We start from the raw sequence: 52,933 nt of genomic DNA on the forward strand, positions 1-52,933 counted from the left end.
ACACCCCACCCGCGAGCGCCGCCCTGCCGGCCGGGCGGTTCGGCAGGGTCCGGGTTTTGTGGACGCTGGCGGCCATGGCGGTGGCCGCGATCGCCGCCACCGCCGTACTGCAGGGCATCTCCGCCGCCCAGGCCCGCGACGCCCGCGCCGCGCTGGAGGCCGGGCGGGCGCTGCGCCTGGAGGTGTCGGGAGCCGCGGGCGCGTTCAGCAAGGCCCTGCTCAGCTACGACTACCAGAACCTGCAGACCACCCGATCCTCCCTGGCGGCCCAGGCCACGGGCGACTTCCTGAGCACGTACGACGCGGCGTTCGGCGGCGCGATGGCGCAGGTCATCGTCAAGCTCAAGGCCACCTCGCAGGCCACGGTGCGCGAGGTCTATCTCGCCGACGTGGACGAGGCCACCGCGCACGCCATCGTGGTCGTGGATCAGCAGGTGAACACCTCGGAAGCGATCCGCTCGGTCAAGGACTCGCACCTTAAGATCTCCCTTGTGAAGGAGAAGGGCACCTGGAAGATCCACGACGTGACCGTGCTGGGCGCGTCCTCGGAGGACCAGTACACCCTTGACGGCGACGAGAAGAAGAAGGACTGACGATCGTCCCTTTGGCGATGGGCGGCCGCCCCGACGAGGTGCGGGCCCCTGACGACTGGCTGACCGACGTCGAACGCGAGCGGGCGGCGCGGTTCAGGTTCGAGGCTGACCGTGACTGCTTCGTCGCCGCGCACCTCCTCGTGCGCGTCTGCGCCGCCGCCGTGCTCGGCGTCGAGCCGCGCGAGCTGACGCTGCTGCAACACTGCCATCTGCACGGCCCCGGGCACGGCAGGCCGTCCATCGAGCAGGCTCCCGAGCTGGGGGTCAGCTTCAGTCACACGCGCGGTTACGTGTGCGCGGCCGCCGGGCCCGGCAGGGTCGGCGTGGACGCCGAGCACGTGCCGCCCGGCCCGCTCGACACGCTGCTGGCCGACCGGGTGCTCAACCGGCGCGAGCGCGCGCTCGTCGCCGGGAACGACGAGCTGATCAGGCACTGGACCCGGAAAGAGGCACTGATCAAGCGCGGTGAGCTGACCATCGACAAGCTGCGTGCCTGCGAGGACGACCTGTCGGGTCGGCACCTGCTGGAGTGGAGCGCCGGCCCGGACATCAGGGTGGCCGTCATCACCGACTCCCCCGCGAGGAGGGCGGCCATCCCCGAATAGACTCTGGGCATGTTCTACCGCAAGCCCCTTGAGGAGCGCATCGCCGACCGCATGGCGCAGCGCAGGCCGCTCGAAGAGGGCAAGACCTTCGAGCACGGGCCGGCCAAGTTCGTGTTCGTGTCGCTGATCGTCGCCGTCGTGCTGATGCACGTCGTCGGCGTCGCGATCGTCATGGCGTTCACCTGAGCGACGTCAGCGGCGGGTCGGGGTCGGGTCGAGGAAGACGTGCTCGACCCCGGGCACCTGGGCTCGCAGCCGGCGGTCCACCTCCTCGCAGGCCCGCTCCACGCCCGCCGCGCTCGACTCGTCCCTGAAGTCGATCTTCGCGGCGACCAGGATCTCCCCGGGGCCGATCAGCATCGTGAGCAGCTCGACCACGTCCTCCACCTCCGGCTGCGCCAGCAGCACGGCCCGGATGCCGGTTTCCGTCCGCTGGGTGACGGCCTGGCCGATGAGCAGCGACATGTTGGCCCGGATCAGGGTGAGCGCGACGGCCAGCAGGAGCAGGCCGATCATGACCGACGCCGCGCCGTCCCACAGCGCCGAGCCGGTGAGCTGCGAGGCGACCAGCCCGGCGGCCGCGACCAGCAGCCCGCCCAGCGCAGCCGCGTCCTCGAACAGCACGGCCTTCAACGCGGTGTCGGACGTCATGCGGGCCAGGCGGAGCATGCCGACCCGGTGCCGGGCGGCCTCGCCGCGCAACTGCGTGAGCCCCCGCGCGAACGAGACGCCCTCGAACACGAAGGAGGCCGCCAGCACGATGTACGCCGGCGTGAGGTTCGACAGGTCCTCGCCGTAACCGATCTCGTGCAGGCCGTTCGTGACGGAGAATCCGGCCCCGCCCACGAGGGTCGCGACCGCCGCCATCAGCGCCCAGACGAAACCCGCCTTGCCGTGCCCGAAGGGGTGCCGCCGGTCGGCGGGCCTGCCCGAGCGGCGTACCGCCACCACCAGCAGCAGCTCGGTCACCGTGTCGGCGGCCGAGTGCACCGCCTCCGACAGCATGGCCGCCGAGCCGCCCACCAGGCCTGCGACGAGTTTGGCCAGCGCGATGGCGAGGTTGGCGGCGGCGGCCACGAGCACCGTGCGCAGGCTCTCCCCCTTCATGAGGCACAACTTTAGGTGCGCTAGATTGGGGATCATGAGCGCGCCTCGCTGGCTTTCTCCCGCCGAACAGCGTGCCTGGCGCACGCAACTGGCGCTGCACAAGCTGCTCATGCACCGGCTCGACCGCGAACTGCAGGAGTTCTCCCTCACGGTCAACGACTACGAGATCCTGGTCAACCTCTCGGAGAGCCCCGAGCGGCGCATGCGCATGAGCGATCTGGCCGACGCCACGATCCAGTCGCGCAGCCGGCTGTCGCACCAGATCTCCCGCATGGAGGCCAAGGGCCTGGTCATGAGGGAGGACTGTCACGACGACCGGCGGGGCACGTTCGCGGTGCTGACCGACGAGGGGTGGGAGACGATCCAGCGGGTGGCGCCGTTCCACGTGGCCGGCGTGCGGGAGCACTTCGTCGACCGGCTCACCGACGACCAGCTCGAAACGATCGAGGCGGCCTACGCGCCGATCGTGGAGCAGTTGAAGAAGCTGCGCTGACACCCAACCGATATAGGCGAGGGTGCGCGGACCTCCGTACCGCTCGCTACGATCCGCTCATGCTCAGAAAGCTACTGATCGTGGCCGTGCTGGCGCTGACGGCGGCGTGCTCGTCCGGCGGTGACGCCGGCGAGTTGCCCGCGGGGCCCGAGCTGATGAAGAAGGCCGCCGAGGCCATGAAGGCCGTCAAGTCGGCCACCTTCTCGATCGCGACCGAGGGCGAGCCGAAGGTGCCGGTCAAGAAGGCCGACGGCAGGCTCACCGCCGCCGGGGACGCCGACGGCACGATCACGCTCGACGTCCTGGGCACCCTGCAGGAGGTCAGCTTCGCCCTGGTAGGGGAGACCGTGCACTTCAAGGGCCCGACCGGCGGCTTCCAGAAGATGACCCGGCAACAGCTCGCGCAGTTCTACGACCCCTCGGTGATCCTCGAGCCGACCAGGGGCATCGCCCAGTTGCTCGCCTCGGCCACGGACCCGAAGGTCGAAGGCACGGAAGACGGCGCCTACCGCGTCGCCACGACGTTCCCCGGGCAGGTCGTCGGCCAGATCGTCCCCGGCGTCACGCAGGGCGTCACCGGCAAGGTCTGGCTCGACCAGGCCTCCGCCCGGCTCACCAGGGCCAGCCTGCCGTTGCAGGGCGGCACGGTGACGGTGTCGTTCAGCGACTACGACGCACCGATCACGATCACTCCGCCTCCCGCGAAATGAGGCGCGCCCGCCGGGTCGTGCTCGGCGCGGGCGGCGCGGTGGTGCTGCTGGCCGCGCTCGACGCCTACGTCGTGGTGACGGTCCTGATCGACATCGCGGAGGACGTCGGCATCCCGCTCAACCACCTGGAGCGGGCGACTCCGATCGTGACGGGCTTCCTGCTGGGCTACGTAGCCGCGATGCCGCTGCTCGGCCAGCTCTCCGACCGTTACGGGCGGCGGCCGCTCATCCACGCGTGCCTGGCGGCGTTCGCCCTCGGCTCGGTGCTGACGGCGCTGGCGTCCGGAGAGGTCATGGTGGTGGCCGGGCGCGCGGTCCAGGGCGTGGCAGGCGGCGCGCTGCTGCCGATCACGATGGCGCTCATCGGCGACCTGTGGGACGAGCGCGAGCGGCCGGTGGCGTTGGGGGCGGTGGGGGCGGCCCAGGAGCTGGGCAGCGCGCTCGGCCCCCTGTACGGCGGGGTGCTGGCGCTGATCCCCAGCACCGTGGTGGCGGGCGTGGAGCTGGGAGGCTGGCACGCCATCTTCTGGATCAACCTGCCTCTCGCCGCCCTTGCCGCCGTCGCCGTGCACCTCACCGTCCCCGGCCGTCCCCTACGCCCGCCGCAGGCGGGATCCGCTGGTACGAGCCACGTCACCACGGGCGCGGCCGGAGCCCGGACCCTTCCCGCGCGGCGGGTGGACGTGGCCGGTGGGGGCCTGCTCGCGCTGGCGCTCGGGCTGCTGGTGGTCGGCCTGTACAACCCCGACCCCGCCAAGGCCGTGCTGCCGCCGTGGGGCCTGCCCGTGATCGCCGCCGGCGTGCTGGTGGCCGTGGTCTTCGTCTGGTGGGAGATCCGCTCCCCCGTCCGCCTGCTCGACCTGTCCGGCGCCCGCAAGGGCCCGCTGCTCGCCACCTTGGCGGTGAGTTTCCTGGCGGGGGCCGCGCTGCTCGTGACCATGGTGTTCGTGCAGTTCACCGCCCAGACGCTGCTCGGCGCCGACGCGCTGGGGGCGTCGCTGGTGCTGGCCAGGTTCCTGGCCGCGCTGACCGTGGGGGCGCTGCTCGGCGGGCTCCTGGCGCGCAGGGTGGGCGATCGGGCCGTGGCGGTGGCGGGCATGGTGCTGGCGGCGGCCGGCTACTGGCTGATGAGCCGCTGGCCGCTCGACCTGGTGAGCGCGGGCCTGCTGATGGACCTCCACCTGGTCGTCGCCGGGCTGGGCCTGGGGCTGGTGATCGCGCCGGTCTCGTCGGCGGTGCTGCGGGTGAGCCCGGCGACCGAGCACGGCGTCGCCTCGGCGGCGGTCGTGGTGGCCAGGATGATGGGCATGCTCATCGGCATCGCGGCCGTGTCGGCGTGGGGGTTCTACCGGTTCCAGTCGCTGACCGCCCACCTGGACACGCCGCTGCCGTTCGGGGTGGACGCCGCGACCTACCAGCGGCAGCTGAGCGCGTACACCGCGAAGGTGCAGGAGGCGCTGCACGTCGAATACACCGAGATGTTCCTCGTCACGGCGTTCATCTGCGTGATCGGCGCGGGTGTCGCGCTGCTCATGCCGTCCGCTGCCCGGGCCCGCTGAGGGGCCCCGGGCAGCGGTGGTGGCGGGCTACGGGGAGAGGCGGTGCAGGTCCCGGGGGAACGCTGTGGTCTGGCGGATGTTGGCGGCGCCCGTCAACCGCGCCGTCCACCGTTCCAGCCCCAGCGCGAACCCGCCGTGCGGCGGCATCCCGTGCTTGAAGGCCTGCAGATACCCCTCGTACGCCTGCGTGCCCTCGCCCCGGGCGGCCAGCGCGGCGACGTAGTCCGCGTACGCGTGCAGCCGCTGCCCGCCCGTGACCAGCTCCAGCCCACGGAACAGCAGGTCGAACCCGTTGGAGTAGCCCGGCCTCGCGGGGTCGGGATGGGTGTAGAAGGGCCGTTTGGCCATCGGGTAACCGGTGACGAAGAGGAACTCCGAGCCGTGTTCCCGCAGCGCCCACTCCGACAGCCGGCGTTCCTGCACGGGTGACAGGTCGGGCTCGTCGCACGACGTCAGCCGTTGCGCCTCGGTGAAGTGCACGGCCGGGATCTCGGCGGGCACCTCGGGCAGCGTGGCCCCGACCAGGGCGGCGGCGGAGGCGGCGCGGCGGCGTACCGACTCGGTCATGCCCGCCACCACCTCGCGCAACACCGCCATCACGTCGCGGTGGTCGCGGACGAAGCCGAGCTCGGCGTCGAGGCTGGTGTACTGGGCCAGATGGCGTGCGGTGTCGTGCGGCTCGGCGCGGAAGACCGGCCCGACCTCGTAGACCCGCTCGAGCACCCCGACCATCGCCTGCTTGTAGAACTGCGGCGACTGCGCCAGATAGGCGGGCCTGCCGAAGTAGTCGAGGCCGAAGACGTTCGCGCCGGACTCGGTGGCCGAGCCGACGATCTTCGGGGTATGGATCTCGGTGAAGCCGAGACCGTCGAGCGTCTCGCGGAACCCGGCCACCCCGGCGGCCGCGATCTCCAGCGGCGCCCTGAGCCGCGGGTGCCGCAGCGCGACGGGCGCGTGGTCGAGGATCGTCGGGAGCGTCGCGCCGGGCTCCGGGCGGAAGAGGTCGAACGGCGGCGCGGCACACGGCTCGGCCAGCACCTCAATCTCCGGCGCGACCAGTTCGTAGCCTCCGGGGGCCTGCGGGCTGGCCGTCACGGTGCCGGTGACCTGGACGACGCTCTCCTCTCCCGGCAGGTCATGCGCGGTCACGGCCTGGGCGAGGCCGGTGCGGTCCCTGACGACGAGGAAGGACACGGATTTCAGTTGCCGGCGGCGATGGACCCATCCGGCGATCGTCACTCGTTGACCGGCGTGCTCAGCGAGCTCCGCCGACATGACACGAGAGATCATCACAGCTCCTCACGAGGAAATGCATGATCCCTTGGGAGTGCGGGGGAGAAGGGAGCTCCCGGTGCCACCGCACTTTCGCCGCCCCTGATCGAGGCGGCCTCCAGGACCCGATGACGGGGGTCAGGCCGGCGGGGCATTTCCTCCCCGCACTCGGGAGTGTCTTCACCGAGGGCGCCCGGGACCGCCTTCACAGCTGCCGGCGGCTCTCTCGACCCGTGCGAAACCTCGGCTACTCGTCTCCGTCAACGTTTGCGGTCGATCATACGAGCCCGCGGAGGGGACGGCAAAACCTTTGCCGCCCCCGAGGGGTCATCGCTCCTTCTTCGAGCGCTTCTCCCGGATCTTCATCGTGACCTCGATCGGCGAACCGGCGAAGCCGAACTCCTCACGGATGCGGCGCTCGACGAACCGGCGGTAGGTGTCCTCCAGCCAGCCCGAGGTGAACAACACGAACTTGGGCGGCTCGACGGACGCCTGCGTGGCGAAAAGGATCTTGGGCTGCTTGCCGCCGCGCACCGGCGGCGGCGTCTGCTGCACCAGCTCGGTCAGGAACGCGTTGAGCCGGGCCGTCGGCACCCGCGTGGACCAGGAGTCGAGCGCCTTCTCCAGCGCCGGGACCAGCCGGTCGACGTGCCGCCCCGTCTTGGCGGAGATGTTGACGCGAAGCGCCCACGGAGTGCGTACGAGCTGGCGGTCGATCTCCTTCTCCAGGTAGTAGCGGCGGTCCTCGTCGACCAGGTCCCACTTGTTGAAGGCGACCACCATCGCCCGCCCCGACTCGATGACCAGGCCGATGATGCGCAGATCCTGCTCGGTGAGCGGCTGGCTGGCGTCGATCAGGACGATCGCCACCTCGGTGCGCTCCAGCGCCGCGCGCGTGCGCATGGCGGCGTAGAAGTCGGCGCCCTGCAGCTCGCGGTCGCGCCGCCGGATGCCGGCCGTGTCGACGAAGCGCCAGGTCCGCCCGCCGAGCTCGATCAGCTCGTCGACCGGGTCGCGGGTGGTGCCGGCCATCGGGTCGACCAGGACCCGCTCCTCCCCGGCGAGCTTGTTGAGCAGCGAGGACTTGCCGACGTTGGGCTTGCCCAGCAGCGCCACGCGGGCGGGCCCGCGCTCGGCCCCGAACGTCACCTCGGGCGTCTCCGGCAGCGCGTCGAGCACCACGTCGAGCAGGTCGCCGCTGGAGCGGCCGTGCAGGGCGGAGACGGGGTGGGGCTCGCCGAGCCCGAGCGACCACAGCGCGGCGGCCTCCAGCTCCAGCTGCTGGTTGTCGACCTTGTTGGCGGCCAGGATGACCGGCTTGCCCGACTGCCGCAGCACCGAGCCCACAGTCTCGTCGGCGTCGGTCGCGCCGACGGTGGCGTCGACCACGAACACGATCACGTCGGCCAGCTCGGCCGCGATCTGGGCCTGCTCGGCGATGCGCAGGTTCATCCCGGTCGCGTCAGGATCCCACCCTCCGGTGTCTACCACGGTGAAGCGGCGGCCGCGCCAGTTGGCTTCGTAGGTGACGCGGTCGCGGGTGACGCCCGGCACATCCTCGACGACCGCCTCGCGGCGGCCGATGATGCGGTTGACCAGCGTGGACTTGCCGACGTTCGGCCGCCCCACGATGGCGACGACCGGCAGCGGCACAGTGTCGCCGTGCTCGGTGATTTCAAGATCGTCGAGGTCGGCCTCGACCCAATCCCCCGTTGACACGATGTTTCGTCCTTAGTGAGTACCGCACCTGCTCGTCAGGTGCGCTCGCGAATGCGGTCGCCGCCGGGCCCGCTGGGGCCCGTGTGCTCGGCGACCAGTCTCAGTACCTCCGCGATGACCTCGTCGAGGCTCATCGCGGTGGTGTCGAGCTCGACGGCGCCATCCGCCATCAAGAGTGGGTCGGTCTTCCGTGTCGTGTCGAGGGTGTCACGCCTGGCCATGGCCTCCTGCTGCGCCCGGACCGTCGAGTCGCCCAGCTCCGCGCTGCGCCGCTGGGCGCGCGCCTCGGCACTGGCCGTCAGGTAGATTTTGACGTCGGCGCCGGGGCAGACGACGGTGCCGATGTCGCGGCCCTCGACCACGATGCCGCCGGAGCCGACGATCTCCCGCTGCAGCGCGACCAGGCGGGCGCGCACCTCGGGAACGGCGGCGACGGCGGAGACGGCGGAGGTGATCTCGGCCTGCCTGATCGGCCCCGCCACGTCGATGCCGTCGACGTGGATCGCCGGGCCGTCGGGATCGGTGCCGGAGACGATCAGCGGCTCGCCGCAGCGGGCCCCGATCGCGCCGGGGTCGTCAAGGTCGACGCCCTGCCGGAGCATCCACCAGGTCATCGCGCGGTACATCGCCCCGGTGTCGAGGTAACGCAGGCCCAGCGCGCGGGCCACTCCGCGCGAGACGCTCGACTTGCCCGACCCCGAAGGGCCGTCCATGGCGACGACCAGACCGGTCACGGTCTCTCCCTCTTCACGTTGTTCCACCCGACGTGAAGAGGCTACAGCCTCCGGCTCAGTCGGCGATCCAGCTTCCGGGCAAGCCGGGCGGCCCTTGGCGGGCGGGGTGGCCGGTGGCGGAGACGCGGATCCCGACGGTGCGCTCGTCGCCGACGGCCTCGACGGGGTGGAGATCGTCGCCGGTCGTCCAGCACACGGTGAACCACCTGCTCAGTGATCTCGTGTTCGTCGTCGGTCCGCCGGCCAGTCACGCCCCATGACGTGTCCATGGCCTCCGCTCCCCCAGGTCATCGGGTTCTCGCGGTGAACGTCAGGTGGGTGACGCCACTGGGCGTGGAGACCGCCTCGATGGCGTACGCCTCCTCCAGCGACTCCAGGCCGTCCCAGAGCCGCACGCCACGGCCGAGCAGGATCGGGATCTGGACGACGTGCATCAGGTCGACCAGCCCCTCGGCGAGGAAGTCGCGGATGACCGAGACGCCGCCGCCGAGGCGCACGTCCAAGCCGCCGGCCGCCTCGCGCGCCCGCTCCAGCGTCTGCGCGGGTGAGGCGTCGAGGAAGTGGAACGTGGTGCCGCCCTCCATCTCGATCGACGGCCGCGGCCGGTGGGTGAGCACGAAGACGGGCGTATGGAACGGCGGGTTGGAGCCCCACGCGCCCTTGTAGCCGGGGTCGTCCTGCCAACCGGGCGGGCCGAACTTGCCGGCGCCCATGATCTCAGCGCCGATGCCGCGACCGTGCATCGCGGCGAACGCGTGGTCGGCGCCGACGCTCCCCTCGTCGCCGCCGACCATCTCGTGCCAGTAGCGGGTGGCGAACATCCAGTCGTGCAGACGCTCACCGGCGTGACCGAACGGCGCGCCGGGAGCCTGGCCCTCGCCGGTGCCGAAGCCGTCGAGCGAGATTGTGAAGTTGTGAACGCGCAACCGTCCCATGATCGTTCCTCTGCTTCTGTGAGCCGTTCCCCGACCGGCATCGCGAACAACTGTGTCCATCAGACACTGTGTATACTAGATACGGTTTGGCGGGAATGACAAGAGGGAGGATGGCGATGGCGGCCAACGAGGATCCCAAAGCCGTGGCCGAGCTGTTGTGGGGCCTCAGGAAAGCGCCCAGCAGAGGCCCGAGGCCCGCTTTCGACGTCACCCAGATCGCCGACGCCGCCGTGAAGGTCGCCGACGCCGAAGGGCTGGAGGCGGTGTCCATGCAGCGCGTCGCCGCCGAGCTCGGCTTCACCAAGATGGCCCTTTATCGCTACGTCAACGACAAGGCCGAGCTGATCGCCGTCATGATCGAGGCCGCGGTCGGCGCGGCCCCCGATCTGAGCGGCATCGCCGGGTGGCGGGCCAAGCTGGAGGAGTACGCCCGTGAGTTGTCCGCCGCCTGGCGGCACCATCCCTGGCTGCCGTCGATCACCGCGGGCGACCGGGTGATGGGCCCGCGCGAGACCGCGTGGCCGGAGAGCGCCCTCAGTGCCCTGGCCGACACCCCCCTGACCGAGCGCGAACGCCTGGACGCGATCATGCTGGTGTCCAACCACATCCGCGCCACCCACGCGGCGGCCATCCCCGGCACCCAGACCTGGACGTCCGGTGAGGCCGCCCCGATCATGCGCGACCTTCTCCTCCTCAACGCCGACCGTTTCCCGCTGCTCGCCACCACTCATGCCACCCCTTCGGCCACAACGACCCAGGAGTTCGGGCTGCACGCCATCCTCGACGGTCTCGAACACGCCATCACGCAACGCACCCCGAAAGGGTGAGCCCGCCCTCTCGGGGTGCGGCGAGCGGCCGGGCGGAGGACCGGACCCGACGAAACCAGCGGGCGGAGCGGCAGCGGAAGCAGCGGCCCGAACCGCGACGGACCGGCCGCAGGACCAACGGCCCCAGCCGCGGCGAACCGGCCGCAGGACTAACGGCCGTGTCCCCGGTAAGTGACCTCTTGTGACAGACGGAGCACGCGTTACAGTCGTGGTGGCCAGCAAGGACCGGCTCCGGGCGCTGGCCCGGACCCTCCCCAAGCACCCGCGGCCGGTGATCCTCGTGGACAACGGCTCGACCGATGGGACGGCCGGGTTCGTACGCCGCCACTTCCCCGACGTCCTGCTGGCCGAGCCCGGCGTGAACCTGGGGGCGCCCGGCCGCAACCTGGGCGTGCGGATGGCCGGGACACCGTATGTCGCCTTCGCCGACGACGACTCCTGGTGGGCGCCCGGCGCTCTGGAGCGGGCCGCCGACGTGCTGGACGCCCATCCGCGGCTGGCCGTGCTCGGCGCTCGTGTGCTGGTGGGCCATGAGGAGCGGCTCGATCCGGTGTCTGAGCAGATGCGGCACTCGCCGCTCGGCACGGAGCCGGACCTGCCGGGGCCGAGCGTGCTGGGCTTTCTGGCGTGCGGGGCGGTGGTGCGCAGGGAAGCGTTCCTGGAGGCGGGCGGCTTCGACGACGTGATCTTCTTCTTCGGGGAGGAGGAGCGCCTGGCGGTCGACCTGGCCGCGAAGGGATGGGGGCTGGCGTACGTGGACGACGTCGTCGCCCACCACCATCCGTCGCCGGCCAATGACCCGCGTGGCAGGCAGGCGCTGGCCGCGCGGAACGCCGTACTCACCGCGGTGCTGCGCCGCCCCTGGCCGGTGGTGGCGCGGCGGGCGTTCGACGCCGTGCGCGCGGGCCCCCCGGGCTGGGAGGGGCTGCGGGCGACCGTACCTCGCCTTCCTGGGGCGCTGGCGGATCGGCGGGAGCTGCCGCCCGCCGTCGAGCGGGCACGACGGCGGCTGGAGCAGGCCGCCGGCTGAGCACGGGCGTGCGGTTACGTCCGGCGGAACGAGGGCAGCAGGCGGTCATGAGTACCGCACCTAACCCGATCGACCTGCAGAAACACCTGGGTGGCGTCGACTACCCGGCAGGCAAGGCCGATCTGATCAAGGCCGCGCGCGACCACAACGCGAGCAAGGAGATCGTCGAAGCTCTGGAGGCCATGCCCGACCGCGAGTACGACGGCCCGAACGCCGTGAGCGAAGCCGTCACGAAACGCTGAGCTGTGGGGGCGCGGCGGGCGGAGCTGGGGGCCCGCACCGCCGTGTCTCAGCGGAAACCGGCGCTCAGCGCGAACGCCCGGACAGGCACGAGCCCGCGCCTGAGCAGCCGCACGGTCGGCAGCGGGCTGCTGCTGAGCGAGCCCGCGCCCCGGACCAGAATGTCGCCGATCATTTCCTGGCCTCCTCGATTTCACCGTGAAGACGGATCGCGGAGGCTCGGATGTGACATCGGCGGCTAGGGAACCTGCCAGCCGCGTTCGCGCAGGGCGTCGGAGAGCGTGAAGACCGCGTCGGGCTCCACCGACAACTCGGCGATGCCCAGCGGCAGCCCGGGGGCGTGCTCCAGGCGCACGTCCTCGACGTTGACGCCGACCTCGTCGCAGACCTGGAACAACCGGGCCAGCTGGCCGGGACGGTCGCCGATGACGACTTGTACGACGGCGTAGGCGGAGGCCGGGCCGCCGTGCTTGCCGGGGATGCGGTCGTGTCCGACGACACCCCGCTTGAGCAACTGGGTGATCTCGCCGGTCGCGGTGCCGTCGCCCTCGGCCAGGGCTCGCAGCGCGATCGCCGCGTCGGCCAGGTCGTGTGCGACCGCCTCCAACACCTCGGCGACCGGGGAGGCGTTGCCCGACAGGATGCCGAGCCAGAGCCCCGGGTCGCTGCCCGCGATCCGGGTGACGTCGCGCACGCCCTGCCCTGCCAGGCCGAGGGCGACGTCGGTGGCGTCGGCCAGGCGTGCGGCCACGGCGGAGGCCGCGACGTGGGGGGCGTGGGAGACGACGGCGACAGCGCGGTCGTGGTCGGTGGCGCTGACCTCGACCGCGTTGGCCCCGCACAGCTCGATCAGGCGCAGCACGGCCGCCCTCGCCTCGGGGTCGGCCTCGTCCGTGGGGCACAGGGCCCACGGACGGCCGAGGAACAGGTCGTCCCTGGCCGCCCCCGGGCCGGACTTCTCGCGGCCGGCGAGCGGGTGGGAGGCGACGTAGGAGGACAGGTCGCAACCGAGCTGGGCGGCCCGGTGGATGGGCTCGGCCTTGACGCTGGCGACGTCGGTGTAGAACCTGGCCGCCCGCAGCCGCTGCAGCTCCAGCAGCTCGGTCGCCACGTGGGCGGGGGGCACGGCGATGATCGCCAGGTCGGCCTGCTCGGGAACCAGGCCCTCGGCCGGTCCCGGTTCGTCGACGGCCGCGCGAGGCCGCGCGCCCTCGGCCGGCGCGTCGGCTCCGGATGGCGTGTCGCCGGGTTGCGCGGGGTGCGGGTCGCGGGGGTGCCACTCCTCACCCGCCCCGAGCTCCCGTGCCAGCCGTACGGCTCCCTGGTCGCGGTCGGCGAGCAGCACGCGCACACCGCGCTTGCGCAGCGCCAACGCCGCGGAGGTGCCGATGAGACCGGTGCCGACGACGAGCACGGTGCGAAGTTCCATCTGGTGTCCTGATTTATCGGGCCATTGGGATAGCCAGTATCTCGTTATGTGGTGCCCTGCCGCTCACTGCGCGATGTCCTGCCGCAGCGCCACCGCGCCACGCAGGTAGACGTGCTGGATGTCGGCCCTCGGACGGTCGGTCTCCACGTGGGCCATGAGCCGCACCACGCGGGGCAGCGCACCCGGCACGGCGATCTCGGTGCAGCAGATCAGCGGCACCTCGTGAAATCCCAGCTTCCGCGCCGCGAGCGCGGGGAACTCCGCAGTCAGATCGGGCGTGGCCGTGAACAGCACGCTGATCACGTCGTCCGGGGTCAGCTCGTTACGCTCCATGATCGCGCTGACCAGCTCGGTCGTGCCTTCGATGATCGAGCCACGGTCGTCGGCGTCCACCTGGATCGCCCCACGGATCGCGCGCACCATGCGGTCAGTCCCCTTCCCTAAGCGGGAGAGCCCGTGCGAGGGTCGCACGGGCTCCTGCGTCCGGCCAGATTACAGCTTCACGGCGGCGTAGAGCTCGCCGACCTCCTTCAAGCTGAGCGCCCTCATGGTCCCGGGCTTCGTACGGCCGAGCTTGACCGGGCCGAACTCGATCCTGGCCAGGTCGATCACCCGGTGACCGGCCACCTCCAGCATGCGGCGTACGACGTGCTTGCGGCCCTCGTGCAACACGACCTCGACCAGCGCCTGCTGCCCGTGCTCCTGCACGACGGTGAAGCCGTCGGCCCTGGCGATGCCGTCCTCCAACTCGATGCCCTGCTTGAGCCTGCGGCCCAGGTCACGCGGGATCGGGCCGGGCACCTTCGCCCAGTATTTCTTCTGCACCCCATAGCTGGGATGCGTCAGCCGGTTGGCCAGCTCACCGTCGTTGGTGAGCAGCAGCAGACCCTCCGTCTCCGTGTCCAGCCTTCCCACGTGGAACAACCGCGGCGCAGGCTCCTCGACGTAGTCGGCCAGACACGGTCGGCCCTGCGGGTCGTCCATCGTGGACACGACGCCGATGGGCTTGTTGAGCGCGTAGTAGACCAGGTCGGGAGCGGTGGGGATGCGCTTGCCGTCGACGTGGATGACCTGCGTCGCGGGGTCGACCTTGGCGCCGAACCTCCGTACGATCTGGCCGTTCACCGTGACCCGGCCCTCGCCGATCATCTCCTCGCACGCCCTGCGGCTGGCGACGCCCGCCTGGGCGAGCACCTTCTGCAGCCGTACGCCGTCAGGGACCTCGGTCGTGTCGCGCTCGTCGGAGTAGCCCTCCGGGTAGAAGTCGCGGTCACGCAAGGGCTGGCGGGCCGCCTTCACCCGGTCGTGCTGGGGGCTGCCGTAGCCGCTGCCGCCACCGCGCCTGCCCCCTACGGTCGGTACGTCGTCCCGCCGGGAGGACCGGCCGGTGCGCCCGGCGTCGCGCCCGGTCCGGGCATCGCCGTCGCGCCTTCCGTAGCGGGACCTGCTGGACTCGGCGTTCCGCGGAGTGCCCTCACGACGCCCGCTCCGGTCGGCCCGGAACCCGCCACGCTCATCACGCCGCTCAGCCCCGTAACCATCCCGGCCCGACCTGCCACCCGGTTCGGACCGGAACCCGCCCCGCTCGTCACGCCGCTCGGACCCGCCGCGCTCGGAACGGTAACCGCCGCCGCGCTCGTCACGCCGCTCGAACCTGTCACCACGCGCGGAGCCGTAACCGCGCCCGGACCTGTCACCACGATCGGAACGGTAACCACCCGCGCGCTCGTCACGACGCTCCGACCGGTAACCACCCGGACGCTCATCACGACGCTCCGACCGGTAACCACCCGGACGCTCATCACGACGCTCCGACCGGTAACCACCCGGACGCTCATCACGACGCTCCGAGCGATAGCCGCCCGGACGCTCGTCACGGCGATCGGAACGGTGGCCGCCCCGGTCGCCACGAGGACGCTCGCTCCGCCCGTAACGATCATCACGGCCATCGCGCTCGCCGCGCGCGCCGGGGACGTAACGGTCATCGCGGTCGCCGCGGGAGTTGCGGTCGTCACGACCGTCACGGTTGCTGTAGGTGTGGCGGTCGCGGTCGGCTCCTCGCGGGTTACGGCCGCCGGCGTCGTCGCCGCCGGAGGGCCTGCCGTACCGGGCTCGGGTGCCGCCGCGGTCGGCGCGGAGGGCGTCACGCGACGGCCGGGAGTCGCTCCCGGAGCCTCGGCCCCGGTCACGATCGTCACGGCGGGAGTCGTCGCGCCGGAAGTCGTCACGGCGGGACCCGCCTCTGGAGTCTGTTCGGCCGGCCCCACCGCGGTAGTCGTCACGCCGGGCGTCGCCACGGGCGTCGTCGGAGCGGAAGGCGGGACGCCCGCCACGGCCGGAGCCGCCCGTGCGTCCACGACCGCGTCCATCACCGGACGGGGTACTGCGCCTGTTGATCACTTTGTTGTCTCCTCGAGGTTTTCCACGTCGTCCGGGAGGAAGGGCGCGAGCTCGGGGAGCTCGCTCAGATCCCGTAGTCCCAGACGTTCAAGGAAGTATGAACTTGTCCGGTAGAGCACCGCTTGGCTCTCCGGGTCGGTGCCGGCCTCTTCGACCAGGCCCCTGGCGACGAGTGTGCGCATGACCCCGTCGCTGTTGACGCCGCGTACGGCGGCGACGCGGGAACGGCTCACCGGTTGCCGGTAGGCCACGACCGCGAGTGTTTCGAGCGCGGCCTGGGTCAGCCGCGTCTGCTGGCCGTCGCGTACGAACCGCTCGACCAGCGGCGCGCAGTCGGCACGCGTGTAGAGACGCCAACCGCCCGCCACTTCTCTCAAGTCGAAACCCCGTCCGGCGGCGGTGTATTCCGCCGCCAGCCCACGCAGCGCCAGTGCGACCTCGTGGGTGGGCCGTTCGAGCACCTGAGCCAGCGTCACTTCGGCGACCGGCTCGTCAACGACAAGCAGGATAGCCTCAAGCGCCGCTTCGAGCCTCGGCCCCTCCCCCGGCTCAGCATCCGCCGCGCCCGCCGCGGGCTCGTCGCCACCGCCCTCGGCCTTCCCGCCGGCCTCGGGTACCGCCTGGTCAGCCGCTACGGACTGCCCGGCCGCGACCGGTCTCTCGCCCGGCGCCGGGTCCTCGCCGCGCGCCGGCTCCGGCTCGGGGTCCGCGTCCTGGGCCGGCACCACGTCCGCGGCCGCCGGCGGCTCTTCCAGGGAGGGCGGATCGTCCTGGACCGGAGCCTCCGCATCGGACCCCGGGTTGCCCTGGGATGGGGTTTCGTCGCGGGGTGCCTGGCCGTCGGGTGGGGAGGTCTCCGGCTCCGGTGCGCCCGGCTGGACGAGGGAGCCGGGGAGGGTCATCCAGGCGGGCAGCGGCGGCTCCGAGTCGGGAGACTTGCGGGGGTTGGGCAGTGGGTTGTCAGTCATGGGATGGTTTCTCCGCGGATTCTTCGTAGTCGTCCCCCACCGCGACGTCGCCGTCGTCAGCGCCCGTCCAGGTCACGTGCAGGTCGCCCAGCGGCTCGACCTGCTCGAACGTGACCGCCGACTCCCGGAACAGCTCCAGCACGGCCAGGAAGCGGGCGATGACCTCGAAGGTGCCCTCACAGTCGGCCACCAGCGCTCGGAAGGTGGCCCGCCGCATCCGCCGCAGGTGCATGACCAGGATGGCCGCCTGCTCCTTGACGCTGGCCAGCGGCTGGTAGATGTGCCCCACGCTGACCGTGGGCGGCAGCTTGGGCGTGAACGCCCTGGCGGCGATCCTGGCGAGTTGTTCGGGCCCGATGCCGAGGACGAGCTCGGGCAGCAGGTCGGCGAACTGCGGCTCCATCGGCGCCGTACGGGGAAATCGCAGCGACTCCTCGGCCATCCGCCCGGCGAAGATCTTGGCGACCTCTTTGTAGGCTTTGTACTGCAGCAGCCGCGCGAACAGCAGGTCTCTGGCCTCCAGCAGGGCCAGGTCCTCCTCGTCCTCCACCTCGCCCGAGGGCAGCAGCCTGGCCGCCTTGAGGTCGAGCAGCGTGGCCGCGACGAGCAGGAAGTGACTGGTCTGGTCGAGGTCCCACTCGGGGCCGCGGGAGCGGATGTAGGCGATGAACTCGTCGGTGACCTTGGAGAGCGAGACCTCGGTGATGTCGAGCTTGTGCTTGGCGATGAGGCCGAGAAGCAGGTCGAAGGGACCCTCGAAGACATCCAGGTGAACCTGGAACCCTTGGGGCTCGGTCTGCTCTGCGGTCACCTGGCCATTGTGGCAGGCGCCGGCCAGCGCGAGAGCACTTCGCGTGCCAGCTCACGATAGGCGTTGGCGCCGAGGGACGACGGGTCGAACGTCGTGATCGGCTCGCCGGCGACGGTCGCGTCGGGGAAGCGCACCGTGCGGTTGATGACGGTGTGGAACACCTTGTCGCCGAACGCGTCCACCACGCGGGCCAGCACCTCGCGGCCGTGCAGGGTGCGGGCGTCGTACATGGTGGCGAGCAGGCCCTCGATCTCGAGGTCCTCGTTGAGCCGCTCCTGGACCTTGGAGATGGTGTCCATCAGCAGGGCAACGCCGCGCAGCGCGAAGAACTCGCACTCCAGCGGCACCATGACGCCGTGCGCGCAGGTGAGCGCGTTGATGGTGAGCAGGCCGAGCGAGGGCTGGCAGTCGATGAGGCACACGTCGTAGTGCGGCAGCAGCGGCTTGATCACGCGGCCGAGCACCTGCTCGCGGGCGACCTCGGTGACGAGCTGGACCTCGGCGGCGGACAGGTCGATGTTGCTCGGCAGCAGGTCGAGCCCCTCGACGCCGGTCTCGAGCAGGACGTCCTCGGCGGTGACGCCGCGCTCCATCAGCAGGTTGTAGACGGTCAGGTCGAGCTGGAGCGGGTTGATGCCCAGGCCGACGGAGAGCGCGCCCTGCGGGTCGAAGTCGACGAGCAGCACCTTGAGCCCGTATTCGACGAGTGCCGCGCCCAGGTTGATGGTGGTCGTGGTCTTGCCGACCCCGCCCTTCTGGTTGACCATCGCGACCACGCGCGCCGGGCCGTGCACGTCGGGCACCACCGGCTCGGGGAACACGGGTCTGGGCCGCTGCGTGGGCCCGAGGTTGACGCCGTTGGAAGGCGCGTTGGTCTTCGTGTCGCCCCAGGGGTTGTCGGGGGTCCCCGGGGTCGAACCCTTGGTCGTCACAGTCACCAGCTCGAACCTCCCTGACGATCCCGAACCGGACCGTCCGGACGGACACTATGGCGTCACCACTTAACGCGGCAAGGCGGCACGCCGAGGGTGCCGCACACCGCAAAGACTATAGATCACTGCCGGGCCCGTGGATGCGCCGCGGCGTAGACCTCGCGGAGCTTGTCGACCGTGACCAGGGTGTAGACCTGGGTGGTCGTCACCGAGGCGTGGCCGAGCAATTCCTGGACCACCCTAACGTCCGCGCCGCCGTCCAAGAGATGAGTTGCGAAGGAATGTCGGAGAACATGGGGAGATATCTTTTTCAGCCCGGCTCGTTCGGCGGCCGCGTGGAGCACCTCCCACGCCCCCTGCCTGGTCAGACGGCCTCCCCTGGCGTTCAGGAAGACGGCCGGTGTGCCGCGCCCGTGGGCGAGCAGACCGGGCCGGGCGCGGACGAGATAGGCGTCGAGGGCGGAACGGGCATAGCGCCCCAGCGGGACGACCCGGGTGCGGCCGCCCTTGCCGCGCAGGCGCACCTGCTCGTCCTCGAGGTCGTCCACGGCCAGCCCGACGGCCTCGGAGATGCGGGCGCCCGTGCCGTACAGGACCTCCAGCAGGGCGCGGTTGCGCAGCGTGAGGGGTGCGCCGTCCGGGCCCGACGCGGCGATGAGCCGCTCGACCTCGTCGACGGCGATGGCCTTCGGGAGCCTGCGCATCGGGCGTGGCGGGCGTACCTCGTGGGCGGGGTCGTGGGCCGTGACGCCTTCGCGCAGAGCGAAACGGTGCAGCCCGCGTACGGCGGACAGGGCGCGGGCGGCGGAGCTGGCGACGAGCGCCGGATGGTCCCCGTCACCCTCGCGCAGCGCGGCGAGGAAGGCCAGGACGTCGGCCTCGCCCACCTCGTGGAGCTCCAGCCGCCCGCGCGCCCGCAGGTGCGCGTAGTAGCGGCGCAGGTCACGGCGGTAGGACGCGAGCGTGTTGGCAGCCACGCCCTGCTCCACCGCCAGATGGGCGAGGTAGCTGGAGAGCACGGCCTCCACGATCGGTCCTTCCGTCACGCCTCCGGGGCGTCGGCGGGGCGCAACAGGGCGAGTCCCTCAACCGAAGCCGCGTACGCGGCGAGGATACCGGCCACGGCCGGGGAATTGTGGATCATTCCCATGAGCGCCTTTTCCACCGCGTCGGGCAAAGGGACCCATTTGACCGGCATGTCGATCTCCTCGTGCCGGTGCACGAAGCCGTTGTCCTCGTCGGGGATCTTGGTCAGGTCGCGGGCCAGGAACACCCTGATGCGCTCGTCGCTCATGCCGGGCGAGGTGCGCAGATCGATGAGCGTGTGCCAGGTGGCGGCGCGGTAGCCGGCCTCCTCGGCGAGTTCACGCGCGGCCGCGTCGACCAGCGGCTCGCCCGGCACGTCGCGCAGGCCGGCGGGCAGCTCCCACATCAGGTGGCGGGTGGGGTGACGGTATTGCCTGATCAGCAGGACGCGGTCCTGGTCGTCTAGCGCGAGCACGGCGACGGAGCCGGGATGGACCACGTAGTCGCGCTCGGCCGCCTCGTCGCGGGGCATCCTGACGGTGTCGGTCACCACCTTGATGACGTGGCCGTCGAACCGCTCCTTCGACTCCACCACGTCCCATGACTCGGGCGTGTCGGCGATCGGTTCCGCGGTCCGCTGGAAGCGCACGCCGTCGCCGGAGTTCACTGGCCCACCGTCGTCGCGCCCACGCGGCCGTCGGCGTAGGCGAGGGCGGCCCCGATGAGGCCCTTGAACATGGGGTTGGCCCGGGTGGGTCGGGAGCGGAACTCCGGATGCGCCTGGGTGCCGATGAAGAACGGGTGGATGTCGAACGGCAGCTCGGTGTACTCGACCAGGCGCCCGTCGGGCGACACGCCGGAGAAGACCAGGCCGACCCCCTCCAGCTGCTCGCGGTAGGCGTTGTTGACCTCGTAGCGGTGCCGGTGGCGTTCGTCGGCCTTGGCCACGCCGCCGTAGAGCCGGCGGGCGAGCGTGTCCTCGGCGAGCTTGGCGGTGTAGCTGCCCAGCCGCATCGTGCCGCCCATGTCGCGCTCGCCGGCGACGACGTCCTCCTGGTCGGCCATGGTGGAGATGACCGGGTGCTTGGTGTCGGGGTCGAACTCCGTGGAGTTGGCGCCCTCGATGCCCGCCATGTTGCGGGCGGCCTCGATGACCATGCCCTGCATGCCGAGGCAGATGCCGAGCAGCGGGATCCTGCCCTCGCGGGCGTGGCGGATGGCGCCGATCTTGCCCTCGATGCCGCGCACGCCGAACCCGCCGGGGATGAGCACGCCGTCGACGCCGTCGAGCTCGCGCGCGGCGCCCTCGGGGGTCTCGCAGTCGTCGCTCTTGACCCACCGGATGTTGACCCGCGCGTCGTTGGCGAACCCGCCGGCGCGCAGCGCCTCGGTCACCGAGAGGTACGCGTCCGGCAAATCAATATATTTCCCCACAAGGGCGACGGTGGCCTCCTTCGCCGGGCGGTGCACGCGGCGCAGGAGCTCCTCCCACTCCTTCCAGTCGACGTCGCGGAAGGGCAGGCCGAGCCGGCGCACCACGTACGCGTCGAGGCCCTCGGAGTGGAGCACCTTGGGGATGTCGTAGATCGAGGCCGCGTCGACGGCGGACACGACGGCGTCCTCGTCGACGTCGCACATCAGGCTGATCTTGCGCTTGATCGCCGTCTGCACGGGCCGGTCGGAGCGCAGCACGATCGCGTCCGGCTGGATGCCGATGCTGCGCAGCGCCGCCACGCTGTGCTGCGTCGGCTTGGTCTTCAGCTCGCCCGAGGGCCCGATGTACGGCAGCAGCGAGACGTGCAGGAAGAACACGTTGTCGCGCCCCACCTCGTGCCTGATCTGCCGCACGGCCTCCAGGAACGGCAGCGACTCGATGTCGCCGACGGTGCCGCCGACCTCGGTGATGACGACGTCCACCTCGGGACCGGCCATGCCTCTGATCCGGTCTTTTATCTCGTTGGTGATGTGGGGGATGACCTGGACCGTGTCGCCCAGGTATTCGCCCCGCCGCTCCTTGGCGATGACGTTGGAGTAGACCTGCCCGGTGGTGACGTTGGCCGAGCCGTGCAGGTCGGTGTCGAGGAACCGCTCGTAGTGGCCGACGTCGAGGTCGGTCTCCGCGCCGTCGTCGGTGACGAAGACCTCGCCGTGCTGGAACGGGTTCATCGTGCCGGGGTCGACGTTGAGGTAGGGGTCGAGCTTCTGCATGGTGACCCTGAGACCGCGCCCCCTGAGCAGGCGGCCGAGGCTGGATGCCGTGAGCCCCTTGCCGAGACTGGAGGCGACACCGCCGGTGACGAACAGATGTTTGGTTTGCGATGCGCTGCGCAAAGGGGCTCCCGTGGCTCGAGGTGTGGTCGAAGTGTCCACGGGCTCTCAGGATATCAAACAACGCCCCTCACATGGGCGAACGGCATGACCTGAGGGTAGCTTTGGACTTTATGTCACTAGTACGCCGGGCGACGGGCGCACTGATTCACCGTGCCTACCGGGCGATCCGCCACGCGGGCGCGATCACTCCGGGGAGCCCGGCGGGCCACCGGTTCCGCCGGCTCGGTGACGGCGTCAGCATCGCGTTCCCCCCTGGCGCGATCTTCGGCGAACAGTGGATCGAGATCGGCGACCACACGCTGATCGGCGAGCGGGTGTCGCTCTCGTGCGGCATGGGCCCCGGCGTGGACCTCGGCCCGGCGTCGATCCTGCGCATCGGCGGCGGCTGCTCGATCGGCCGGGGGACGCACGTCGTGGCCCACCAGTCGATCGACGTGGGCGACGACGTCTTCACCGGCCCGTACGTCTACATCACCGACCAGAACCACGTCTATGACGACCCCGACGTGCCGATCGGCAGGCAGTGGCCGCGCAACAGCCCGGTCTCGATCGGCTCGGGCTCGTGGCTGGGCGCGGGCGCGATCGTCCTGCCCGGCACGACGCTCGGCCGCCAGTGCGTGGTGGCCGCGGGCGCGGTGGTGCGCGGCGAGTTCCCCGACCACAGCGTGGTGGCGGGGGTGCCGGCCAAGCGGGTACGCGGCTACACGCCCGAGTTAGGCTGGCACGCGCCGGAGGCCGTCCTGGCCGACAGCGGATCCTGATCTGGACCGAACATCCTTCTGCCGGTTAGCGTCACCTCATGCGAACCGCCATCTGCGAGCGCCTGGGCATCGAGTTCCCCCTGTTCGCCTTCAGCCACTGCCGCGACGTGGTGGCCGCGGTGACCAACGCGGGCGGCTTCGGGGTGCTGGGCGCCATCGCGTACTCGCCCGACCAGCTCGACACCGAGCTCACCTGGATCGACGAGCGGGTGGGCGGCCGGCCGTACGGCGTCGACGTGCTCGTCCCCGGCAAGGTGGACGCCTCGGTGCTCGACCGGCGCGCGCACCTCATGGACTTCATCCCCGAGCGGCACCGCGACTTCGTCACCCACCTGCTGACGAAGTACGGCGTGGGCGCGGCCCCGCAGCCGATGACGGCGGTGGCCGACGAGTTCGGCCGGCGGGTGACCGCGGCGGGGGCGACGGGGCTGATCGACGTCGCGCTCAAGCACCGCATCGGGCTGATCGCCAGCGCCCTGGGCCCGCCGCCGCCCGAGATGGTGGCCAGGGCCAAGGAGGCGGGCGTGCCGGTCGCCGCGCTGGTCGGCACGGTCGAGCACGCGCGCAGGCAGGTCGCGGCGGGCGCCGACCTGATCGTGGCGCAGGGCACCGAGGCGGGCGGGCACACCGGCGAGATCTCCACGATGGTGCTGGTGCCGCAGGTCGTCGACGCGGTGGCGCCGGTGCCGGTGCTCGCGGCGGGCGGGATCGCGTCGGGCCGGCAGATGGCCGCGGCCATGGCGCTCGGCGCGGACGGCGTGTGGTGCGGCTCCGTCTGGCTCACGACGGAGGAGGCGGAGACGCCGCCCGCCGTCAGGCGCAAGTTCCTGGCGGCCTCGTCGCTGGACACGGTCAGGTCGAGGTCCCGCACGGGCAAGCCGGCCAGGCAGCTCAGGTCGGCCTGGACCGACGAGTGGGACTCCAGCCAGGAGAGCCCCGGCCCGCTGGGGATGCCGCTGCAGCTCCTGGTGGCCGAGGGGGCCATGGCGCGCATCGCGGCGGCGGCGGAGAAGGGCGAGCCGGGGGCGGTGGAGCTGGTCAACTACTACGTGGGGCAGGTCGTGGGCCAGCTCGACCAGGTCAAGCCGGCCCGGCAGGTGGTCTACGACCTGGTCAGCGAGTTCGGCGAGGCGGTGGAGCGGCTCAGGCGCCTGTCCGGGTGAGGCCCGTGACAGCCGGTCGGCGAGAATGGGGCCCGGCGGCTCGTGGTCGCGCGCCGCGTTCCTTCACACGAGGACGGGGACTCCGTGGGCAAGACGTACGACGGCATCACCGCCAGGTTGCGGGCGTTCATCGAGGCGCAGCCCGTGTTCTTCACGGCGACCGCGCCCCTCGCCGGCGACGGCACGATCAATCTGTCCCCCAAGGGGGTGAGCGGTTCGCTGATGGTTCTCGACGAGCTGACGGTGGCCTATCTCGACTTCGCGGGCAGCAACGCGGAGACCGTCGCCCACCTGCGCGAGAACGGCCGCATCACCTTGATGTGGTGCGCCTTCGACGGGCCGCCGACCATCGTGCGGGTGCACGGTCGCGGCGAGCCCGTGTTCAGGGACGATCCCAGGTGGGCCGGGCTGGTCGCCCGCTTCCCCGCGGTCGACACCGGCGCGCACGGGCTACGGGCGATCGTGGTCGTCCGCGCCGAGCTGATCCGCGACACGTGCGGCTACGCGGTTCCGCTCATGTCGTACGAGCAGGACCGCGACCTGCACGCGAAGCGGTTCGCGCGGGAGGACGACGAGTCGCTCAACGCCTATTTCTCCCGTAAGGAGCACGTCGCCACCAGCATCGACGGTCTGCCCGCCCTGCCGCTGCCCCTGCCCGCCTCGGGGCCGCGGAAGGCCGCCGAGGGCTGACCGGGCTACGATGCGCGTGTGGTCGGGACACCGCCTCGGCTGGAGCGCGGCTCCGGCCTCCCCGCGCACGTGCAGATCGAGCGGTGGCTGCTCGAGTCCATCTCCAGTGGCGAGCTGGCGCCGGGCGACCGGCTGCCCGGCGAGCGCGAGCTGGCCGGGCGGCTCGGCGTGAGCAGGATGACGCTCAGGCAGGCGCTGGCCACGCTGGAACGCGACGGCGTGCTCGTCAGGGTGCCCGGCAGGGCGGGCGGCGCGTTCGTGGCCGAGCCGCGCATCGAGTGCGACCTGACCGGGCTGACGGGGTTCACCGAGCAGATCCGGCGGGCGCACCTGCGGGCCGAGGCGCGCGTCCTGGTGGCGGCGACCGTGCCCGCGCCCGCGGCGGTGGCCAGGGCGCTGCGGGTCCCTCCCGGCTCGCCGGTGCACGAGGTGGCCAGGGTGCGCTCAGCCGGGCGCCTGCCCTTGGCGCTCGAACGCTCCTACTTCCCCGACCTGCCCGGCCTGCTCGACCAGGACCTCACCGGCTCCCTCTACACGCTGCTGGCCGAGCGCTACGACCTGGCGCCGCGCACGGCGGTCGAGCGGCTCGACCCGGTGATCGCCCGCCCGTCCGAGGCCGCCGACCTGGGCATGACGCCGGGGGCGCCGCTCATGCTGATCGAGCGCACGGCCTACGCGGCCGGCGGCCGGCCCGCGGAGTTCGCCCGAGACCTGTTCCGCCCCGACCGGGTGCGCATCTCGGTGCGCAGCGGAGTCACGGGACCAGCGGGGCCTTGACCACCGTGCCCGGCACCCAGGCGCCCTCCACTTCGATCTCCACCTCGGCGCCCGGCTCGACCGGCAGGTACGCGTAGGCGATCGACTCCCTGGCGGTGTAGCCGTACCCGCCGGAGGTGACGCGGGCCAGCACCTGGCCGTCCGCCCTGACCGGTTCGTTGCCGAGCGCGACCGCCCTCGGGTCGCTCAGCGTCACGCAGCGCAGCCGCCGCCCAGGATCGGGATCGAGGGCGTCCCTGCCCAGGAACTCCTTGTCCGGTTTGACGCAGAACCCCAGCCCGGCCTCGTACGGCGTCGTCTCGGGCCCGATGTCGGCGCCCCACACCCGGTAGCCCTTCTCCAGCCGGAGGCTGTCGATGGCGTGGTAGCCGCAGGCCGCCATCCCGTGCGGCTCGCCCGCCTCCCACAACGTCCGCCACAGCGCGAGCCCGTACTCGCTGGAGCAGTAGAGCTCCCAGCCGTGCTCCCCCACGAACGTCACCCGCAGCGCCAGCACCGGCACGTCCCCCACGGTGAGCTCACGTGACGACATGAACGGGAAGCCGAGCGGGTCGGGAGTGAGTCCGGACAGGATCTCGCGGGCGCGCGGTCCCCACAGGGCGAAGCAGGCGTACCGGCCGGTGACGTCGGCGATCCTGGCGGCCGAGCCCGTGAGCGCGGCCTGCTTGCGCAGCCAGCCGAGGTCGTGCGTGCCGCACGCGGTGCCGGTGACGACGAGGAACTCCTCCTCGCCGCGCCGGGTGACGGTGAAGTCGCACTCGATGCCGCCGCGCCGGTTGAGCGCCTGGGTGTAGGTGACGGCGCCGACCTCGCGGGCGACCCGGTTGTCGCATACCCACTCCAGCAGTGCGGCCGCCTCGGGACCGGTGACCTCGATCTTGGCGAACGAGCTCTCGTCGAACAGCCCGGCGGCCGTGCGCGTGGCCCGGTGCTCGGCCCCGGTCGCGGGCGACCACGCACGGCCCGCCCAGCCGGCGGGGCGCTCGCCGTCGTCCCCGCCGGCTTCGTTGGCCGCGTAGTGGTTGACCCGCTCCCAGCCCGCCTTCTCGCCGAAGACGGCCCCGTGGCTCTGGTGCCACGCGTACGCGGGCGAGACCCGCAGCGGCCGCCCCGCCGACCGCTCGTGGCCGGGGTAGCGGATGTCGTAGTACGTCTCGTAGTTCTCGACCGCGCGCTTGAGCGTGTACGACGGCGAGCGGTAGTGGCTGCTGAACCTGCGGATGTCCATGTGCCGGACGTCCATGGCCGGCTCGCCCTCGACGATCCACTCCGCCATCACCTTGCCGATGCCGCCCGCGCCGGCGATGCCGTGGGCACAGAACCCGGCCGCGACGAAGAACCCGCCCACCTCCGTCTCCCCGAGGCAGAACTCGTTGTCGGGGGTGAACGCCTCGGGCCCATTGATCAGCTTGCGGATGCCGACGTCGGCCATCGCCGGCACGCGGATCCTGGAGTTGTCGGAGATCTCCTCGAATCTCGCCCAGTCCTCGGGCAGCAGGCGGCCGTTGAAGTCGGGGGGCACCGCGTCGAAGGTGCCGGGGCCGGCCGTCCAGGGGGCGCACGTGCGCTCGTACCCGCCCATGACCAGGCCCTGCACCTCCTGCCGGTAGTAGACGAGCAGGTCGGGGTCGCGCAGCGTGGGCAGGGCGGTGTGGTCGTGGCAGGCGTCGGTCACCACGTACTGGTGGGACATCGGGACGATCGGGACGCGTACGCCGGCCATGCGGCCGATCTCGGCGGCGAACATGCCGCCGCAGTTGACCACGATCTCGCAGTCGATGTCGCCCTGGTCGGTGCGCACACCGGTGACCCGGCCGCGCGCGGTGGTGATGCCGAGGACGCGGGTCCTGGTGCGCAGTCTCGCCCCGCCCTCGCGGGCGCGCGCGGCCAGCGCATAGCACAGCTGGGAGGGGTCCACCTGCCCGTCCGTCGGCAGGTACGCGGCCCCCACGACTCCTTCGGGGTCCATGAGGGGGAACAGTTCCACGGCCTCCGCCACCGAGATCTCCTGGAGCGGCAGCCCGAACGTGCGCGCCCAGCCGATCTGGCGGCGGATCTCCGCCATGCGCTCGGGGGTGGAGGCCAGCTTGATGCCGCCGCACTCCGTCCAGCCGGCGTCGAGGGTGCGGTAGAGCTCGACGGAGTACTGGTTCATCCGGGTCAGCGTCGGGTCCGAACGCAGTTGCCCGACCAGGCCCGCGGAGTGGAAGGTGGAGCCGCTGGTGAGCTCGTCCCGATCCAGCAGGACGACGTCGCGTTCGCCTAGTTGGGTGAGGTGGCAGGCGACGGACGTGCCGCCCACCCCGCCCCCGATGACCACGATGCGGGCCGAGTCGCTCATGGTCGCGAGGCTAATCGCCGTACCCCAAAAGGTCTAGACCGTTTACGCAGGTGGAGCTAGCATCGACCATGGCCGTTGCCCGGGTCCTCGACCGCATCCCCCTGCTGTCCGGCATGCCACGAGCCGTGGAGGAGCTGCCCGGGGGGCTGACCAATCGCAACTATAAGGTGAGCACGCCCGGCGGGTCGTATGTCGTGCGCGTGTCGGCCGGCGACGGCGCGCTGCTGGCCATCGACAGGGACGCCGAGCACGCCAACACCGTCGCCGCGGCCCGCGCGGGGGTCGGCGCGCCGGTGCACGCCTACCTGCCCGGTCAGGGAGTGCTGGTGGTGGGCTACATCGACGCGCGCACGTTCACCGAGGCGGATCTGCACGATCCGGCCAACCTGCCGAGGGTGGCGGAGGTGTGCCGGCGGCTGCACGCCGGACCCCGGTTCGTGAGCGACTTCGACATGTTCGACGTGCAGCGGCATTATCTGCAGATCGTCCAGGAACGCGGCTTCCGGCTTCCGGCCCGCTATCTCGACTTCATGCCCATCGTTGCCGACATCCGGAAATGTCTGGCTATACGGGAGGAGGGCACGGTTCCGTGTAACAACGACCTTCTGCCGGGGAACATCCTCGACGACGGCCGGCGCCTCTGGCTGATCGACTACGAATACGCCGGCAACAACGACCCCTGCTTCGAGCTCGGCAACATCTGGAGCGAGTCCGACCTGCCGCCGGGCCACCTGGAGGCGCTCGTCACCGCGTACTACGGCCGCCCGCTCCGCCACAAGATCGCCCGCGCCCGCCTGCTCGGCCTCATGTCCAAGTACGGCTGGACGCTCTGGGCCTCCATCCAGGACAGCGTGAACGAGACCATCGACTTCGACTTCTGGTCGTGGGGCATGGAGAAGTACGACCGGGCGGTGGCCGAGTTCACCGGTCCCGCGCTGGCCGGCCTCATGGACGACGCGGCCCGGGCAGACTAGGGGCATGCTCGCCGCTCTGACCGGTCTGGGCCTGTCCACGGCCGCCGGGCTCAACGCCTACATCCCGCTCCTCGTCGTGGGCGTGCTCGCCAACGTCACCGACGCCGTGAAGCTCCCCGACGGCTACGGCTGGCTGTCCAACTGGGGCGTGCTGGCCGTGATCGCGGTGCTGCTGGTCGTGGAGACGGTGTTCGACAAGGTTCCCGCCGTCGACAGCGTCAACGACGCCATCCAGACCGTGATCCGCCCGGCGTCGGGAGGCGTGGTGTTCTCCGCCACGAGCGCCGCAGCCGAGCTCGACCACTCGACGTGGACGGCCGAGCACCCGTGGGCCGGTTGGTTACTTGGCATCGTGACGGCGCTGGCCGTACACGTGGTCAAGACCACCGCCCGGCCGGTGATCAACGTCGGCACGGCCGGGACCGGCGCGCCGGTCGTGAGCGCGGCGGAGGACGCGGGCTCGCTCGGGATGAGCCTGATCGCGATCTTCCTGCCCGTCCTGGTGATCGTCGCGCTGCTGCTGCTCGCCGTCCTCGGCTGGTGGCTCATCAGAAAGGTACGCCGCCGCCGCGCCCGCGGACGGGCGGCAGGGCGCCGTCACCCGGCCTGACGCCCGCTCCCCGTCACGTCCGCCCCCGCACGCGGCCCTCTCACCACCCCAGGCGGCGCGCCCACCTCTCCACCAGGTGCACGAACTCGGCTGCCCGCTCCTCGTGCAGCCGGTGGCCCGACCCCTCCCAGCACACCACCTTCGAAGCCGGATCCCGCAGCAGCGCGGCCTCCCAGCGTGCCCGTTCCGGATCCGACCAGATCGACAACACCGGGCACCCCCTGCGCGCCAGGTAGTCGTCGGAGGCCGGCCGCACCCCGATCGCCTCCGGACCGGTGAACATCGCCTCGAACGCCTCCGCCAGCACGTGCGGCGGCATGCCGTACAGCCGGCGTTTGTGCCAGCGCCTGATGACGGCGGGGGTGGCGGCGTTCGTGCACCACTCGTCGATCTGCTCGGCGACCGTGTGCGCGTGCTCGCCGCGCAGGCCCGCGATCATCTGGGGGAAACCGGCGGCGATGTCCGCCGTCATGCCGTAGCCGGGGTCGACGGCGACGATCCCGCGGACCCGCGCCGGATGTTCTACGGCGAGGACGGACACCACCTGGGCGCCCATCGAGTGGCCGACCGCGACCACCTGGGGGACTCCGAGGTGGCCGGCGAGCAGGGCGTGCAGATCCCCGGCCATCGCGCGGGGCGTGTTGCCGGTCGCCGGCACCGACGAATAACCGTGCCCGCGCAGGTCGACGGCGATCACGCGGTGCCGGGCGGCGAACGCGTCGATGTGCCACGACCACTGGTGCGAGTCGGCGCCCCACCCGTGCACGAGCAGCAGCGGCGGTCCGTCACCGTCATCGGTGTAGAAGAGCCGGACATCCTCCCCGACGTCGGCGTACGGCACCGGCCTACCGCTCCTCTCGCGGCCGGCCGCCGTCCTGCCGGTTCTCCTCCATGCGGCTCCTGTCGGGACGCATCAGCAGCGCCGCCTCCCCCGCCGTCAGCCCTCCGTCGACGGCCAGCTCGGCGCCCGTCACGTACGAGGCCGCGTCGGACAGCAGGAATGTGATCGTCTCCGCGACCTCCTCCGGCTCACCCCAGCGCCCGGCCGGCGCGAGAGGGAAGGTCCCCTCTCCGGAGACCGCGCCGATCGGCTCGGTCATCTGTGTGACGATCATCCCGGGATGTACGGAGTTGACCCGGATGCGGTGCCGCCCGAACTCCAACGCCGCGATCTTGGTCAGCCCGCGTACCCCCCACTTCGAGGCGCCGTAGCCGCCCGTGCCGGGCAGGGCGCTGAGCCCCGCGACCGACGACAGGTTCACGATCGCGCCGCCGCCCGACTCCCGCATGGGTTCCACGACCGCCTTGAGGCCCAGGAACACGCCGAGCAGGTTGACCCGCAGCACGTTCTCGAACTCCTCGGCCGGCTGCTGCTCGATCATCAGCATGGTGGCGATGCCCGCGTTGTTCACCAGCCCGTCGATCCGCCCGTGTTCGTCCAACGTCTTGGCCACCACCGCCGCCCACTGGTCCTCGTCCCGCACGTCGTGGGCGATGAACCGGGCGTCCACCTCCTTGGCCGTGGCCGTACCCTCGTCAACGAGCACATCCGTGAGCACCACCCGTGCCCCCGCCGCGACACACCGCCGTGCCGTCGCGGCTCCCATCCCCCTCGCACCGCCGGTGACGATCACAACCTTGTCCTCAAGCACCGCCCTGTTCCCTTCTGCCGCACAAACGCCTCTGGCCGCGTCGCCTGCGGGCGTGACGCGCTGCCCGGCGACCGATGCCGATGGTGAACTGAAACACAGGCCAAAGTGATCGATCAAGAGCGGTCATGGCCAGGCGCCCCGAACCCGCCCGGCCGCACTATCCTTCACATCATCAACCCCAACAGGAGGTGGCGGAGATCAGCGAAATCCTTCTCATCGCCCTGGTGATCCTGGCGTTCCTCCTTCTGCTGGGCGGCGTCGGCATCTATGTGCTCGTCAAGCTGGGAAAGAAGGCCGCGGTCAAGGCCAGGGAGGCCACGACGCGGATCACCACGCACGTCAACGCGATGGGCTCGGGCGAGGCCGCGGAGATCGAGCGTCTCCGGCTCGACCTGCGCCGCGAGATGACCCTCACCCGCCAGGCCGTCGACCAGGCCCAGCGCCAGGGGTGGGGGCTGGGCGACCTGCCGCGCATCATGGCCGACCTGACCAAGCACGTCGACACGCACGACGAGCAGCTGGCGATGTTCGCCCAGCAGCAGCGCGTGTCCTCCTACGTCGACCACGTCACGCTCGACCGGCTCCGGCAGCACCAGGCCACGCTGACGGCCACGTGCGCCCGCATCCGCACGGGCCTGCTGAACGACCAGGTCCACCACACCGCGTCGGGCATCGCCGACCTGACCTCCCGCACCGACCTGGAGATCGAGGCCCGCCGCCGCGACCCCGACCCGCTCGACGAGATCGACGACCTCTACCGCCGCACGGTGGAGGAACGCAGGAACGAACCCTGACTCTCGCTCCTGGTGACACAATGAATGCCTCTCGAACCGCTGCCGCACGGCGATATCCACCCCGTTCTGGCCAGGGGCCATCCCTGCCCGCACCGCGAGCCGCGTTTATTCGGTTGCGGCGCGCGGGACGCATCGGCATAGTCGAGGGCGAGTTGATCGCAGCGACACGGAGGGAGGGTGAGACCGTGATGACGATTGTCCGCGTGCCGTTTTCCGCGTCCTCACACCTTCCCACCGGGCGGTCGCTGACCTGACCGACGAGCCGGTGGGCCTCACTTCTGGAGCAATCCCACCGTGCCGAAGCACTCGCAACACCGCCGCCGCGGCAAGCACGCCCTCGACGCCGACGACATCGCCTGGCTGGAGAGCACGCCCGAGACCGACGACGGCCCTCCCGAAGGTGATCGCTGGTCCACCTGGGACCAGAGCACGCCCACCGAGAAGGGCCCCCGGCCCTACCCTGACTGGCTGGTCACGGAGCTGGCCGCCGTCGACACCGAGTACGGCGTGCTCAAGACCGGCAAGGAAGCCGATGTCCACCTCATCTCCCGCGGGGTGCCCGGCACCGACCGGGAGTGCCTGCTCGCCGCCAAGCGCTACCGGTCGTCCGACCACCGCCTGTTCCACCGCGACGCCGGCTATCTGGAGGGCCGCAGCACCCGCGAGAGCCGGATGAACCGTGCCATGGCCAACCGCACGGCCTTCGGCAAGCAGGTGATCGCCGGTCAGTGGGCGGTGGCCGAGTTCGCGGCGCTGTGCCGGCTGTGGGAGCTCGGGGTGCCGGTGCCGTACCCGGTGCAGATCGTCGGGACGGAGATCCTCCAGGAGTTCATCGGCACGCGGGACGGCTTCGCGGCGCCGCGGCTCGCCCAGGTGAGCGATGATCTGGACGACCTGTGGGAGCAGCTGGTCACGGCCATGCTCACTCTGGCCGGGGAAGGGCTGGCCCACGGGGACCTGTCGCCGTACAACCTCCTGGTGCACGACGGCAGGCTGGTCATCATCGACCTTCCGCAGATCGTGGACGTGATCGCGCATCCGGCGGGTCCGTCGTTCCTCGACCGCGACGCGCGCAACGTCGCCACCTGGTTCGCCGCCAAGGGCGTCACAGCAGCCTCCCCCGACGGGCTCGCCACCCTCCTGCGGCGGGAAGCCCGCATGTGACCGCCTCCACCCGTGCGACGCCGCGGGCCCGCCCCGGTGACGCGGTCCCCTGCGCCCAGTGCCTCCCCCGAGGCGGGCGCGGGGGGTGGGTGGTTATTCGACGCGGGTGGTCATTCGACGCCGGCCTCGCGCATGTCGCGCAGTTCGCGCTTCAGCTCCTTGATCTCGTCGCGCAACCGGGCGGCCACCTCGAACTGCAGGTCGGCCGCCGACTGGTGCATCTGCTCGGTCAGTGAGTCGATCAGGGACTCCATCTGGGCCCTCGGCATGTCGCCGGCGATGGCCTTGGCGTGCTGGCCGGCCTGCCGGGCGGCGAAGCCGGGCACCGGTGCCTTGCCGCGCGACTGCTGGCGGCCCCCGCCGAGCAGCCGGTCGGTGTCGGCGTCCTCGCGCTGCAGCGAGTCGAGGATGTCGGCGATCTTCTTGCGCAGGGGCTGCGGGTCGAGGCCGTTGGCTTCGTTGTAGGCGATCTGCTTGGCCCTGCGCCGGTTGGTCTCGTCGATCGCCCGCTCCATCGACGGGGTGACCTTGTCGGCGTACATGTGGACCTGGCCGGAGACGTTACGGGCGGCGCGGCCGATGGTCTGGATCAGGGACGTCTCCGAGCGGAGGAAGCCCTCCTTGTCGGCGTCGAGGATCGACACCAGCGAGACCTCGGGCAGGTCGAGACCCTCGCGCAGGAGGTTGATGCCGACGAGCACGTCGAACTCGCCGGTGCGCAGCTCGCGCAGCAGCTCGATGCGGCGCAGCGTGTCGACCTCGCTGTGGAGGTAGCGGACCCGGATGCCGAGCTCCAGGAGGTAGTCGGTCAGGTCTTCCGACATCTTCTTGGTCAGCGTGGTGACCAGGACGCGTTCGTCACGCTCGGCCCGCTCGCGGATCTCGTGGACCAGGTCGTCGATCTGGCCCTTGGTGGGCTTGACGACGATCTCGGGGTCGACCAGGCCGGTCGGGCGGATGACCTGCTCGACGACCTCGCCCTTGACCCGGCCCAGCTCGTAGGGCCCGGGAGTGGCCGACAGGTAGACCGTCTGCCCGATGCGCTCCAGGAACTCCTCCCACTTGAGCGGCCGGTTGTCGAGCGCCGACGGCAGCCGGAACCCGTGCTCGACCAGCGTGCGCTTGCGCGAGGCGTCGCCTTCGTACATGGCGCCGATCTGCGGCACGGTCTGGTGGGACTCGTCGAGCACCAGGACGAAATCCTCGGGGAAGTAGTCGAGCAGCGTGTTGGGGGCGCTGCCGGCCTCGCGGCCGTCCATGTGGCGCGAGTAGTTCTCGATGCCGGAGCAGGTGCCGATCTGACGCATCATCTCGATGTCGTACGTCGTGCGCATGCGCAGCCGCTGCGCCTCCAGCAGCTTGCCCTGCCGCTCCAGCTCCGACAGGCGTTCGGCCAGCTCCGCCTCGATGCCCGCCACGGCGGCCGCCATGCGCTGCTCACCCGCGACGTAGTGGGAGGCGGGGAAGATGTAGAGCTCTTCGTCCTCGGTGATGATCTCGCCGGTCAGCGGGTGCATGGTGCAGAGCTTCTCGATCTCGTCGCCGAACATCTCGATGCGCACGGCCAGCTCTTCGTATTTCGGGATGATCTCGATCGTGTCGCCGCGCACCCGGAACGTGCCCCGCGTGAAGGCGAGGTCGTTGCGGGTGTACTGCATGTCGACCAGGCGGCGCAGCAGTTGGTCGCGGTCGACGTCCATCCCGACGCGGAGCCTGGCCATGCGGTCGACGTATTCCTGCGGCGTGCCCAGGCCGTAGATGCACGACACGGAGGCGACCACGATGGTGTCGCGCCGGGTGAGCAGCGAGTTGGTCGCCGAGTGGCGCAGGCGCTCGACCTCGTCGTTGATCGAGGAGTCCTTCTCGATGTAGGTGTCGCTCTGCGGGACGTAGGCCTCAGGCTGGTAGTAGTCGTAGTAGGAGACGAAGTATTCGACCGCGTTGTTGGGCAGCATCTCGCGCAGCTCGTTGGCGAACTGCGCGGCCAGGGTCTTGTTGGGCTGCATCACGAGAGCGGGCCGCTGCAGGCGCTCGATCAGCCAGGCGATCGTGGCCGTCTTGCCGGTGCCGGTGGCGCCCAGCAGCACGCTGTCCTTCTCTCCGGCCTTGACGCGGTGCTCCAGCTCGGCGATGGCCGTCGGCTGGTCGCCGGAGGGAGTCATCTCGGTGACGACCTCGAAGGGCGCCACCTTCCGCTGCAAATCTGTGACCGGTCGCATAGTGCCCACTGTAGGCGGCCGGACTGACAGAAAGCGTCATGCGGACCACTCGCCGATCCTCGGGAACGGGCTGGTGGAGAAGACCACTTCGACGGGCACCTCGAAATACGCGGCGATGCGCAGCGCGAGGTGGAGGCTGGGGCTGTACTCGCCGCGTTCGAGATATCCGACGGTCTGGTAGTGGACGCCCAGGGCGTCGGCGAGCTGCCTGCGGGTCACGTCCCGCTCCGCACGCAGCAACGCGATGCGGTTGTGGACGGTCTCGCTCATCGACTCCCTTGCCTGCGGCACCGGCGTAGTAGTACGTGCCGTACACAAGCAGCACACCTGCTACGAACAGCAATACATATGTGATGCCGCACTGCAAGCGATCAGCAAGTCATACCCGATACGGTCGAAATCGCCTGTAGCGGAAAAGGAAGGTTCAATGTCACGTCCCAGAGAGGCACTACGCCAAGCAGGTCAGGGCATAGCCCAAGCGGTGGCGCAAGGGGGTGACGTACGCCAGGCAGTGGGTCAGGCCGCGGAGCAGTTCGCCGGCCAGGTGGGGCCTCAGGGCCGGCTCCAAGAAGGCCAGGCACAGAGTTTCGCGCTGAACCCGCACGACTTCGCGGCCGCCCGTGACGGCGGCGCGTCGATCGGCACGCTCATCGAGGCCAGGACGGCGTCGCTGAACGAGGCCGGCGAGATCGTCAACCGCAGCTTCGCCGACAACGGCATGCACGTCATCTCGCCCGTGGTGATCCCCAAGGGCAGCACCGCGAAGGTGATCGTGCCCCTCGGCATCCTCGTGGTGCTGGGCCTGATCGGCGCGCTGGGCAACGTCATCCCGAACACCGACCTGATCTTCGGCCCGCACTACTGGTTCGTACTGGTCCTGGCCGCGGTGTTCCTGTGGTGGCGGCGCAGCGTGGTGATGGTGCCGGAGGGCTGCAAGGCGCTGATCACCAAGTTCGGCAAGCTGGTGCACATCGCGGACCCCGGCCGGGTGACGCTGTTCAACCCGTGGAAGCGGGTCAGCTACATCGTCAACACCACGCGCGAATACCCGTTCAACGCGCCGATCAGCGAAGCGCCGACCCAGCAGGGCGTCAAGGCGAGCGTCGACCTGTTCCTGCAGTTCAGGATCGAGAACCCGGCCGAGTTCATCTTCGTGCTGGGCTCGGTCAGCGGCTTCCAGTCCAAGCTGCAGAACGCCATCAGCGAGGTCACCCGCTCCCTCATCTACGCCCAGCGGGCCGAGGATATCTACGACCTGGTGGGCGAGAGCACCGTGGGCATGCTGGAGAGTCTCAACCAGCAGTTCCTGCCCGCCGTACGCCTCACCGACGTGAACATCACGCACGCCGAGCCCTCCAGCCAGGAATACCGCATGGACCTGGCAGCCCCGGAGATGGTCCGCGTCGCCAAGGAGGCCTACACCTACGAGTACGAGCTCAACCTGCGCAAGGAGCAGAACGAAGGTGACCTGGTCAAGGAGCTGGCGACGCTGCAGGAGACGCTGAGCGCCATCCAGGCCGAGATCGCCGGCTACCAGGCCCGCATGGACACGGCGCTCGAACGCGCCACCCACCAGGCCACGGCGCAGGCCAGGCAGCGGCTGGTCGAGGCCGAGTCCACGGCCAACGCCAACGCCGCGCTTTTGGAGGCGCAGGCGCTGGACATCAGGGCGCTGTCGGCCGCGGAGGCGCCCGAGATCCTCGACTACCGCTTCCAGCAGGACCTGCTGACCAAGCTGGAGTCCGTCTCGGCCCGGATGCCGCAGGTGGTGCAGGTGGGCGAGCACACCGACATCGACTTCCTGGCCCTGGCGCAGCAGCTCGTGGGCGGGAAGGGCGCGGTGCTGTTCTCCCCCGAGGACATGGCCGCCATCCGCTCCAGGCTCGACGAGATCGGCGCGCGCGTCGCGGGCCGGGAGGACGAGATCGTCGCCCTGCTCAAGAAGGCCGCCGCCGACGTGGGCGAGTCCGTGGAGCCGCCGAAACCCGACCCGGAGCTCGAACGCACCGTCGAACGCCTCCTGCCGGGCGGCGGCCGGGCCCAGGGAAGTGAGCTCCTGTGAGGAGAGAGCCGAACCGACGTGTCGATGAGGAGCGGGTGAGCGGCCGATGAGCAGGGAATTCTCGAAGATCAAGGAGTCACTGGCCTCCTGGGGCGAGATCCGCCAGCTGCTGCGCGGCGGCGAGCAGGGCCAGCTCGTCCCCGTCGTGATCCCCAAGGACCGCCGCGGCTTCGCCTGGATGGCGCTGGTGTTCCTGGCGCTCTACTGCGCCGGCATGGCCGCGCTGACCGACCTCACGATCATTGCCGCGCTCGCGGCGCTGGTCTTCCTGGGCCTGGCGCTGCTCACGATGTGGCGCAAGGCGATCATCGAGATCGAGGAGGGCACCACCGGCGTACGCAGCCGCTGGGGCGCCATCACCAGCACGCTGCCCCCCGGCCGCCACTACCTCTGGCTGCCGTGGGACCGGGTGGACGCGGTCGTCGACACCTCGACCGAGATCCCCTACTCGGCGCCGATCGTGGCCTGCCCCACGGCCGAGAACGTGCCGCTGAAGTCGATCGAGTTCTTCCTGAAGTTCCGCATCGTGGACCCGGTCGCGTTCGTCCGGACGATCGGCGCGGGCAACTTCGACCTGGTGCTCTCCAGCGCGGTGCAGGACGCGATCAGGCAGCGCAGCCGCAGGGTCCACACCGAGCGTGCGTACGACCTGCGCGGCTCCGACGTCGGCGACATGCAGGACGCGCTCAACCGCCAGCTCGGCAGGTACGGCGTGCGCATCACAGGCGCCAACATCCCCGACGTCCAACTGCCCGACCAGTACCAGCAGCACCTGTCCACCCGGGAGAAGGTGGCCAAGGAGATGTCGGCGTACGAGCGCGAGTGGGAGCTGACCCGCAAGCGCCGCATCGACACGCTGCTCATGGAGATCGAGCGTTCCAAGAAGACCCGTGACGCCCGCGTGGTCGAGGTCAAGGCCGCCCACAACACCGCGCGCAAGGACGTGGCGCGCATGCTGGAGGAGCAGGAGACCGAGGCGCAGCGGGTGACGTGGGAGATCGAGGCGCGCGGCAGGGCCGAGCTCACCGCCGCCGAGAACGAGGCCAAGGCGCTGCGCCGGCTGGCCGAGTCGTACCGGGACAACCGGGCGGTGCTGCAGTACGAGCTGGCTCGCAAGCGCCTCGACGTGGGCGCGAAACTGGCGGAGAACGCGCCCCAGCCGCTGGTCGTACGCACCCAGCAGGGGCAGTCGGACTCCGCGCTCTCCACCCTCCTCCTGGCCCAGTTGCTCCCCCGCATCTCGGGCACGGGTTCCGGCCACGTGAACGGCCACACACCTTCCTCATAGGAGAACCCCCATGGTGTTCCGCAAGTTGATGGCCGCGTTCGGCGCGGGCGTCGAGGTTGACACGGTGCTGACCAACACGGGAGTACGCCCCGGCGAGGTGCTGCGCGGAGTCGTGCACTTCCGCGGCGGCAAGGCGGCCTACAAGGTCGAGGGCATCCACATCGACCTGACGGCCGTCGTGGAGGTCGAGTCGGGCGACAGTGAGTACAAGTCGACCTACAGCTTCCTGCGCCAGCAGGTGTCGGGCCCGTTCCAGCTCGAAGCGGGCGCGCAGCACCAGCACCCGTTCGAGGTGACCATCCCGTGGGAGACGCCGATCAGCGCCATCGCGGGGCAGCCGCTGCGCGGGATGAGGCTCGGCGTGCAGACGGAGCTGGCGCTGGCGGGCGCGCTCGACAAGGGCGACCTCGACCCGCTGTTCGTCAGCCCGCTGCCCGCCCAGGAGCACCTGATCGCCGCGCTCGACCGGATGGGTTTCCGGTTCAAGAAGGCCGACCTGGAGCGCGGCACGCTGTACGGCTCGACGATGCCGTTCTTCCAGGAGATCGAGTACTACGCCGGCGGCAAGTGGCGGCGTTACTTCAACGAGCTGGAAATGACGTTCATCGCCGGGCCCGGCCGGATGGACGTCATTCTGGAGGCCGACAAGCGCGGCGGCTTCCTGACCTCAGGCCATGACGCCTACAACCGGTTCACCGTCCGGTACGACGACTCGTCCGGCGCGGCGGAGCAGGCCCTGGAGCGCGGGCTGGAGAAGATGGCCCGCCACCGCGGGTGGTTCTAGACCCGCGTCACGGCCAGCAGGTGACCGCTGGCCCCGAGCAGCGACGGCTCGCACTCGACCCTGCGGGCGGCGTCGAGCAGCAGCTCACGCCGCCCGTCGTCGTCCAGCCAGGCGTTCACGTCACCGTAGAGCCAGAACACGCCTTCCACGCCGTAGCGGCGCGGCTCGGGCAGCCCGGCGTCGGCGAACTCGCCGGGGATCTCCTCCGGGGTGTGCAGGTAGCCGCGGAATCCCGTCTCGACGGGTGAGATGATCGTCCCGGTGTCGACGGAGCGGTAGTCGGCGGCCCGCGCGGACTCCTGCGTGAACGTCCCGTGGTAGACGCTGTCGTGCAGCGCCGCGTACCTGCTGATGAAGGCGGCGGCGACCGTGCCGCCCGGCCGGGTGGCACGCCGTGCCTCGGCCAGCGCCCTGACACGGTCGGCGCGTTCCGGCAGGTGGTAGAGCGGCCCCAGCAGCAGCACCGCGTCGGCCTGGCCGCCGGGGACCGGCAGGTCGCGGGCGTCGCCGAGCCGCGCGCTCACCCCCGGCAGCGCCGCCGCCTCCTTGACGTGCAGGGACACCGGGTCGATCACCTCGACGGCGTACCCGTCGGCCGCCAGCCATTCGGCGTGCACGCCGGCGCCGCCCCCCACGTCGAGCACGCGCGCGGGCGCCGGGGGCAGGGTGCGGCGCAGCACGTCGCGCGTGCGGTGGAACTCCAGCCGGCCGCGCCCCTCGCGCAGCCGGGTCAGCTCTCCGCCGCGCTCGTAGTAGGCGCGGACGTCCGGATCCATGATCATGCCGCCCGATCCTACGTGCGGCCGCTGTCCGGGCTCGACGCATTTTCCGCCCGCCACGGCCGGGTGTCTGAGGAAAAATCCACACCCGTTGTGTGTCGTATGTCGATGAGTTCCGCCGCCGTTCGATGTCTATTTAGAGGGTGCCGGCGACGGCACGTGTGAGAGGAGCCCGACATGTTCACCACGACCGAGCTGGCCCAGGTGCTCTTCGCGACCTCCCTGCAGCCGTCGGACCGACTGTCCCCCGTCCAGATCCGCGAGACCGTGGACGAGCGGCTGTGCGCGTGCGGCGGCGACCTTGCCCGGTGCGCGGCGTACGTGGCGCAGGAGGCCGGCGACCATCCCGAGACCTACGTGAGGCGGATGCGCTGGGCGCTGGACGCGGTCGCAGGCGCCTACATGCTGGCAGCCGCCTGACCCGTCACGCGTCGGTGGTGCCCGACATGGGACGGCCCAGCAGGCCCGCGGCCACGGCCGCCACGTGCGGGGCGAGGTCGTCGAGGTCGGCCTTGGCCAGCGCAGGGGTGGCCACGACCGAGCGCAGGATGCCGATGCCGACCAGCCAGGCGCTGAGCAGTTCCGCCCGCAGCTCGGCGTCGTCGCCCTCGGCCAGGTTCTCCAGCGCGCTGACGTAGGTGGTGCAGACCTCCTCCCGGATGCGCTGCCTGGTGTCCTCGTGGGCCGAGGAGCGCAGCATGGCGACCAGCGGGTGCTCGCCACCGTAGCGGGTCCAGTCGGCGAAGATCACCGAACGCACCATGCGGGCGACCAGCTCCTCCTCCGGACCGTCGAGCAGGTCGGCGGGAATGTCGGCGGTGGCCTCGTCGAAGAGCCGCTTCTTGTTTCCGAAGTAGCGGAAGATCAGGCCGGCGTCGACGCCGGCGTCCCCGGCGATGTCGCGCACGCTCGTGGCGTCGTAGCCCTCGCGGGCGAAGCGCAGCCTGGCGGCCTCCAGCAGGCGCGCTTTGGTGGCCTCCCGGTCTCTCTTCCGCACGCGGGACTCCCCTCGTAGTCATCGACCGTTGACATTGTACGGCCATGGTGTGTTACGTTCCCTCAAATCAGCGTTCGATGACTTGAGGGAGAAATATGCGGACATATGTCGTGTCGGGTGGCACAGCCGGTATGGGAAGAGGGTTGGCCCGCCACTTCCTGCGGCGCGGCGACCAGGTGACGATCATCGGCAGCGACCCCGCGAAGGGGCGGCGGTTCCTCGACCAGGCGGCCCGCGCCGGCGACCGGACCGCGTTCGTCCAGGCCGACCTGACCTCGGTCGCGGAGAACGTACGAGTGATCAAGGAGATCACGGCGCGGCACGAGTCACTGGACGGGCTCGTCCTCACCGCGATGCGGCACTTTCCCCGGCGGGTCGAGACCCCCGACGGCTTCGAGGCCACCTTCGCGCTCTACTACGTCAGCCGCACGGTGCTCGGCTACGGCCTGACCGGGCTGCTGGAGAAGGGCGAGAACCCGATGATCGTCAGCGTGTGCGGCGTCGGCGTCACCAAGGGCCGCATCCACTGGGACGACCTGTCGCTCAGGAACGGCTTCGGCCATATCAAGGCCGTGCTCCAGGCGGGCCGCGCCACCGACCTCCTCGGCGTCGCCTACTCCGCCGGCCATCCGGGCGGGCGTACGCGTTTCCTCCTGCACCACCCGGGCTTCACCGACAGCGGCGCCGACAGTCTCGGCGGGCCGGCCAAGGCCGTGGTCAAGGTGCTGGCCAGGTTCTTCGCCCAGCCGATCGAGAAGAGCATCCAGCCGATCATCGAGCTCATGGACGACGCGCCGGGCCGCGGCCTGCTCGCCTACGACCGGCGCACCCCGATCGACCCGTCGTTGCCGACCCTCGATCCGGGTGACGCGCGCCGGCTGTACGAGCGGACCGCCCACGTGCTGCGGCCGTGAGGCTCAGTACACCTCGATCCGGTCCATGCTGATCACGGTGCTCCCCGAGGCGGGGTTCTTCTCGCCGGTGACACGGACCCGCAGCGTGTGCCGGCCGGGCGGCAGGACCGGGCTCAGGTAGTTGAGCTGCTCGCCGACCCGGATGGCGCTGTAGTAGTCGACGCGCTGCTCGGGGCCGCCGTCGATGGAGATCGCCGCGATGCCGTTGCCGCGGTCGCGCACGCTCAGCAGGGCCGCACGGGTGCCGGTGAACGTGACGGTGGCGCTCGCGCCGGCCTCGCCGCTCCAGTGGTCGTCGCTCCAGAAGCACTGGTTGCCGCAGCCGGAGCCCGACTGCCACGCGCCGGAGTAGGACACCTCCGGGTCGGTGTCGTTGATCACCGAGGTGGCCGCGCCGGGATCACCGGAAGGAAGGTCCTGCGTGGCGCCGGCGGCCAGCGGGCGGCCGAAGTCCGGCGTGCCGTCGGCTTTCCAGGTGAACTTCTGGACGCGGGTGGTGCGGAAGTCGTAGGTGTAGGTGCTGGTGTTCTTGCCGTGGTAGGCGATCCAGTCCTCGGTGCCGTCGGGCGATCGGAAGAACGAATGGTGACCCGGCCCCCACACGCCGGTGGCGTCGTTGCGCGAGAACACCGGCCCCGGATGCTGACGCCAGTTGGCGGCCACCATCGGGTCGGCGCCGTCCGCGACGCTCTTCATCCACAGCTGGTAGTCGGGCTTGCCCGTGTCGCAGGTGGAGTAGGTCAGGAACGTCCTGCCGTTGCGGTAGAGCGGGGTCGGCCCCTCCCGCACCTCGGTGCAGCCGCCGTCGGCAGGGATGGCGACCCTGCCGCCCGTGACCGTCCACGGGTTGCTCATGCGGGCGATGTAGAGCTGCGCCGGGCCGCCCATGCCGCGGCCCGGACCGGCCCAGACGAAGTACTGCTGCCCGTTGTGGGTGATCGGCTCGCCGTCGATCGCGTACTCGCCGAAGTCGGCGATCTTGGCCTTGAAGGTGTACGGGCCCATCGGGTCGTCGCCTGCGGACTCCAGCACGTACATGCGGTGGTTGGCGTCGACCCCGTCGGAGGCGGTGTAGTAGACGTACCAGCGGGACCCGACATGGCGGAAGGCGGGCGCCCACATCTGGGTGTCGCGGCTGGGGTCGCTGTCGCGCCACACCACCTGTTCGGGCGCCGACAGCAGGGTGGCCAGGCTGGGCGACTTCCAGATGCCGATCCGGTCGCCGCGCGTGGTGGCCACGTAGTAGTCGCCGTCGTGGTACATCAGGCTGGGGTCGGCGCTTGGGTTGACGGGGTTGCGGAACGACTGCGTCGCTGCGCTCCCGGCGGCGGCGCCGGGGAAGATGCCCATGAGGACGATGAGGGTCGCGGCTAAGACGGCGGACAAGCGCGGCATCGGGGTCCTTCCACGAAACCTGTCGAGGGATCTTTCCGATGGTCATGGATCGTGGTCAGCCCGTCAACGCCCTGGAACGACCCTCACCCGGGCGCGGCTCCCGCGGGGCGGCCCGCCCGTGCTCAGTCGTGTGCGGCGCGTCTCGTCAGCTCGTCCCAGACCTCCGCCACGCGGGCGTCCAGCTCGTCCAGGGAGCCTTCGTTCGGCACGACGATGTCGGCCGCCGCCAGCCGCTCCTCCCGGCTCGCCTGGGCGGCGATGCGGGCTCTGGCGTCGGCCTCGGGCATGCCCCGGTGCTCGGCGAGCCGCCTGACCCGCACCTCGTCGGCCGCGTCGACGACGATGACGACGTCGTACATCGAAGCCAGGTTGTTCTCCACCAGCAGGGGCACGTCGTAGACCACGATCGCGTCGTCGGGCGCCTGCCTGCGCAGCTCCTCCACCCGCTCCCCCACCAGCGGATGGACGATCGCGTTGAGCTCGGCCAGCCGCTCGGCGTCGTTGAACACGACGGACCCGAGCCGCTGCCTGTCGAGCGAGCCGTCCGGGTGGAGCACCTCGTCGCCGAACGTGGCCACCACCTTGGCCAGGCCCGGGGTGCCCGGCTCGACCACCTCACGCGCGATCTTGTCGGCGTCGATCACCATGGCGCCCCTGGCGGCGAGCCGCCTGGAGACCTCGCTCTTGCCCGAACCGATCCCGCCGGTGAGCCCTGTCGTCAACACGCACCCGAGCCTATCGGCCGCTGCGCGGGCACGGAGCCGGTGGTCACGGCGGGGGCGAGGGATCCGCGGGCCTGCGCAGGTGCACCAGGGTCAGGTGATCGTCCATCCGCTCGCGGTGCGTCTCCCGGTAGCCGAGGCGGCGGTAGAGCCGTACGTTGCCCTCCGACAGATGGCCCGTGAACAGGTCGAACGCGGACGCCTGCGGCACAGCCTCGTGCAGGGCGCGCAGCAGGGCCGTGCCCAGCCCCTGCCCCTGACGGTCCGGCGCGACCACGAGCCGGCCGACCACGCACGTCGTGCCTGACAGCTGCCCGCGCACCGCGCCGACGATCCTGCCCGCGTCGAGGGCCTTCAGCACGACGGCGCCCTCGATGGCCTTGCGCATCTGCTCCAGCGACTCGACGAGCGGCATGATGTACGGGTCGCCGTAGAGCTGGGCCTCGCTCACGTAGGCCGCCCGCTGCACGGTGAGGATCTCGCCCGCGTCCGCGGCCACCGCCCGTTCGATCAGCACGCGCAGCACCTTACCCTCCGGCCGCGCCCCGCGGGCTCATGCCTTCCACCAGCGCTCCCCCGCACGAGACGCCGCGGGCGGGCAGATCGCCCTTGACCAGGTAGTCGTGCACGCGGGTGCGCAGGCAGGTTGCGCGGAGTTTGCCTACGCCCTGCAGCAGGTAGGCGTCGTGCCCGTCGCCGTGCCGCAACACGACCGAGCCGGGGATGCGCCTGGCCGCCCGGGCCGCTGCGGATGCGGGCGTCTCGACGTCCAGCCGCCCGACCCCCACCAGCACGGGCTTGCCCGTGTACGGCCTGGAGTGCCTGGGTTCCCGGCTCGGCCCCGCCCCCGTCAGGCCCAGGCACCGGCCGGCCTCGTGCCTCCCGCTCAGCCACCCCGCCCGGGGCGCGACTGCGCGCAACCGCTCCTCCATGGCGAGGTACTGCCGGTATGAGGGCGCGTCCTGACACATCATCATCCGTGACACCGATCCCGCCTCGCCCTGGATGACGCCTGCCGACGGCTGCCCATGCCCGTCGTCCGCCGGCGCAGGAAATGCCAGGGACGCCAGAGGGCCGGCGTCGCCGGACGAGGCCGCCGACAGCGCTGCGGCCAGCTCGGGCCAGCGTTCCAGGGTGAGGCCGGCGTACACGGCCGCGGCAAGCCGGCGGGCGTTCACCGGGCTGCGCTGCCCGGCAGGCAAGGGCACCCGCCGGGCCAGGTCGTCGAAGACCGCCACGGCGTCGTCCCGGCCCAGCGGGCAGCCCAGGCGGGTACGGCACCAGTCGCGGAAGGTGTGGAGCTGGCGCTCCACCGCGCGGGCCCTGGCGATCACCCGCCGCTCCGGCACCGGTTCGGTGAGATCGGGCACGCCCTCCAGGTACATCCGCCCCACGCGGGCCGGGAACGACTCCGCGTACGCCTGCCCGTGGACCGCCCCGTAGGAGTTGCCGAAGTACCGCAGCCGCTCCTCGCCGAGAGCGGCGCGCAGGGCGTCGAGGTCGTGGGCGACCTGCCACGGCGTGAGCCGGACGGCGCCCGCGGCGGCGCGGCAGCTCCTGCCGTAGGCGGCGTTGTCGCGGGCGTAGGCGCGCCAGTCGGCCGGGCGCCGGGCCAGTTGCAGCCGCAGCACGTCGGGGGGCGGCACGGCGCATCGTACGGCCGCCGCGCTGTCCCGGTCGCCGGACCCGCGCGAGTCCATGATCACGACGTCGAACCACCGCGTCAGCTCGCTCACCGTGTCGGGCCTGGCCCGCACGTCCTGCACGGAGGACGTCGCGCCGGTGTTCACCACGAGGTGGCCGAGGCTGCGCCGCGGGTCCCGCGCGGGCATCCTGGCGACGTCGATCTCGGTACGGGCTCCGCGCCGCCTGGCCCAGTCGGCGGGCACGGACAGCTTGGCGCACTGCAACCCGTCCCCGCAGCCCCACCAGGCCAGTTCTCGCCGCCTTCCCTTCTCCTGCCGGGCCGCACCGCCGCCGCCCGCGCCCGCCGCGACGCCGGCACCGGTCACCACCGGCACAACGCCCGCACCCGCCGCGACGCCCGCACCCGTCATCACCGGCGCGACGCCCACACCCGTCGCGGCCGGGGCGCCGCCCTGTGTGCCGTCCGTGCCGGTGACTGCCGGCACGGCTCCTGGCACGACCGCCAGCACGACCGCCGGCACGACCGTCATCCGCAACCTTCGCTGACCCTTGCCCACCGTGCCGCTCCTGCAGAGTTGTGCCGACAGCGCAGGTCAGCAGTCTGTCAGCGCTCCGCGGGCAGGTGGACGGCTTCGCCGAAGGCCGTCAGAGGTCCTCCCGGCCGACGTCGCGGATCGTCCGGAAAGCGGCGCGTATGCCCCCCACCAGGCGAGCCCGGCGCCGCCATGGCCACCATCTGGCTGGGGCTGTCCGCCTCTCCCAGGAGACGATGTCGTTGCCGCGCTCGGCGATGCGCCGCTTCGCCGTTTGGCGCGCCGTGGGTCACCCCGACCGGCACAACGCCTGGCCGGCACCCTCGCGTAGTGAGGCCACGACGACGACCCGCCGGTTCGGTCAGCCGGTAGAGGCCGTCGTCGGTGGGCACCAGGTCGCGGCGACCGGCTCGGCCCCCGGCCCTCGGCCGTCGAACTGCCTGTACCTCCCCACGAGGTAGGCCGGCTGCGCCACCGGCGAGTCGGTGCAGCCGTACGCGAGCGCCTGCGGCCCCCACAGGTCGTCGAGGTCGCTCTGCGGAAGGCCGAGGTGAAAGGGCTCGATGAGGTTCGTGCCGGGCGACCCCGGATACGGATGCGGCAAGAGTGCCTCCGCGTTGACCGCCGGCTCACCGCACGGGCCTGCGTACCGGCAGGGGTCCCCGTGGTGGCTCCTGCGCGCGAAAAGCCCCGCAAGCGTCTGCGTGCGGGGCTTTTCAGCAGGCCAGGGATCGAGCCGTAGCCTTAGGCGGACGTCAGCTCTGGCCGCCGGCGAGCTTCTCGCGCAGGGCCGCGAGCGCCTCGTCGGAGGCGAGCGCACCACTGGCGGGAGCCGACGACGAGCCGCCGCCGCCCGACTGGGCGGGCGAGTCGCCGCTGTAGGACGAGGGAGCGGCCTCGCCGGCCTCCGCCTCGGCCTTGCGGGCCTCCTCGATCTGCTTCCTGTGGGCCTCGAAGCGCTGCTGGGCCTCGGCGTACTGCCGCTCCCACTCCTCACGCTGCTTGTCGAAGCCCTCGAGCCACTCACCCGTCTCCGGGTCGAAGCCCTCGGGGTAGATGTAGTTGCCCTGGTCGTCGTAGGTGGCCGCCATGCCGTAGAGGGTCGGGTCGAACTCGACCTCGGTGCCGACACCCTCGTTGGCCTGCTTCAGCGACAGACTGATGCGACGGCGGTCGAGGTCGATGTCGATGATCTTGACGAAGATCTCGTCGCCGACCTGGACGACCTGCTCCGGGATCTCCACGTGGCGCTCGGCCAGCTCGGAGATGTGGACCAGGCCCTCGATGCCCTCCTCGACCCGGACGAACGCGCCGAACGGCACCAGCTTGGTGACGCGGCCCGGAACGACCTGGCCGATCTGGTGGGTGCGGGCGAACTGCTGCCACGGGTCTTCCTGCGTGGCCTTGAGCGACAGTGAGACGCGCTCGCGCTCCATGTCGACGTCAAGGACCTCGACCGTGACCTCCTGGCCCACCTCGACGACCTCGGACGGGTGGTCGATGTGCTTCCAGGACAGCTCGGACACGTGGACCAGACCGTCGACGCCGCCGAGGTCGACGAAGGCGCCGAAGTTGACGATCGAGGAGACGACGCCCTTGCGGACCTGGCCCTTCTGGAGGGTGTTGAGGAACGTCTGGCGAACCTCGGACTGCGTCTGCTCCAGCCAGGCACGGCGCGACAGGACCACGTTGTTGCGGTTCTTGTCGAGCTCGATGATCTTGGCTTCGAGCTCGCGGCCGACGTACGGCTGCAGATCGCGGACACGCCGCATCTCGACCAGGGACGCCGGGAGGAAGCCACGGAGGCCGATGTCGAGGATGAGACCACCCTTGACGACCTCGATGACGGTGCCGGTGACGATGCCGTCCTCGTCCTTGATCTTCTCGATCGTGCCCCAGGCGCGCTCGTACTGGGCGCGCTTCTTGGACAGGATCAGACGGCCCTCTTTGTCCTCCTTCTGGAGAACCAGGGCCTCGACGTGTTCGCCGACCTCCACGACGTCAGCAGGGTCGACATCGTGCTTGATCGAAAGCTCGCGCGAGGGGATGACACCCTCGGTCTTGTAGCCGATATCGAGAAGGACCTCGTCTCGATCGACCTTGACGACGGTGCCCTCGACAATGTCGCCGTCGTTGAAGTACTTGATGGTCTCGTCGATCGCTGCGAGGAAGGCTTCCTCGGACCCGATGTCGTTGACCGCTACCTGCGGGGTGCTCGAGGTGGCCTCAGTGCTGGACGTCATGTGTGGAATTGCTCCGAACGCGGACAGGATGTCGATGTGGCGGATGCGCGGCAGGCCCTCTTCCGCATCAAGCCGAGGAATGACGACATCGACGTGACCGAGCGCGAGCCCGCTCCGTCTGAGGCGCGCGCGAGCCCACAGCGCAGCGATCAGCATATGAGACGTTGGCCACGGGGTCAATCCAGGGAGGGGTCAGTACGCGATGACCTGGCGCCCTCGCTTGGCGTCGATATTACCGCGTAGTTTCTCCGGGATGGAGATCCGGTCGGGATCTCCATCGGAAACGTAGCGCTCACCAGGGTGCTTGCGCAGCCAGTCGAGCCAGTAGTCGGAGCACCACTTGCGGCACTCGCCCTTCTTGGCGTTGCTCTGGATGCGCTGGATCGCTCCCCGGTCGAACTTTTTCGCGTAGGGCGAAACCGACGGCTCGGCTCCGGCGAGGAACACGCCCGCGAAATCATAACGTGTGCCGTCCCACGCGCCGGCCCGCGCGGGCTTCTTCCCGCGGGGCAGCGAGCCGTACGGCAGCGCCATGGTCCTGGAGGCCGGCACGCCCAGCTGCTTCAGCAGGCGTTCGAGCCGGACGATCTGCTCGCGTACCTTCCGTCGCTTGATCGCCCGGAGGTCGGGGTGGCTCCAGGTGTGGTTGGCGACCTCGTGGCCGTGGTCGACCAGCCAGCGCACGGCCACCGTCTGCGACGGCCTGTCGCGTAGCCCGAACGGCTCCTTGTTGATCCAGAACGTGGCCACCGGCCGGAAGGACGGGTGTTTCCTCGCGACCTCCTGCATCACGGCCACGGCCGTGCCGGGCGCGGGGTTGCCGGCGGCGTCGAGGGCGAAGTGGCTGGGGTGCCCGTCGTCGAACGTGAGCACGACGGGGAACCTCCCCGCCGGCACCCTGATGTCGCCGGCGACGAACTCGCCGGCCGTGATCGGCACGTAACCCTCCTTCGCCAGCCGCTCCAGCTCCTCCCTGAGCTGGGTGGGGGTCCTGTCGATGGAGGCCCGCCGTCTCGCGGTGATGCGGTGGTACATCAGCACCGGCACCAGGCCTGCCTCGTTGGCGCGCACCTGGCGGGCGAACTCGGGCGTGGACACGACGCCGGGCGGCTGGCCCACCGGTGACGGGCTGGGCGGCGAGCCGGCCGACGGGGAGGACTGCCGAGGGCCGGCGCCCACCTCGGCGGCGTCGTCCGGCCGTGCGTGCGGCCGCGGCTCGTCAGGTAACAGGCTGAGCCCGATGATCGCGACTGTTATCACCACCACGTTCGCAACGCCGATGATCCGCGTGAGAGACGCTGGTAACCGCACAGAACTCCCGGGCCGCTCGGGTGAGAAACACGATCAGGTTAGTGCAGATCTCCCACGGCGGACGGCCCGCCAGGTCGTTGGCCGGGTCGGCGGCCGGGTCAGTGGCCGGCGTCCTCCCAGGTGCGCCCGACGCCCACGGAAACCTCCAGCGGCACGCGCAGGTGGTAGGCGGCGTTCATCTGGTCGCACACGAGCTGCGTGAGCGGCTCAAGCTCGCCGGGCGCCACCTCGAACACCAGCTCGTCGTGGACCTGCAGCAACATCCGGGAGGCCAGCCCCTCCTCGCCGAGCGCCTGCCGGACGTGGAGCATGGCGACCTTGATGATGTCGGCCGCCGAACCCTGGATGGGAGCGTTGAGCGCCATGCGCTCGGCCATCTCACGGCGCTGACGGTTGTCGCTGGTCAGGTCGGGGAGGTAGCGGCGGCGGCCCATGATGGTCTCGGTGTAGCCGTCGGCGCGGGCCTGCTGGACGATGGCGTGCAGGAAGTCGCGCACGCCGCCGAACTCGGTGAAGTATTCCTCCTTCAGCGCCCGTGCCTCGGCCACCGGGATGTTGAGCTGCTGGGCGAGCCCGAAGTCGGACAGGCCGTAGGCCAGGCCGTAGTTCATCGCCTTGATGCGGGCGCGCAGCTCGCCGTCGATCTGCTCGGGCGGCAGGTCGAACACCCTCGCGGCGGTGGCCTGGTGGAAGTCGTGACCCGACTCGAACGCCTCGATCAGCGACTCATCGCCCGACAGGTGGGCCATGATGCGCAGCTCGATCTGGCTGTAGTCGGCCGTCAGCAGCGTCTCGTAGCCCTCGCCGACCACGAAGCCCTGCCGGATGCGGCGACCCTCCGCGGTGCGGATCGGGATGTTCTGCAGGTTGGGCTTCTCCGACGACAGCCGGCCCGTGGCGGCCATGGTCTGGTTGAACGTGGTGTGGACGCGCCCGTCGTCGGCGATCTCCTTGATCAGGCCCTCGACGGTGATGCGGAGCCTGGCCTGGTCGCGGTGGCGCAGCATGATGGTGGGCAGCTCGTGCTCGGTCTGGGTGGCCAGCCAGGCGAGCTGGTCGGCGTCGGTGCTCCAGCCGGTCTTGATCTTCTTCGTCTTGGGCAGGTTGAGCCGGACGAAGAGGATCTCCTGCAGCTGCTTGGGCGAGCCGAGGTTGAACTGCTCGCCGACCGAGCGGTGCGCCTCTTCGACGGCGTGCTTGACGGCGGCGCCGAACTCGGCCTCCAGGCCCGCGAAGTATTCGCTGTCGACGGCGATGCCGGCGCGCTCCATCTCGGCCAGCACCGACAGCAGCGGCAGCTCCACGTCGGCCAGGAGCTGGGTGCCGCCCCTGCCTTCGAGGAAGGTCTCCAGGGATTCGGCCAGCTCGCGCACGGCGTGGGCGCGCAGCGCGAGGTCCTTGGCCGGGGCGTCCTCGTCGTCGCCGAACAGCGCGGCCTGGCCGTTGGACTCCTCCTCGGCGCGCAGGTCGCGGTTGAGGTAGCGCCTGGCGAGGTCTTCCAGGGCGAACGTGCGCTGTCCCGGCATCGCGAGGTAGGCGGCCAGCGCGGTGTCGCAGCTCAGGCCGCGCAGCTCCATGCCCTGCGCCCAGAGGGCCAGGATGGGGCCCTTGGCGTCGTGGACGGCCTTGGGGTGGGCGTCGTCGCCCAGCCAGGCGCGCAGGGCCGTCTCGTCGGCCTCGGTGAGCTTGACGGGGTCGATGTAGGCGGCCGTGCCGTCGGGCGAGGCGATGGCGATGCCCTCGATGCGCCCGCGGCCGCTGCCGTAGACGCCCCTGAACGCCAGGCCCGTGCGGCCGGCGGGCAACGCCGACAGCCAGCCCGCGACGCGGTCGGGGCCGAGCAGCACGGTCTCCACCTCGAAGCCCTGCTCGGGCTCCTGCTCGCCCGTGCCGAGCACCTTGAACACGCGCTCGCGCAGCTCGCCGCGGATCTGCAGCGTGTCGAACAGTTTGTTGATCTCCTCGCGCTCCCACGTGCCCTGCGTGAGCTCGCCGGGACCGACCTCGATCGGGACGTCGCGCAGCAGCTCGGTGAGCCGCCGGTTCATCAGCACCTGGGCGACGTGCTCGCGCAGCTTGTCGCCGACCTTGCCCTTGACCTCGTCGACCCGGTCGACCAGCGCGGTCAGCGAGCCGAACTCGCGCACCCACTTGGCCGCCGTCTTCTCCCCCACGCTGGGAATGCTCAGCAGGTTGTCGCTGGGGTCGCCGCGCAGCGCAGCGAAGTCGGGGTATTGCGCGGGGGTCAGGCCGTATTTCTCCTGCACCGCCTCGGGCGTGAACCTCGTCATGTCGCTGATGCCGCGCCGGGTCATCAGGACGGTGACGTTGTCGTCGACCAGCTGGAGCGCGTCGCGGTCGCCGGTGACGATCAGGACGTTCATGTCCTGCGCGGAGGCCCGGGTGGCCAGGGTCGCGATGAGGTCGTCGGCCTCGAAGCCGGCCTTGGACAGCCGCGGGATGCGCAGCGTGTCGAGCAGCTCGAAGATGAGCTGCATCTGCCCGCGGAAGTCCTCGGGCGTCTCGCTCCTGTTGGCCTTGTAGTCGGAGTATTCCTCATGGCGGAACGTCGGCTCCGACCTGTCGAAGGCCACCGCCACGTGGGTCGGCTGCTCGTCGCGCAGGATGTTGGTCAACATCGAGGTGAACCCGTAGACCGCCTCGGTGTGCTGACCGTCGGTGGTCATCAGGTTGGCGTCCTTGAGCGCGTAGAACGCGCGATAGGCCAGGGAATGCCCGTCAAGCAGCAGCAGGCACGGGCGGCTGGGGGTCACTTCACTCTTCGGCACACCCGCAGCCTAGTCTGCGTCTGCGACAGAAAACCCGAGCTCGGAAGAGTGGAGACGTCCCTTTGACACAGACCAATCCCATGGACGTAGCGATGGTCGCCGACATGCACGCGGGCACGCTTCCCGAGCGGATGGGCATCGAGTTTCTCGAGGCCACGCCCGAGCGCGTGTCCGGCCGGATGCCGGTCGAGGGCAACACGCAGCCGTACGGACTGCTGCACGGCGGCGCGTCCGTGGTGCTGGCCGAGACCCTGGGCTCGGTGGCGGCGGCGATCCACGCCGGCCCCGGCCGCATCGCCGTGGGCATCGAGATCAGCGCCACCCACCACCGCTCCGCGAGCTCCGGCCACGTGACCGGCGTCGCGACCCGGTTGCACGCCGGCCGGACGCTGGCGACGTACGACATCGAGATCAGCGACGAGCAGGGGCGTCGGGTCTGCACCTCTCGCCTCACCTGCATACTGCGCGACCGCTGACCTCGGCTATTCAGCCGGAATTTCACTCCGAAGATCGATAAATGAAGAAGGTGCCTCCGACCTGCGATGATCTGACTGCTTAGATCAAGACATCGCACAGAACGGACGCACCTTCCGGGTGAACGGT

Annotated in this window: 54 protein-coding genes; 23 read left to right on the top strand and 31 right to left on the bottom strand. The window is 70.8% G+C overall.

All coding sequences use genetic code 11. The features are described 5' to 3' along the window. The 3 genes from E1267_RS44230 to E1267_RS44235 all read left to right on the top strand — a co-directional run. The coding region (locus tag E1267_RS44230; RefSeq protein WP_165959561.1) for a hypothetical protein at nucleotides 1–593 on the top strand (593 nt) is incomplete at its 5' end. 17 nt (nucleotides 594–610) lie between these two features. Then, the gene (locus E1267_RS11555; protein WP_132332472.1) at nucleotides 611–1,198 is read left to right on the top strand and encodes a 4'-phosphopantetheinyl transferase family protein; all 588 of its coding nucleotides are present in this window, start codon (nucleotides 611–613) and stop codon (nucleotides 1,196–1,198) included. A gap of 9 nt (nucleotides 1,199–1,207) precedes the next feature. Further along, on the top strand, nucleotides 1,208–1,384 hold the full coding sequence (locus E1267_RS44235; protein WP_165959562.1) for a hypothetical protein: 177 nt from the start codon (nucleotides 1,208–1,210) through the stop codon (nucleotides 1,382–1,384). Nucleotides 1,385–1,390: 6 nt separating this feature from the next. Here the strand turns inward: E1267_RS44235 and E1267_RS11560 are convergent, their stop codons facing one another. Continuing rightward, nucleotides 1,391–2,305, bottom strand: a complete 915-nt coding sequence (locus E1267_RS11560; RefSeq protein ID WP_132332430.1) for a cation diffusion facilitator family transporter — start codon at nucleotides 2,303–2,305, stop codon at nucleotides 1,391–1,393. Nucleotides 2,306–2,339: 34 nt separating this feature from the next. Between E1267_RS11560 and E1267_RS11565 the strand changes: the two genes are divergently transcribed. Genes E1267_RS11565 through E1267_RS11575 form a run of 3 tightly spaced genes read left to right on the top strand, consistent with a single transcriptional unit; the run spans nucleotide 2,340 to nucleotide 5,067 of the window. Beyond that, a complete protein-coding gene (locus E1267_RS11565) occupies nucleotides 2,340–2,798 on the top strand; it encodes a MarR family winged helix-turn-helix transcriptional regulator (RefSeq protein WP_181957786.1) in 459 nt (152 codons plus the stop codon). Nucleotides 2,799–2,857: 59 nt separating this feature from the next. Further along, entirely contained in the window at nucleotides 2,858–3,508 is a 651-nt protein-coding gene (locus E1267_RS11570; RefSeq protein WP_132332432.1) for an LppX_LprAFG lipoprotein, read from the top strand. Further along, nucleotides 3,505–5,067, top strand: coding sequence for an MFS transporter (locus tag E1267_RS11575; RefSeq protein ID WP_132332433.1), 1,563 nt, complete (start codon nucleotides 3,505–3,507; stop codon nucleotides 5,065–5,067). The genes E1267_RS11570 and E1267_RS11575 overlap by 4 nt, the downstream gene beginning before the upstream one ends. Nucleotides 5,068–5,094: 27 nt before the next feature. On the opposite strand, the gene aspS is transcribed toward E1267_RS11575, so the two are convergent. The 5 genes from aspS to E1267_RS11595 all read right to left on the bottom strand — a co-directional run bounded on the left by aspS (nucleotide 5,095) and on the right by E1267_RS11595 (nucleotide 9,727). Continuing rightward, nucleotides 5,095–6,357 (bottom strand): aspartate--tRNA(Asn) ligase, encoded by a 1,263-nt coding sequence (gene aspS / locus E1267_RS11580; protein ID WP_132332434.1) that lies wholly within the window; start codon nucleotides 6,355–6,357, stop codon nucleotides 5,095–5,097. 309 nt (nucleotides 6,358–6,666) lie between these two features. Further along, complete coding sequence (gene der, locus E1267_RS11585; protein ID WP_132332435.1) at nucleotides 6,667–8,058, bottom strand: ribosome biogenesis GTPase Der; 1,392 nt, start codon at nucleotides 8,056–8,058, stop codon at nucleotides 6,667–6,669. A gap of 35 nt (nucleotides 8,059–8,093) precedes the next feature. Continuing rightward, nucleotides 8,094–8,792, bottom strand: a complete 699-nt coding sequence (cmk, locus tag E1267_RS11590; RefSeq protein WP_246063743.1) for a (d)CMP kinase — start codon at nucleotides 8,790–8,792, stop codon at nucleotides 8,094–8,096. Nucleotides 8,793–8,847: 55 nt separating this feature from the next. After that, nucleotides 8,848–8,988 (bottom strand): hypothetical protein, encoded by a 141-nt coding sequence (locus E1267_RS44240; RefSeq protein ID WP_165959563.1) that lies wholly within the window; start codon nucleotides 8,986–8,988, stop codon nucleotides 8,848–8,850. Between the two features lie 91 nt (nucleotides 8,989–9,079). Next, nucleotides 9,080–9,727: a dihydrofolate reductase family protein gene (locus E1267_RS11595; RefSeq protein ID WP_132332436.1), complete on the bottom strand. Its 648-nt coding sequence runs from the start codon at nucleotides 9,725–9,727 to the stop codon at nucleotides 9,080–9,082. A gap of 116 nt (nucleotides 9,728–9,843) precedes the next feature. Here E1267_RS11595 and E1267_RS11600 point away from each other — a divergent pair, with 116 nt between their 5' ends. From E1267_RS11600 to E1267_RS11610, 3 genes are all read left to right on the top strand, one after another. Continuing rightward, the gene (locus E1267_RS11600; protein ID WP_132332437.1) at nucleotides 9,844–10,554 is read left to right on the top strand and encodes a TetR/AcrR family transcriptional regulator; all 711 of its coding nucleotides are present in this window, start codon (nucleotides 9,844–9,846) and stop codon (nucleotides 10,552–10,554) included. Nucleotides 10,555–10,762: 208 nt separating this feature from the next. Then, complete coding sequence (locus E1267_RS11605; protein WP_132332438.1) at nucleotides 10,763–11,584, top strand: glycosyltransferase; 822 nt, start codon at nucleotides 10,763–10,765, stop codon at nucleotides 11,582–11,584. A 47-nt stretch (nucleotides 11,585–11,631) separates the two neighbouring features. After that, a complete protein-coding gene (locus E1267_RS11610) occupies nucleotides 11,632–11,826 on the top strand; it encodes a DUF2795 domain-containing protein (protein WP_132332439.1) in 195 nt (64 codons plus the stop codon). Nucleotides 11,827–11,873: 47 nt separating this feature from the next. Here the strand turns inward: E1267_RS11610 and E1267_RS47175 are convergent, their stop codons facing one another. The 10 genes from E1267_RS47175 to E1267_RS11655 form a co-directional block, all read right to left on the bottom strand. Continuing rightward, nucleotides 11,874–11,999, bottom strand: a complete 126-nt coding sequence (locus E1267_RS47175) for a hypothetical protein (RefSeq protein WP_281283620.1) — start codon at nucleotides 11,997–11,999, stop codon at nucleotides 11,874–11,876. 63 nt (nucleotides 12,000–12,062) lie between these two features. Then, nucleotides 12,063–13,253 (bottom strand): prephenate dehydrogenase, encoded by a 1,191-nt coding sequence (locus E1267_RS11615; RefSeq protein WP_132332440.1) that lies wholly within the window; start codon nucleotides 13,251–13,253, stop codon nucleotides 12,063–12,065. Between the two features lie 63 nt (nucleotides 13,254–13,316). Then, entirely contained in the window at nucleotides 13,317–13,676 is a 360-nt protein-coding gene (gene aroH, locus E1267_RS11620; protein WP_132332441.1) for a chorismate mutase, read from the bottom strand. Between the two features lie 69 nt (nucleotides 13,677–13,745). Then, a complete protein-coding gene (locus E1267_RS11625) occupies nucleotides 13,746–15,653 on the bottom strand; it encodes a pseudouridine synthase (protein WP_246063745.1) in 1,908 nt (635 codons plus the stop codon). Then, nucleotides 15,650–16,378 (bottom strand): SMC-Scp complex subunit ScpB, encoded by a 729-nt coding sequence (gene scpB / locus E1267_RS11630; RefSeq protein WP_132332475.1) that lies wholly within the window; start codon nucleotides 16,376–16,378, stop codon nucleotides 15,650–15,652. Before scpB ends, E1267_RS11625 begins: the two co-directional genes overlap by 4 nt. 235 nt (nucleotides 16,379–16,613) lie before the next feature. Beyond that, nucleotides 16,614–17,432: a segregation and condensation protein A gene (locus E1267_RS11635; protein WP_132332442.1), complete on the bottom strand. Its 819-nt coding sequence runs from the start codon at nucleotides 17,430–17,432 to the stop codon at nucleotides 16,614–16,616. Then, entirely contained in the window at nucleotides 17,429–18,364 is a 936-nt protein-coding gene (locus tag E1267_RS11640) for a ParA family protein (RefSeq protein ID WP_425465074.1), read from the bottom strand. Before E1267_RS11640 ends, E1267_RS11635 begins: the two co-directional genes overlap by 4 nt. Before the next feature lie 122 nt (nucleotides 18,365–18,486). Then, nucleotides 18,487–19,392 (bottom strand): site-specific tyrosine recombinase XerD, encoded by a 906-nt coding sequence (locus tag E1267_RS11645; RefSeq protein ID WP_181957787.1) that lies wholly within the window; start codon nucleotides 19,390–19,392, stop codon nucleotides 18,487–18,489. A gap of 14 nt (nucleotides 19,393–19,406) precedes the next feature. Then, nucleotides 19,407–20,057 carry an NUDIX domain-containing protein gene (locus tag E1267_RS11650; protein ID WP_246063747.1) on the bottom strand — a complete coding sequence of 217 codons (651 nt, stop codon included), beginning with the start codon at nucleotides 20,055–20,057 and terminating at the stop codon, nucleotides 19,407–19,409. After that, nucleotides 20,054–21,721, bottom strand: a complete 1,668-nt coding sequence (locus E1267_RS11655) for a CTP synthase (protein WP_132332445.1) — start codon at nucleotides 21,719–21,721, stop codon at nucleotides 20,054–20,056. The genes E1267_RS11650 and E1267_RS11655 overlap by 4 nt, the downstream gene beginning before the upstream one ends. 110 nt (nucleotides 21,722–21,831) lie before the next feature. Between E1267_RS11655 and E1267_RS11660 the strand changes: the two genes are divergently transcribed. The 4 genes from E1267_RS11660 to E1267_RS11675 all read left to right on the top strand — a co-directional run bounded on the left by E1267_RS11660 (nucleotide 21,832) and on the right by E1267_RS11675 (nucleotide 25,112). Continuing rightward, entirely contained in the window at nucleotides 21,832–22,482 is a 651-nt protein-coding gene (locus E1267_RS11660) for an acyltransferase (RefSeq protein ID WP_132332446.1), read from the top strand. Nucleotides 22,483–22,520: 38 nt separating this feature from the next. After that, on the top strand, nucleotides 22,521–23,645 hold the full coding sequence (locus E1267_RS11665; protein WP_132332447.1) for a nitronate monooxygenase: 1,125 nt from the start codon (nucleotides 22,521–22,523) through the stop codon (nucleotides 23,643–23,645). An 84-nt stretch (nucleotides 23,646–23,729) separates the two neighbouring features. Further along, nucleotides 23,730–24,335 (top strand): pyridoxamine 5'-phosphate oxidase family protein, encoded by a 606-nt coding sequence (locus tag E1267_RS11670; protein ID WP_132332448.1) that lies wholly within the window; start codon nucleotides 23,730–23,732, stop codon nucleotides 24,333–24,335. 18 nt (nucleotides 24,336–24,353) lie between these two features. Further along, the gene (locus tag E1267_RS11675) at nucleotides 24,354–25,112 is read left to right on the top strand and encodes a GntR family transcriptional regulator (RefSeq protein WP_132332449.1); all 759 of its coding nucleotides are present in this window, start codon (nucleotides 24,354–24,356) and stop codon (nucleotides 25,110–25,112) included. Here E1267_RS11675 and E1267_RS11680 read toward each other — a convergent pair. Then, entirely contained in the window at nucleotides 25,090–27,453 is a 2,364-nt protein-coding gene (locus tag E1267_RS11680; RefSeq protein WP_132332450.1) for a GcvT family protein, read from the bottom strand. The two genes, E1267_RS11675 and E1267_RS11680, sit on opposite strands and share 23 nt — an antisense overlap. 68 nt (nucleotides 27,454–27,521) lie before the next feature. Between E1267_RS11680 and E1267_RS11685 the strand changes: the two genes are divergently transcribed. Together E1267_RS11685 and E1267_RS11690 are read left to right on the top strand one after the other, a co-directional pair. Continuing rightward, nucleotides 27,522–28,427, top strand: coding sequence for a phosphotransferase (locus E1267_RS11685; protein WP_132332451.1), 906 nt, complete (start codon nucleotides 27,522–27,524; stop codon nucleotides 28,425–28,427). Between the two features lie 4 nt (nucleotides 28,428–28,431). Next, on the top strand, nucleotides 28,432–29,037 hold the full coding sequence (locus tag E1267_RS11690) for a DUF4126 domain-containing protein (protein WP_132332452.1): 606 nt from the start codon (nucleotides 28,432–28,434) through the stop codon (nucleotides 29,035–29,037). Between the two features lie 40 nt (nucleotides 29,038–29,077). Here the strand turns inward: E1267_RS11690 and E1267_RS11695 are convergent, their stop codons facing one another. Next, the gene (locus E1267_RS11695; RefSeq protein ID WP_132332453.1) at nucleotides 29,078–29,878 is read right to left on the bottom strand and encodes an alpha/beta fold hydrolase; all 801 of its coding nucleotides are present in this window, start codon (nucleotides 29,876–29,878) and stop codon (nucleotides 29,078–29,080) included. Nucleotides 29,879–29,882: 4 nt separating this feature from the next. Then, nucleotides 29,883–30,689 carry a glucose 1-dehydrogenase gene (locus E1267_RS11700; RefSeq protein ID WP_246063749.1) on the bottom strand — a complete coding sequence of 269 codons (807 nt, stop codon included), beginning with the start codon at nucleotides 30,687–30,689 and terminating at the stop codon, nucleotides 29,883–29,885. Nucleotides 30,690–30,877: 188 nt separating this feature from the next. On the opposite strand from E1267_RS11700, the gene E1267_RS11705 reads away from it, so the two are divergent. Together E1267_RS11705 and E1267_RS11710 are read left to right on the top strand one after the other, a co-directional pair. Beyond that, nucleotides 30,878–31,483, top strand: coding sequence for a hypothetical protein (locus E1267_RS11705; RefSeq protein ID WP_132332454.1), 606 nt, complete (start codon nucleotides 30,878–30,880; stop codon nucleotides 31,481–31,483). A 294-nt stretch (nucleotides 31,484–31,777) separates the two neighbouring features. Next, nucleotides 31,778–32,647, top strand: coding sequence for a serine protein kinase RIO (locus E1267_RS11710; RefSeq protein WP_132332455.1), 870 nt, complete (start codon nucleotides 31,778–31,780; stop codon nucleotides 32,645–32,647). A 110-nt stretch (nucleotides 32,648–32,757) separates the two neighbouring features. On the opposite strand, the gene uvrB is transcribed toward E1267_RS11710, so the two are convergent. Beyond that, a complete protein-coding gene (uvrB, locus tag E1267_RS11715; protein WP_132332456.1) occupies nucleotides 32,758–34,866 on the bottom strand; it encodes an excinuclease ABC subunit UvrB in 2,109 nt (702 codons plus the stop codon). A gap of 36 nt (nucleotides 34,867–34,902) precedes the next feature. Further along, complete coding sequence (locus E1267_RS11720) at nucleotides 34,903–35,136, bottom strand: helix-turn-helix transcriptional regulator (protein WP_132332457.1); 234 nt, start codon at nucleotides 35,134–35,136, stop codon at nucleotides 34,903–34,905. A gap of 157 nt (nucleotides 35,137–35,293) precedes the next feature. On the opposite strand from E1267_RS11720, the gene E1267_RS11725 reads away from it, so the two are divergent. The 3 genes from E1267_RS11725 to E1267_RS11735 are packed head-to-tail and all read left to right on the top strand — an operon-like array spanning nucleotide 35,294 to nucleotide 39,000. Beyond that, nucleotides 35,294–36,928 (top strand): SPFH domain-containing protein, encoded by a 1,635-nt coding sequence (locus E1267_RS11725; RefSeq protein WP_132332458.1) that lies wholly within the window; start codon nucleotides 35,294–35,296, stop codon nucleotides 36,926–36,928. Between the two features lie 46 nt (nucleotides 36,929–36,974). Then, complete coding sequence (locus E1267_RS11730) at nucleotides 36,975–38,216, top strand: SPFH domain-containing protein (RefSeq protein WP_132332459.1); 1,242 nt, start codon at nucleotides 36,975–36,977, stop codon at nucleotides 38,214–38,216. Nucleotides 38,217–38,226: 10 nt separating this feature from the next. Next, on the top strand, nucleotides 38,227–39,000 hold the full coding sequence (locus E1267_RS11735; RefSeq protein ID WP_132332460.1) for a sporulation protein: 774 nt from the start codon (nucleotides 38,227–38,229) through the stop codon (nucleotides 38,998–39,000). Here the strand turns inward: E1267_RS11735 and E1267_RS11740 are convergent. Further along, on the bottom strand, nucleotides 38,997–39,782 hold the full coding sequence (locus E1267_RS11740; protein ID WP_132332461.1) for a class I SAM-dependent methyltransferase: 786 nt from the start codon (nucleotides 39,780–39,782) through the stop codon (nucleotides 38,997–38,999). The genes E1267_RS11735 and E1267_RS11740 overlap by 4 nt on opposite strands. A gap of 174 nt (nucleotides 39,783–39,956) precedes the next feature. Here E1267_RS11740 and E1267_RS11745 point away from each other — a divergent pair, with 174 nt between their 5' ends. Next, nucleotides 39,957–40,199 carry a hypothetical protein gene (locus E1267_RS11745; RefSeq protein WP_132332462.1) on the top strand — a complete coding sequence of 81 codons (243 nt, stop codon included), beginning with the start codon at nucleotides 39,957–39,959 and terminating at the stop codon, nucleotides 40,197–40,199. Nucleotides 40,200–40,203: 4 nt separating this feature from the next. On the opposite strand, the gene E1267_RS11750 is transcribed toward E1267_RS11745, so the two are convergent. Next, a complete protein-coding gene (locus tag E1267_RS11750) occupies nucleotides 40,204–40,776 on the bottom strand; it encodes a TetR/AcrR family transcriptional regulator (RefSeq protein ID WP_132332463.1) in 573 nt (190 codons plus the stop codon). Between the two features lie 95 nt (nucleotides 40,777–40,871). Between E1267_RS11750 and E1267_RS11755 the strand changes: the two genes are divergently transcribed. Continuing rightward, nucleotides 40,872–41,690: an SDR family NAD(P)-dependent oxidoreductase gene (locus tag E1267_RS11755; protein WP_132332464.1), complete on the top strand. Its 819-nt coding sequence runs from the start codon at nucleotides 40,872–40,874 to the stop codon at nucleotides 41,688–41,690. Between the two features lie 3 nt (nucleotides 41,691–41,693). Here E1267_RS11755 and E1267_RS11760 read toward each other — a convergent pair whose 3' ends face one another. The 8 genes from E1267_RS11760 to polA all read right to left on the bottom strand — a co-directional run bounded on the left by E1267_RS11760 (nucleotide 41,694) and on the right by polA (nucleotide 52,330). Continuing rightward, complete coding sequence (locus E1267_RS11760; RefSeq protein WP_132332465.1) at nucleotides 41,694–43,085, bottom strand: family 43 glycosylhydrolase; 1,392 nt, start codon at nucleotides 43,083–43,085, stop codon at nucleotides 41,694–41,696. A gap of 122 nt (nucleotides 43,086–43,207) precedes the next feature. Continuing rightward, entirely contained in the window at nucleotides 43,208–43,810 is a 603-nt protein-coding gene (gene coaE / locus E1267_RS11765) for a dephospho-CoA kinase (RefSeq protein WP_132332466.1), read from the bottom strand. A 43-nt stretch (nucleotides 43,811–43,853) separates the two neighbouring features. Further along, nucleotides 43,854–44,321 carry a GNAT family N-acetyltransferase gene (locus E1267_RS11770; protein WP_132332478.1) on the bottom strand — a complete coding sequence of 156 codons (468 nt, stop codon included), beginning with the start codon at nucleotides 44,319–44,321 and terminating at the stop codon, nucleotides 43,854–43,856. A gap of 13 nt (nucleotides 44,322–44,334) precedes the next feature. Further along, nucleotides 44,335–45,984 (bottom strand): alpha/beta hydrolase, encoded by a 1,650-nt coding sequence (locus E1267_RS11775; RefSeq protein WP_132332467.1) that lies wholly within the window; start codon nucleotides 45,982–45,984, stop codon nucleotides 44,335–44,337. Between the two features lie 364 nt (nucleotides 45,985–46,348). Next, nucleotides 46,349–46,591, bottom strand: coding sequence for a hypothetical protein (locus tag E1267_RS44245; RefSeq protein ID WP_165959565.1), 243 nt, complete (start codon nucleotides 46,589–46,591; stop codon nucleotides 46,349–46,351). 151 nt (nucleotides 46,592–46,742) lie between these two features. Then, entirely contained in the window at nucleotides 46,743–48,230 is a 1,488-nt protein-coding gene (gene rpsA / locus E1267_RS11785) for a 30S ribosomal protein S1 (protein ID WP_132332469.1), read from the bottom strand. Nucleotides 48,231–48,422: 192 nt separating this feature from the next. Beyond that, nucleotides 48,423–49,496 (bottom strand): polysaccharide deacetylase family protein, encoded by a 1,074-nt coding sequence (locus tag E1267_RS11790; RefSeq protein WP_246063754.1) that lies wholly within the window; start codon nucleotides 49,494–49,496, stop codon nucleotides 48,423–48,425. A gap of 143 nt (nucleotides 49,497–49,639) precedes the next feature. Next, on the bottom strand, nucleotides 49,640–52,330 hold the full coding sequence (gene polA / locus E1267_RS11795) for a DNA polymerase I (RefSeq protein ID WP_132332471.1): 2,691 nt from the start codon (nucleotides 52,328–52,330) through the stop codon (nucleotides 49,640–49,642). 80 nt (nucleotides 52,331–52,410) lie between these two features. Here polA and E1267_RS11800 point away from each other — a divergent pair, with 80 nt between their 5' ends. Then, nucleotides 52,411–52,806, top strand: a complete 396-nt coding sequence (locus tag E1267_RS11800; protein WP_246063756.1) for a PaaI family thioesterase — start codon at nucleotides 52,411–52,413, stop codon at nucleotides 52,804–52,806. The last annotated feature ends 127 nt before the right edge of the window (nucleotides 52,807–52,933 follow it).

This window comes from Nonomuraea longispora, from assembly GCF_004348345.1.
Taxonomy (GTDB): domain Bacteria; phylum Actinomycetota; class Actinomycetes; order Streptosporangiales; family Streptosporangiaceae; genus Nonomuraea; species Nonomuraea longispora.

What these genes read in the sequence shown, in the direction of transcription:
- E1267_RS11755 (WP_132332464.1), top strand. Translation starts at nt 40,872, where the DNA reads ATGCGGACATATGTCGTGTCGGGTGGCACAGCCGGTATGGGAAGAGGG.
- E1267_RS11680 (WP_132332450.1), bottom strand. Translation starts at nt 27,453, where the DNA reads ATGAGCGACTCGGCCCGCATCGTGGTCATCGGGGGCGGGGTGGGCGGC.
- E1267_RS11760 (WP_132332465.1), bottom strand. Translation starts at nt 43,085, where the DNA reads ATGCCGCGCTTGTCCGCCGTCTTAGCCGCGACCCTCATCGTCCTCATG.
- E1267_RS11600 (WP_132332437.1), top strand. Translation starts at nt 9,844, where the DNA reads ATGGCGGCCAACGAGGATCCCAAAGCCGTGGCCGAGCTGTTGTGGGGC.
- E1267_RS11730 (WP_132332459.1), top strand. Translation starts at nt 36,975, where the DNA reads ATGAGCAGGGAATTCTCGAAGATCAAGGAGTCACTGGCCTCCTGGGGC.
- E1267_RS47175 (WP_281283620.1), bottom strand. Translation starts at nt 11,999, where the DNA reads ATGATCGGCGACATTCTGGTCCGGGGCGCGGGCTCGCTCAGCAGCAGC.
- E1267_RS11725 (WP_132332458.1), top strand. Translation starts at nt 35,294, where the DNA reads ATGTCACGTCCCAGAGAGGCACTACGCCAAGCAGGTCAGGGCATAGCC.
- E1267_RS11560 (WP_132332430.1), bottom strand. Translation starts at nt 2,305, where the DNA reads ATGAAGGGGGAGAGCCTGCGCACGGTGCTCGTGGCCGCCGCCGCCAAC.
- E1267_RS11685 (WP_132332451.1), top strand. Translation starts at nt 27,522, where the DNA reads ATGGCCGTTGCCCGGGTCCTCGACCGCATCCCCCTGCTGTCCGGCATG.
- aspS (WP_132332434.1), bottom strand. Translation starts at nt 6,357, where the DNA reads ATGATCTCTCGTGTCATGTCGGCGGAGCTCGCTGAGCACGCCGGTCAA.
- E1267_RS11735 (WP_132332460.1), top strand. Translation starts at nt 38,227, where the DNA reads ATGGTGTTCCGCAAGTTGATGGCCGCGTTCGGCGCGGGCGTCGAGGTT.
- E1267_RS11745 (WP_132332462.1), top strand. Translation starts at nt 39,957, where the DNA reads ATGTTCACCACGACCGAGCTGGCCCAGGTGCTCTTCGCGACCTCCCTG.
- E1267_RS11720 (WP_132332457.1), bottom strand. Translation starts at nt 35,136, where the DNA reads ATGAGCGAGACCGTCCACAACCGCATCGCGTTGCTGCGTGCGGAGCGG.
- rpsA (WP_132332469.1), bottom strand. Translation starts at nt 48,230, where the DNA reads ATGACGTCCAGCACTGAGGCCACCTCGAGCACCCCGCAGGTAGCGGTC.
- E1267_RS11800 (WP_246063756.1), top strand. Translation starts at nt 52,411, where the DNA reads ATGGACGTAGCGATGGTCGCCGACATGCACGCGGGCACGCTTCCCGAG.
- E1267_RS11740 (WP_132332461.1), bottom strand. Translation starts at nt 39,782, where the DNA reads ATGATCATGGATCCGGACGTCCGCGCCTACTACGAGCGCGGCGGAGAG.
- E1267_RS11690 (WP_132332452.1), top strand. Translation starts at nt 28,432, where the DNA reads ATGCTCGCCGCTCTGACCGGTCTGGGCCTGTCCACGGCCGCCGGGCTC.
- E1267_RS11595 (WP_132332436.1), bottom strand. Translation starts at nt 9,727, where the DNA reads ATGGGACGGTTGCGCGTTCACAACTTCACAATCTCGCTCGACGGCTTC.
- E1267_RS11575 (WP_132332433.1), top strand. Translation starts at nt 3,505, where the DNA reads ATGAGGCGCGCCCGCCGGGTCGTGCTCGGCGCGGGCGGCGCGGTGGTG.
- aroH (WP_132332441.1), bottom strand. Translation starts at nt 13,676, where the DNA reads ATGGTGCGCGCGATCCGTGGGGCGATCCAGGTGGACGCCGACGACCGT.
- E1267_RS11665 (WP_132332447.1), top strand. Translation starts at nt 22,521, where the DNA reads ATGCGAACCGCCATCTGCGAGCGCCTGGGCATCGAGTTCCCCCTGTTC.
- E1267_RS11610 (WP_132332439.1), top strand. Translation starts at nt 11,632, where the DNA reads ATGAGTACCGCACCTAACCCGATCGACCTGCAGAAACACCTGGGTGGC.
- E1267_RS11555 (WP_132332472.1), top strand. Translation starts at nt 611, where the DNA reads ATGGGCGGCCGCCCCGACGAGGTGCGGGCCCCTGACGACTGGCTGACC.
- E1267_RS11615 (WP_132332440.1), bottom strand. Translation starts at nt 13,253, where the DNA reads ATGGAACTTCGCACCGTGCTCGTCGTCGGCACCGGTCTCATCGGCACC.
- E1267_RS11565 (WP_181957786.1), top strand. Translation starts at nt 2,340, where the DNA reads ATGAGCGCGCCTCGCTGGCTTTCTCCCGCCGAACAGCGTGCCTGGCGC.
- E1267_RS11570 (WP_132332432.1), top strand. Translation starts at nt 2,858, where the DNA reads ATGCTCAGAAAGCTACTGATCGTGGCCGTGCTGGCGCTGACGGCGGCG.
- E1267_RS11775 (WP_132332467.1), bottom strand. Translation starts at nt 45,984, where the DNA reads ATGACGGTCGTGCCGGCGGTCGTGCTGGCGGTCGTGCCAGGAGCCGTG.
- uvrB (WP_132332456.1), bottom strand. Translation starts at nt 34,866, where the DNA reads ATGCGACCGGTCACAGATTTGCAGCGGAAGGTGGCGCCCTTCGAGGTC.
- E1267_RS44235 (WP_165959562.1), top strand. Translation starts at nt 1,208, where the DNA reads ATGTTCTACCGCAAGCCCCTTGAGGAGCGCATCGCCGACCGCATGGCG.
- E1267_RS11660 (WP_132332446.1), top strand. Translation starts at nt 21,832, where the DNA reads ATGTCACTAGTACGCCGGGCGACGGGCGCACTGATTCACCGTGCCTAC.